At 71.7% G+C, this 56,030-nt stretch carries 55 protein-coding genes (2 of these 55 only partly in view); 36 read left to right on the top strand and 19 right to left on the bottom strand.

Going from position 1 to position 56,030, the window contains the following annotated elements; all coding sequences use genetic code 11:
* A protein-coding gene (locus ACFO6V_RS07045; RefSeq protein ID WP_377133626.1) for a GNAT family N-acetyltransferase crosses the window boundary here: on the top strand, positions 1-1,012 show its 3' portion. Its footprint begins 104 nt before the window's first position; only the last 1,012 of its 1,116 coding nucleotides appear in the window; the start codon falls outside the window, past its left edge; it ends in the stop codon at positions 1,010-1,012.
* Positions 1,013-1,034: 22 nt separating this feature from the next.
* Here ACFO6V_RS07045 and ACFO6V_RS07040 read toward each other — a convergent pair whose 3' ends face one another.
* Both ACFO6V_RS07040 and ACFO6V_RS07035 read right to left on the bottom strand, forming a co-directional pair.
* On the bottom strand, positions 1,035-1,847 hold the full coding sequence (locus ACFO6V_RS07040; protein ID WP_377133624.1) for a TrmH family RNA methyltransferase: 813 nt from the start codon (positions 1,845-1,847) through the stop codon (positions 1,035-1,037).
* 25 nt (positions 1,848-1,872) lie between these two features.
* Positions 1,873-2,643: an enoyl-CoA hydratase-related protein gene (locus ACFO6V_RS07035; RefSeq protein ID WP_377133622.1), complete on the bottom strand. Its 771-nt coding sequence runs from the start codon at positions 2,641-2,643 to the stop codon at positions 1,873-1,875.
* 57 nt (positions 2,644-2,700) lie between these two features.
* Between ACFO6V_RS07035 and ACFO6V_RS07030 the strand changes: the two genes are divergently transcribed.
* Positions 2,701-3,879, top strand: coding sequence for an acyl-CoA dehydrogenase family protein (locus ACFO6V_RS07030; protein WP_377133620.1), 1,179 nt, complete (start codon positions 2,701-2,703; stop codon positions 3,877-3,879).
* 73 nt (positions 3,880-3,952) lie between these two features.
* Here the strand turns inward: ACFO6V_RS07030 and ACFO6V_RS07025 are convergent, their stop codons facing one another.
* Positions 3,953-4,657 carry a TetR/AcrR family transcriptional regulator gene (locus ACFO6V_RS07025; RefSeq protein WP_377133618.1) on the bottom strand — a complete coding sequence of 235 codons (705 nt, stop codon included), beginning with the start codon at positions 4,655-4,657 and terminating at the stop codon, positions 3,953-3,955.
* 294 nt (positions 4,658-4,951) lie between these two features.
* On the opposite strand from ACFO6V_RS07025, the gene ACFO6V_RS07020 reads away from it, so the two are divergent.
* The 6 genes from ACFO6V_RS07020 (at position 4,952) to ACFO6V_RS06995 (ending at position 10,448) form a co-directional block, all read left to right on the top strand.
* Positions 4,952-5,545: a helix-turn-helix transcriptional regulator gene (locus ACFO6V_RS07020; protein ID WP_377133616.1), complete on the top strand. Its 594-nt coding sequence runs from the start codon at positions 4,952-4,954 to the stop codon at positions 5,543-5,545.
* Between the two features lie 118 nt (positions 5,546-5,663).
* The gene (locus ACFO6V_RS07015; RefSeq protein ID WP_377133614.1) at positions 5,664-6,128 is read left to right on the top strand and encodes a peptidase inhibitor family I36 protein; all 465 of its coding nucleotides are present in this window, start codon (positions 5,664-5,666) and stop codon (positions 6,126-6,128) included.
* Between the two features lie 267 nt (positions 6,129-6,395).
* Positions 6,396-7,226: a hypothetical protein gene (locus tag ACFO6V_RS07010; RefSeq protein ID WP_377133612.1), complete on the top strand. Its 831-nt coding sequence runs from the start codon at positions 6,396-6,398 to the stop codon at positions 7,224-7,226.
* A 127-nt stretch (positions 7,227-7,353) separates the two neighbouring features.
* Complete coding sequence (locus ACFO6V_RS07005) at positions 7,354-8,532, top strand: peptidoglycan-binding protein (RefSeq protein WP_377133610.1); 1,179 nt, start codon at positions 7,354-7,356, stop codon at positions 8,530-8,532.
* Positions 8,525-9,199 carry an ABC transporter ATP-binding protein gene (locus tag ACFO6V_RS07000; protein WP_377133608.1) on the top strand — a complete coding sequence of 225 codons (675 nt, stop codon included), beginning with the start codon at positions 8,525-8,527 and terminating at the stop codon, positions 9,197-9,199. The genes ACFO6V_RS07005 and ACFO6V_RS07000 overlap by 8 nt, the downstream gene beginning before the upstream one ends.
* A 1-nt stretch (position 9,200) precedes the next feature.
* Positions 9,201-10,448: an ABC transporter permease gene (locus tag ACFO6V_RS06995; protein WP_377133606.1), complete on the top strand. Its 1,248-nt coding sequence runs from the start codon at positions 9,201-9,203 to the stop codon at positions 10,446-10,448.
* Positions 10,449-10,459: 11 nt separating this feature from the next.
* Here ACFO6V_RS06995 and melA read toward each other — a convergent pair whose 3' ends face one another.
* Entirely contained in the window at positions 10,460-11,863 is a 1,404-nt protein-coding gene (gene melA / locus ACFO6V_RS06990; RefSeq protein WP_377133604.1) for an alpha-galactosidase, read from the bottom strand.
* Positions 11,864-11,983: 120 nt separating this feature from the next.
* On the opposite strand from melA, the gene ACFO6V_RS06985 reads away from it, so the two are divergent.
* The 4 genes from ACFO6V_RS06985 to ACFO6V_RS06970 all read left to right on the top strand — a co-directional run bounded on the left by ACFO6V_RS06985 (position 11,984) and on the right by ACFO6V_RS06970 (position 17,444).
* Positions 11,984-12,829 (top strand): helix-turn-helix domain-containing protein, encoded by an 846-nt coding sequence (locus ACFO6V_RS06985; RefSeq protein ID WP_377133602.1) that lies wholly within the window; start codon positions 11,984-11,986, stop codon positions 12,827-12,829.
* 91 nt (positions 12,830-12,920) lie between these two features.
* A complete protein-coding gene (locus ACFO6V_RS06980; protein WP_377133600.1) occupies positions 12,921-14,486 on the top strand; it encodes a carboxyl transferase domain-containing protein in 1,566 nt (521 codons plus the stop codon).
* Between the two features lie 5 nt (positions 14,487-14,491).
* Positions 14,492-16,465, top strand: coding sequence for an acetyl/propionyl/methylcrotonyl-CoA carboxylase subunit alpha (locus ACFO6V_RS06975; RefSeq protein ID WP_377133598.1), 1,974 nt, complete (start codon positions 14,492-14,494; stop codon positions 16,463-16,465).
* Complete coding sequence (locus ACFO6V_RS06970; protein ID WP_377133596.1) at positions 16,458-17,444, top strand: hydroxymethylglutaryl-CoA lyase; 987 nt, start codon at positions 16,458-16,460, stop codon at positions 17,442-17,444. The genes ACFO6V_RS06975 and ACFO6V_RS06970 overlap by 8 nt, the downstream gene beginning before the upstream one ends.
* On the opposite strand, the gene ACFO6V_RS06965 is transcribed toward ACFO6V_RS06970, so the two are convergent.
* The 3 genes from ACFO6V_RS06965 to ACFO6V_RS06955 form a co-directional block, all read right to left on the bottom strand.
* Positions 17,411-18,010, bottom strand: a complete 600-nt coding sequence (locus tag ACFO6V_RS06965; RefSeq protein WP_377133594.1) for a hypothetical protein — start codon at positions 18,008-18,010, stop codon at positions 17,411-17,413. The two genes, ACFO6V_RS06970 and ACFO6V_RS06965, sit on opposite strands and share 34 nt — an antisense overlap.
* Positions 18,011-18,068: 58 nt before the next feature.
* Entirely contained in the window at positions 18,069-19,598 is a 1,530-nt protein-coding gene (locus ACFO6V_RS06960) for a WXG100 family type VII secretion target (protein ID WP_377133592.1), read from the bottom strand.
* 112 nt (positions 19,599-19,710) lie between these two features.
* A complete protein-coding gene (locus ACFO6V_RS06955) occupies positions 19,711-20,595 on the bottom strand; it encodes a LysR family transcriptional regulator (protein WP_377133590.1) in 885 nt (294 codons plus the stop codon).
* 93 nt (positions 20,596-20,688) lie between these two features.
* Here ACFO6V_RS06955 and ACFO6V_RS06950 point away from each other — a divergent pair, with 93 nt between their 5' ends.
* The gene (locus ACFO6V_RS06950; protein WP_377133588.1) at positions 20,689-21,915 is read left to right on the top strand and encodes an MFS transporter; all 1,227 of its coding nucleotides are present in this window, start codon (positions 20,689-20,691) and stop codon (positions 21,913-21,915) included.
* A 79-nt stretch (positions 21,916-21,994) separates the two neighbouring features.
* Complete coding sequence (gene fgd / locus ACFO6V_RS06945) at positions 21,995-22,996, top strand: glucose-6-phosphate dehydrogenase (coenzyme-F420) (protein ID WP_377133586.1); 1,002 nt, start codon at positions 21,995-21,997, stop codon at positions 22,994-22,996.
* Between the two features lie 143 nt (positions 22,997-23,139).
* On the opposite strand, the gene ACFO6V_RS06940 is transcribed toward fgd, so the two are convergent.
* Together ACFO6V_RS06940 and ACFO6V_RS06935 are read right to left on the bottom strand one after the other, a co-directional pair.
* Entirely contained in the window at positions 23,140-23,793 is a 654-nt protein-coding gene (locus ACFO6V_RS06940; protein ID WP_377135184.1) for a response regulator transcription factor, read from the bottom strand.
* Positions 23,794-23,801: 8 nt separating this feature from the next.
* Positions 23,802-25,016 (bottom strand): sensor histidine kinase, encoded by a 1,215-nt coding sequence (locus ACFO6V_RS06935; protein WP_377133584.1) that lies wholly within the window; start codon positions 25,014-25,016, stop codon positions 23,802-23,804.
* Positions 25,017-25,162: 146 nt separating this feature from the next.
* Here ACFO6V_RS06935 and ACFO6V_RS06930 point away from each other — a divergent pair, with 146 nt between their 5' ends.
* From ACFO6V_RS06930 to ACFO6V_RS06915, 4 genes are all read left to right on the top strand, one after another.
* Positions 25,163-25,609, top strand: coding sequence for a hypothetical protein (locus ACFO6V_RS06930; RefSeq protein WP_377133582.1), 447 nt, complete (start codon positions 25,163-25,165; stop codon positions 25,607-25,609).
* Positions 25,606-27,159, top strand: coding sequence for a multicopper oxidase family protein (locus tag ACFO6V_RS06925; protein ID WP_377133580.1), 1,554 nt, complete (start codon positions 25,606-25,608; stop codon positions 27,157-27,159). The genes ACFO6V_RS06930 and ACFO6V_RS06925 overlap by 4 nt, the downstream gene beginning before the upstream one ends.
* Positions 27,160-27,179: 20 nt before the next feature.
* Positions 27,180-27,869, top strand: a complete 690-nt coding sequence (locus tag ACFO6V_RS06920; RefSeq protein ID WP_377133578.1) for an HAD hydrolase-like protein — start codon at positions 27,180-27,182, stop codon at positions 27,867-27,869.
* A 65-nt stretch (positions 27,870-27,934) separates the two neighbouring features.
* The gene (locus ACFO6V_RS06915; protein WP_377133576.1) at positions 27,935-28,438 is read left to right on the top strand and encodes a GNAT family N-acetyltransferase; all 504 of its coding nucleotides are present in this window, start codon (positions 27,935-27,937) and stop codon (positions 28,436-28,438) included.
* Positions 28,439-28,468: 30 nt separating this feature from the next.
* Here the strand turns inward: ACFO6V_RS06915 and ACFO6V_RS06910 are convergent, their stop codons facing one another.
* Both ACFO6V_RS06910 and ACFO6V_RS06905 read right to left on the bottom strand, forming a co-directional pair.
* A complete protein-coding gene (locus ACFO6V_RS06910) occupies positions 28,469-28,996 on the bottom strand; it encodes an O-acetyl-ADP-ribose deacetylase (protein ID WP_377133574.1) in 528 nt (175 codons plus the stop codon).
* Positions 28,993-29,487: a GNAT family N-acetyltransferase gene (locus tag ACFO6V_RS06905; protein ID WP_377133572.1), complete on the bottom strand. Its 495-nt coding sequence runs from the start codon at positions 29,485-29,487 to the stop codon at positions 28,993-28,995. Before ACFO6V_RS06905 ends, ACFO6V_RS06910 begins: the two co-directional genes overlap by 4 nt.
* A 198-nt stretch (positions 29,488-29,685) precedes the next feature.
* On the opposite strand from ACFO6V_RS06905, the gene ACFO6V_RS06900 reads away from it, so the two are divergent.
* Positions 29,686-31,665: an HNH endonuclease signature motif containing protein gene (locus ACFO6V_RS06900; RefSeq protein ID WP_377133570.1), complete on the top strand. Its 1,980-nt coding sequence runs from the start codon at positions 29,686-29,688 to the stop codon at positions 31,663-31,665.
* Positions 31,666-31,817: 152 nt separating this feature from the next.
* Here ACFO6V_RS06900 and ACFO6V_RS06895 read toward each other — a convergent pair whose 3' ends face one another.
* The 3 genes from ACFO6V_RS06895 to ACFO6V_RS06885 form a co-directional block, all read right to left on the bottom strand.
* On the bottom strand, positions 31,818-33,065 hold the full coding sequence (locus ACFO6V_RS06895; RefSeq protein ID WP_377133568.1) for a DUF6596 domain-containing protein: 1,248 nt from the start codon (positions 33,063-33,065) through the stop codon (positions 31,818-31,820).
* Positions 33,066-33,077: 12 nt separating this feature from the next.
* The gene (locus tag ACFO6V_RS06890; RefSeq protein ID WP_377133566.1) at positions 33,078-33,458 is read right to left on the bottom strand and encodes a YciI family protein; all 381 of its coding nucleotides are present in this window, start codon (positions 33,456-33,458) and stop codon (positions 33,078-33,080) included.
* Between the two features lie 90 nt (positions 33,459-33,548).
* Complete coding sequence (locus ACFO6V_RS06885; RefSeq protein ID WP_377133564.1) at positions 33,549-36,026, bottom strand: DNA gyrase/topoisomerase IV subunit A; 2,478 nt, start codon at positions 36,024-36,026, stop codon at positions 33,549-33,551.
* Positions 36,027-36,203: 177 nt separating this feature from the next.
* On the opposite strand from ACFO6V_RS06885, the gene ACFO6V_RS06880 reads away from it, so the two are divergent.
* Complete coding sequence (locus ACFO6V_RS06880; protein WP_377133562.1) at positions 36,204-36,659, top strand: hypothetical protein; 456 nt, start codon at positions 36,204-36,206, stop codon at positions 36,657-36,659.
* Between the two features lie 25 nt (positions 36,660-36,684).
* Here ACFO6V_RS06880 and ACFO6V_RS06875 read toward each other — a convergent pair whose 3' ends face one another.
* Positions 36,685-39,489, bottom strand: a complete 2,805-nt coding sequence (locus tag ACFO6V_RS06875; protein ID WP_377133560.1) for a bifunctional acetate--CoA ligase family protein/GNAT family N-acetyltransferase — start codon at positions 39,487-39,489, stop codon at positions 36,685-36,687.
* Between the two features lie 60 nt (positions 39,490-39,549).
* On the opposite strand from ACFO6V_RS06875, the gene ACFO6V_RS06870 reads away from it, so the two are divergent.
* The 5 genes from ACFO6V_RS06870 (at position 39,550) to ACFO6V_RS06850 (ending at position 43,771) form a co-directional block, all read left to right on the top strand.
* Entirely contained in the window at positions 39,550-40,143 is a 594-nt protein-coding gene (locus tag ACFO6V_RS06870; RefSeq protein WP_377133558.1) for a DUF5998 family protein, read from the top strand.
* Positions 40,144-40,208: 65 nt separating this feature from the next.
* Positions 40,209-41,333, top strand: coding sequence for an alkaline phosphatase family protein (locus ACFO6V_RS06865; RefSeq protein WP_377135182.1), 1,125 nt, complete (start codon positions 40,209-40,211; stop codon positions 41,331-41,333).
* 23 nt (positions 41,334-41,356) lie between these two features.
* The gene (locus tag ACFO6V_RS06860; RefSeq protein WP_357443055.1) at positions 41,357-41,998 is read left to right on the top strand and encodes a thymidine kinase; all 642 of its coding nucleotides are present in this window, start codon (positions 41,357-41,359) and stop codon (positions 41,996-41,998) included.
* Positions 41,999-42,089: 91 nt separating this feature from the next.
* Positions 42,090-42,959 carry a transporter substrate-binding domain-containing protein gene (locus ACFO6V_RS06855; RefSeq protein ID WP_377133556.1) on the top strand — a complete coding sequence of 290 codons (870 nt, stop codon included), beginning with the start codon at positions 42,090-42,092 and terminating at the stop codon, positions 42,957-42,959.
* Positions 42,956-43,771 carry a hypothetical protein gene (locus ACFO6V_RS06850; RefSeq protein WP_377133554.1) on the top strand — a complete coding sequence of 272 codons (816 nt, stop codon included), beginning with the start codon at positions 42,956-42,958 and terminating at the stop codon, positions 43,769-43,771. The genes ACFO6V_RS06855 and ACFO6V_RS06850 overlap by 4 nt, the downstream gene beginning before the upstream one ends.
* A 48-nt stretch (positions 43,772-43,819) precedes the next feature.
* On the opposite strand, the gene sepH is transcribed toward ACFO6V_RS06850, so the two are convergent.
* Entirely contained in the window at positions 43,820-45,007 is a 1,188-nt protein-coding gene (gene sepH, locus ACFO6V_RS06845; protein WP_377133552.1) for a septation protein SepH, read from the bottom strand.
* Positions 45,008-45,127: 120 nt separating this feature from the next.
* Here sepH and ACFO6V_RS06840 point away from each other — a divergent pair, with 120 nt between their 5' ends.
* Both ACFO6V_RS06840 and ACFO6V_RS06835 read left to right on the top strand, forming a co-directional pair.
* The gene (locus ACFO6V_RS06840; protein WP_377133550.1) at positions 45,128-45,991 is read left to right on the top strand and encodes an inositol monophosphatase family protein; all 864 of its coding nucleotides are present in this window, start codon (positions 45,128-45,130) and stop codon (positions 45,989-45,991) included.
* 309 nt (positions 45,992-46,300) lie between these two features.
* Positions 46,301-46,600: a DUF4193 domain-containing protein gene (locus tag ACFO6V_RS06835; protein ID WP_116675819.1), complete on the top strand. Its 300-nt coding sequence runs from the start codon at positions 46,301-46,303 to the stop codon at positions 46,598-46,600.
* 91 nt (positions 46,601-46,691) lie between these two features.
* Here ACFO6V_RS06835 and ACFO6V_RS06830 read toward each other — a convergent pair whose 3' ends face one another.
* A complete protein-coding gene (locus ACFO6V_RS06830) occupies positions 46,692-47,135 on the bottom strand; it encodes a DUF3093 domain-containing protein (protein ID WP_377133548.1) in 444 nt (147 codons plus the stop codon).
* Between the two features lie 99 nt (positions 47,136-47,234).
* On the opposite strand from ACFO6V_RS06830, the gene dut reads away from it, so the two are divergent.
* From dut to ACFO6V_RS06810, 4 genes are all read left to right on the top strand, one after another.
* Positions 47,235-47,711 (top strand): dUTP diphosphatase, encoded by a 477-nt coding sequence (dut, locus tag ACFO6V_RS06825; RefSeq protein WP_357502422.1) that lies wholly within the window; start codon positions 47,235-47,237, stop codon positions 47,709-47,711.
* Between the two features lie 140 nt (positions 47,712-47,851).
* Positions 47,852-48,577, top strand: coding sequence for a DUF3710 domain-containing protein (locus ACFO6V_RS06820; RefSeq protein ID WP_357502420.1), 726 nt, complete (start codon positions 47,852-47,854; stop codon positions 48,575-48,577).
* Between the two features lie 15 nt (positions 48,578-48,592).
* On the top strand, positions 48,593-48,973 hold the full coding sequence (locus tag ACFO6V_RS06815; RefSeq protein WP_357443035.1) for an OB-fold nucleic acid binding domain-containing protein: 381 nt from the start codon (positions 48,593-48,595) through the stop codon (positions 48,971-48,973).
* A 55-nt stretch (positions 48,974-49,028) separates the two neighbouring features.
* On the top strand, positions 49,029-49,793 hold the full coding sequence (locus ACFO6V_RS06810) for a DUF3159 domain-containing protein (RefSeq protein WP_377133545.1): 765 nt from the start codon (positions 49,029-49,031) through the stop codon (positions 49,791-49,793).
* 24 nt (positions 49,794-49,817) lie between these two features.
* On the opposite strand, the gene ACFO6V_RS06805 is transcribed toward ACFO6V_RS06810, so the two are convergent.
* Positions 49,818-50,312: a hypothetical protein gene (locus ACFO6V_RS06805; protein ID WP_377133543.1), complete on the bottom strand. Its 495-nt coding sequence runs from the start codon at positions 50,310-50,312 to the stop codon at positions 49,818-49,820.
* 511 nt (positions 50,313-50,823) lie between these two features.
* Here ACFO6V_RS06805 and ACFO6V_RS06800 point away from each other — a divergent pair.
* Positions 50,824-51,264 carry a hypothetical protein gene (locus ACFO6V_RS06800; protein ID WP_377133541.1) on the top strand — a complete coding sequence of 147 codons (441 nt, stop codon included), beginning with the start codon at positions 50,824-50,826 and terminating at the stop codon, positions 51,262-51,264.
* A gap of 23 nt (positions 51,265-51,287) precedes the next feature.
* On the opposite strand, the gene ACFO6V_RS06795 is transcribed toward ACFO6V_RS06800, so the two are convergent.
* Positions 51,288-53,285, bottom strand: coding sequence for an APC family permease (locus tag ACFO6V_RS06795; protein ID WP_377133538.1), 1,998 nt, complete (start codon positions 53,283-53,285; stop codon positions 51,288-51,290).
* Between the two features lie 86 nt (positions 53,286-53,371).
* On the opposite strand from ACFO6V_RS06795, the gene ACFO6V_RS06790 reads away from it, so the two are divergent.
* The 4 genes in view from ACFO6V_RS06790 to ACFO6V_RS06775 are tightly spaced (at most 57 nt apart) and all read left to right on the top strand, a layout consistent with a single transcriptional unit that may run on beyond the window.
* Entirely contained in the window at positions 53,372-54,025 is a 654-nt protein-coding gene (locus ACFO6V_RS06790; protein ID WP_377135180.1) for a potassium channel family protein, read from the top strand.
* Positions 54,025-54,690: a potassium channel family protein gene (locus tag ACFO6V_RS06785; protein WP_377133535.1), complete on the top strand. Its 666-nt coding sequence runs from the start codon at positions 54,025-54,027 to the stop codon at positions 54,688-54,690. The genes ACFO6V_RS06790 and ACFO6V_RS06785 overlap by 1 nt, the downstream gene beginning before the upstream one ends.
* Positions 54,691-54,735: 45 nt before the next feature.
* Positions 54,736-55,227, top strand: a complete 492-nt coding sequence (locus ACFO6V_RS06780) for a magnetosome magnetite crystal formation protein family (RefSeq protein WP_377133533.1) — start codon at positions 54,736-54,738, stop codon at positions 55,225-55,227.
* 57 nt (positions 55,228-55,284) lie between these two features.
* Positions 55,285-56,030 carry the 5' portion of a class I SAM-dependent RNA methyltransferase gene (locus ACFO6V_RS06775; RefSeq protein ID WP_377133531.1) on the top strand. 655 nt of this gene lie beyond the right edge of the window, so 746 of the gene's 1,401 nt are visible here — the first part of the coding sequence; the start codon lies at positions 55,285-55,287; the stop codon falls past the right edge of the window.

The following is a 56,030-nucleotide window of genomic DNA, read 5'->3' as shown; positions in this document are numbered from 1 at the left end:
CCGCGAGGACGCGCCCACGTGGCTTGCGCTGCGCAACCTCATCGCCCGGGCCGACGCCGAGCCGTACGTCGAGACCCTGGAGGAGATCGAGGAGATCTTCGAGGGAGCGTGGCGCGACATGACGGCGGACTCCCTGCTCGGGTTCGATCCCGACGGTGCCCTCGTCGCCTGGGCCCAGGTCGACAGCCCGCCCGGCGACGTGACGACGGTCCGCGCGTTCTGCTGGGGCGGCGTGCACCCCGACCGCCGCGGTGAGGGCATCGGCCGCGAGCTGCTGGCCTGGGGGACTGGCCGCGCCCGGCAGATGCTCGCGGCGTCGGGCAAGGACGTGCCCGGCCGCATCGGCGTGTTCGCCGAGGACGACGCGCCCGCGTCCAAGCACCGGCTCTACGAGCGGGCCGGGTTCGGCGTGCGCCGCTACTACTCCGACCTGGCGCGGCCACTGACCGGGCCGGACGCCGCCCCCGTGCCCGAGGTCGAGCTGACCGGCTCGCTGCGGCTCGTGCCGTGGTCCGAGGACCTGGCCGAGGCCACCCGCCTGGCGCACAACGACGCCTTCCGCGACCACTGGGGCAGCCAGCCGCAGACCCGCGAGCAGTGGGCGCAGCGTGCGGGCTTCGCGCCGGAGTGGTCGTTCCTGGTCATCGACGAGGCGCCCGACGTCGAGGCGCTGCTCGCCCATCCCGATACCGACCCCGAGACCGCCGCGGCGCTCCGGGCCGGCGAGCCGCTGGTGGTGGGCTACGAGCTCGCCGCCCGGTACACCGAGGACTTCGCGGTGCGCGGGTACTCGTTCGGGTACACGGACATGCTCGGCGCGCGCCGTGCCTACCGCGGCCGCAAGACCGCCCTCGCGACGCTCGCCGCGGGCATGCGGGCGTTCGCCGCCGAGGGCATGCAGTACGCGGCACTCGACGTCGACACGGCCAACCCGAGCGGGGCCCACGGGCTGTACGCGAGCCTCGGCTACGTCAAGACGACGGGCTCCCGCATGTATTCGATAGAGCTCTAGCCTCGATAGAGCTCTGACCGGGCTACTTCGCCAGGCGTTGGCGGCGGGCCTCGTAGAGCAGGACCGTCGCCGCGTTCGCGGCGTTGAGCGAGCTCGCCGAGCCCGTCATCGGGATGCTCAGCGTCACGTCCGCCGCGTCGAGCCACGCGCGGGTCAGCCCGGTCGTCTCGCTGCCGACCAGGAGCAGGACGGGCTGGGTGAGGTCGTACGCGGAGATGTCGCCGTCGCCCTGCTCGTCGGTGGCGACGACCACCAGGGGCAGGCCGGCGGCGCGCCGCGCGGTCACCCACTCCATGACCTCGGCGGACGACGGCGCGCGCACCACCGGCGTCGCGAAGAACGACCCGGTCGTGGCGCGCACCGACTTGGGGTCGTAGGCGTCGGCGGCGTGCCCGGTGGTGATCACGCAGTCGGCCCCGAACGCGTCCGCCGAGCGGATCACCGCGCCGATGTTGCCCGGCTGCGTGGGGCGGTCGAAGACGACCCCGAGGAAGTCGGGTCCGGCCTCTATCCGGTCCAGGTCGTCGGGCCGCATCGCGACGACGGCGAGCAGCTCGGCGTCTTCCTTCTCGGCGAGCTCGGCGAGCAGGTCGGGCGCCATCTTGACGTGCTCGACGTGCGGGTGGGCCGCGAGCACGCCCCGGGCCCACTGCGAGAGGTGGCGCTCGGCGTCGTACAGGAGCGAGCGGACCTCCCAGCCGTGCTCCACAGCCATGGTGATGGGCCGCACGCCCTGCACGATGAACTCGGCGGCGCGGTGCCGCTTGTTGCGGTTGGTGAGCAGCGTCTCGAGCTGCTGGAAGCGTGCGTTGCGCGAGGAGATCCGTATGGCCACGCCCCCATCCAACACTGTTTCCCGGTCAGCGCCGCAGCAGCCGCCCCATCGCGGCCCGCCCGCGCTCGGAGCTGAACAGCTGCGCGGACGTGGTCACTGCCCGGTCCACGTTGGCGTCGAACCGGGTGAGCACATCCGCGTTGAGCAGCTCCTTGGTGGCGGTGAGGCCCTGCGGGTCGGCGGCTGCGAGCTCGGTGAGCACCGTGTCGACCTCCCGGTCGAGCGCGTCGAGCGGGACCGACCGGGTCACCAGGCCCCAGGCGGCGGCCTCGTCTGCGGTAAACGGTGCGCCGGTCAGGAACGTGCGCGACGCCGCCCGTGGCGTCATCCGCGGGAGCACCGCCAGCGAGATGACGGCGGGCGCCAGCGCGAGGCGGGCCTCGGTGAAGGCGTAGGTGATGTGGTCGGCGCTGATCGCGACGTCGCACGCGGCGACCAGCCCGATCCCGCCGGCTCGTACCGGCCCGTGCACGCGCGCCACCACGGGTTTCGGCAGGGCGAGGATCGTGCGCAGCAGCTCGGCGAGCCGCCGCGCGGAGTCGGTCATGCCGTCGCGCAGCGCCTCGGTGAGGTCGGCGCCCGAGCAGAACGCCGGGCCCTCCGCGGCCAGGACCACCGCGTGGACGTCGTCGTGCGCGGCGCGGTTCAGCGCGGCCCGGAGCTGGTCGAGCAGGGCGTGCGAGAGGGCATTGCGGCGCTCCTGGCTGTCGAGCGTGATCCGGGCGTAGGACGCGGTCCGGTCGTCCGGCAGGTCGAGCGCTACGACGTCGTAGGTGACCTGGCTCTGGTCGGGCATAGGAAGTCCTCCGGTGGGCCTGGCGCGATGAGGTTAATGGTGGTTAACCTCTGTGGCATGCCTAACATGCATACCTCACCAGAGAACCCGGGGCACACCAAGCTCCGGGACGCGGTACGGGAGTTCGCCGACCGCGAGATCGCGCCCCACATCGGCCGATGGGACAGGGAGAGTCGCCTGCCCGTCGAGCTGGTGCACCAGATGGGACAGCTGGGCCTGTTCGGCCTGACCGCCCCTGAGGAATACGGCGGGTCCGACCTCGGGCTCACCGGTCTCAGCATCGCCGTCGAGGAGATCGGCCGCGTGGACCAGTCGGTAGGCATCACGCTCGGGGCCGGCGTCGGCCTCGGGGTGGGAACGCTGCTGGCCTACGGCACCGACGAGCAGAAGAACAGGTGGCTGCCGGACCTCGTGGCCGGCCGCACCCTCGGCGCCTTCGGCCTCACCGAACCCGGCGCGGGCAGCGACGCCAACGCCATGTCCACGACCGCCGAGCTCGTGGACGGCGAGTGGGTCATCAACGGCGCCAAGCAGTTCATCACCAACTCCGGCACCCCGATCACCAGCGTCTGCACCGTCGCGGCGCGCACGGGCACCCTGCCCGACGGCCGGCCGGAGCTCAGCGCCGTCATCGTCCCCACCGACACCCCGGGGTTCGTCGTCGAACCCCTGCACGACAAGATGAGCTGGCGCGCCGTCGACACCCACGCCCTGCGGTTCGAGGACGTGCGCGTCCCGGAGGCCTACCTTCTGGGCGAGCGGGGCAACGGCTTCAAGCAGCTCATGATCTGCCTCAACACGGGCCGGGTCGCCGTCGCGGCCCTGGCCACCGGCTGCATCCAGGCCATGCTGGACCTCACGGTGGAGCACGCCGGTGTGCGCCCCACGTTCGGTGGTCCGATCGGCCGCAAGCAGGGCGTCGCCTTCCAGATCGCGGACATCGAGGTGATGCTCCAGGCGAGCCGGGCGCTCACGTACCGGGCCGCCGCGCTCAAGGACGAGGGTGCGCCGCTCGACGAGTTCCGGCGGGCGTCGTCCGTCGCCAAGCTGTACGCCACCGAGTCTGCCGTGACAGCCACGCGCATCGCGGCGCAGGTGTTCGGCGGCTACGGCGTCATGGAGGACGGCCCCATCGCCCGCTTCTACCGCGACGCCAAGGTCCTGGAGATAGGCGAGGGCACGTCAGAACTCCAGCGCATGCTGATAGCGAGAGGCCTGGGCCTCCCGGTCGAGTAGCCCGCCCGCCGAGCCCGTTGAGTGCTGGCTATCTGCCCTCCCGAACCGTTTCGAGAGGACAGATACCCAGCACTCAACGGGCTGGGAGGAGGGCTGAGCGGGCCATGCTTGTGAGCAGAGCGCGCATGGTCTCGCGGCCTATGCGGGCGCTGTGCGGGGTCGAGTTGAGGAGGCCGAACGCCGCCTGGACCGCCGCGCGTGCCTGCGGCGGCGACAGGTCCGGGCGCAGCGGCGTCAGCGCGTCGCACCACACGTCGACGTAGGCGAGCTGGCGTTTGCGGACCTGCGCCTGCGCCTCGGTCCCGAGCGCGCCCCACTCCCGCTCCTGCACGACGATCAGTGCCGGGTTGTCGAGCGCGAAGTCGGCGTGCCTGGCGATCAGGGCCTCCAGCGCGGCCTCGGCTCCTGCTGCGTCGCCCTCCGTTGCCTCGCCCCCCGCTGCCTCGCCCCCCGCGGTATCGGCACCAGGCTGCCCGACGGCGGAGCGCGCCTCGCCGCCCTCACCCCGCAAAGTCCTTGCTTCGCTGCGGTGCTTTCCGGGGACCCCGAGGTCGGCTCCGCCGTCGGACAGCAGCTCACGCGCGCCCGCCAGCAGCTGGTCGGAAGCGTGCAGCAGGCACTGCCCGAGGATGTCCTCCTTGCCCGCGAAATGCTTGTACAGCGCGGGGCCGGAGACGCCGACGGCGGCGCCGATGTCTCCCATGGATACGCCGTGGAAGCCACGGGCGGCGAACAGGTCGGCTGCCGTGCTCAGGATCTGCTGCCTGCGCGGGGTCACGGAGGCAGTCTAGGATCCGCCAGTCGCTGCTGGTGCTCGTTACTTGATCCCTGTGCTCGACGCTAGCGCTGAGGATTTCGGCGACCGCACTCATCCGGGACATCGCCCCGCGCGGTCTGCGGTCCGGCACCACGATGTCCCGGCACAGCACGGCACGGCACGGCACAGTCGCGTCACGCGGCGGGGCTCGGTAGTAGGCCGGAGGTCAGCCGCCAGCTCGTCATACATGTGCCACCGCGGTATTAGACTGCCACCCGCGCGGGACAAGGGGGCTGAGTGGGCGAAGCTGCGAGCGTGGCACTCATCGATGGTGGTCGAGCAGGACTGAGCGGTGTCAGCGGGCTGCTGGACGAAGTCGTGGACATCGACATCGTGGGAACGTTCTTCGACCTCACCGGTCTGTCCGCCGTGAGGCTGTCAGCGGACAGTGCTGGCATCGCGATCGTCGACTTCGAGGCCGGCCCTCCTGTCATCGGTGGGTCCCGGGCGCTGCGTGGGTACGGCCGCTGGGCCGTACTGGTTACCGGCCGCGACCTCTACCGCGGTGACGCGCGACGGCTTGTCCGGGCCGGCGCCAGGGGTGTGATCGACCGAGATCACTTGGGCCGAAAGCTCGTACCCCTTGTCCGAGCCGTCGCGGCCGGGGCGACCGTCGTATCTCTAGGGGATCGGGTCGATCCGCGTGTTGAGTGGGTTCGGCGACTTACGAGACGCGAGAGTGAAGTCCTGGCGGCGGTGGCCGAGGGCGCATCGAACCAGGAGATCGCGGCGAGCCTGACGGTCAGCGTCGACACCATCAAGTTTCACGTCTCGGCGTTGCTGCGGAAGTCAGGGTGCGACAGCAGGCAGCGGCTCATCGCGACCGCGCACCAGCACGGGATCGTGTGAGCGCCATCCACCGACCGGGTGAAAAACACTAGCCCTGAGGGGAGGGGCTTGTCGCTGACCGGACCGTACGCTGCATCTTGCCAGTGTCTGCTTTGTCCGGAAATGCGAATTTGAAGGAGTGAAGTTCGTGAAGCGAGTGAAGCACGTGCTCCGTTCGATCATCCTGACCGCGGCCATCGCGGCAGCCGGTGTCGGTGCCGGCGTTGCGCCGGCGGTGGCCGATGACTGGTCGTGCCCCGCCGAGTACACCTGCATCTGGAACGAGACCAACTACGCCGGAGCGTACAGCTGGATCCACGACAGCAATACCAACTTCAACTTCAACATGAGTGACCTCGCGTCGGCCAACAACCGCGCTTCGTCGCTCTCCACCGGCAACATCGTTTCGTGCAGGTCGTACTTCTTCGAGAATGCGAACTGGGACGCGGTCGGCGGCAAGTGGGTGTGGTTCTACGAGACGGGCAGCTCGCGGGGTGCGAGCCGCGACCCGATGCTGTCGAACGGCGGTGGCAACGGTCACTCGAGCGCGCAGGACCTCAACAACCTCTTCAGCTCGAACCAGTACGTCACGTCCTGTTCCTGACCGTGATCCGATCCGTAGGTGGATCACTCTGGAACTTGATTCGCCTACGGATCGGCCCCGGTACGCACCTCCCGTGTCCATCGCGAATGTGAGCGAACCACCATGTCTGCCATTTCAAGGCTCCTGCCTCGTCTGACGCCAATCTTCTTGGTCTGCATCGTCGCAGGCTGCGTGGCATCTCCGGGAGGAGGCGATGATGCGGCAGGAAATTCTTCCGCGTCAGCGGCCGCCCCTATCAGCGATCCGCCGAGAGATATCGATCCGATAGTGAACCGTGAAACCAATGTAGCGGTTTTCGGCTCGCAAAGATACATTCCGTCAGTCGCTTTGGCAGGCAATATTGACAGCGCTTACCAGCAGAGCCTGAACGACTGTATGGCGAGGGAGGGGATCGAGGGGCTTCTTGACTGGCACCCGACCGACCCCGACCTGTCCAGGGAAACGGCTGTCGGGGTCTGGCTGGCAGAGGATGCGGAACGATTTGCGTTCACCAATCCCATTACTGTCCTCGACCAGCTCGTGAACGGTGTGGTCAACTCGACCCTTTCTGGTGAGGAGAGCGCGGCCGCGCAGGAGGATTATGACGCACTGGCCGAGCGGCTCGAGGCGGACCGCACAAATGCCGGAACCGAGTCGTATCAGGCCGCTGAGAGAAAATGTATGTCCAGCGGCGAGGGTGCTGAATGGAAGAACCGACGGGACAGCCTTCCACGGTTCTCCGGTCCTTGGTCCGAGGAGTTCGCTGCTGCCCAGGTTGCCGCCTACAAGGACGACCGCATGGTGGAGATCAAGCGCGACTTCGGTGAGTGCATCTCAAAGGCTGGGCTGTCGCTGGAGGCCTCCGACTCCACCACGCGCGACACATTCTTCACGGTAAACGGCGAGCAATTCGGGGTAATAAACGAGCAGCAGATCAAGATGGCGTCCGACGTGGTTCGTTGTAAAGACGAAACTGGTGCTGTCGAGAAGTTGCTGAATGTGGTCGCCGAGTACGAGGCTCCGGTGTACTTGGAGTACGAGCGGGAACTTCAGAGCCTTGCGGTCGAGCTCGACGAGCTGGAACGTGTGACGAGCGAGTACTGGACCGGGCGTGACTGATCGGTACGGCAGCTTGCAGCCCGAGGGCTCGGGTTCGCGATCACCGGGACCAACTACCGGAGGCGCCGTACGCGGCCGAGTTCGGTGGCTGGTGCTCTGGTGCGGCTTGGCCGCTGGAGTAGCGGTGGTGGCGTTTGTGCTGGGCGGCCTGGTCCGATCCCCGTGGGAAGACGCAGTGGCGAACTCGACGGCGCTGCCGACCACATCCGCCGTGGTGACAGAACGTGAGTTCCGAGAGGCCGGGGGCTCCGCGGACGGGCTCGTGTCATTGGGAGACGAGATCACGGTCGCGGTGCCGGAGACGTCGAGCGCTCGCGCCGTAGTGACGTCCGTCGATGTCGCCCCCGACAAGATGGTGCGGTATGGCGCACCGCTGGTGACGGTGTCGGGCCGGCCGCTTATCGTCCTCGCCCTTGAGATTCCCCTCTACCGGGATCTCGCTCCAGGGATGAGCGGACCTGACGTGGAGTCGCTGCAACGTGCATTGGATGCGCTCGGGTACTACAGCGGTTACGTGGACGGCCGGTACGAGAGCGGAACCGCCGACGCCGTTGAGAGGTTGTATGCAGAGAATGACCTCGAACCTCCGGCAGGCGTCCCGTTCTCGACCGTAGGAGCGTCACCTGACGCGGCGGTCGACGAGTCGAGTGCTGTGGTACAGGGAGAAAGCCCGGAAAGTGGGTCGCTCACGTCGACGTCTGATCCTTTGGTGAGCCCCTCTGCTGGCACGTCCACGCCGGTGACCGGTACACCCCTGCCGATGGCGGAGGTGGTCGACGTGCCAGGTGGCGGTGCCCGGGTGGCATCGATCGCTGGCCTCGGCGAGGTGCTCGAAGGGGATGACGTTGTGGCGAAACTTCGAATCGGGGAGCCGCACGTGACAGCGCGGGTCGGTGTTGCGGATGCCGAGGCGTTCCAGCCGGGGTCGTCAGTGACTGTGGCAACTGCGGGGAACGAGCCCGTCGAGGTGCAGGTGGCTCGGATTTCCGAGTTCCGCGGCAGCGACTCCGACGGGCGCATACCTGGTTACGACATTCGCGTGCCGTTGCCCGAAGAGCTGACGCGTGGTGCTGAAGGCGCAGCGGCAACAGTGATGCCCACCGGGCACGGCGAGGTCGCGACCTCCCTGGCCGTACCTCTTGTCGCGCTGAGAGAAGATGCGGACGGAATGTATGTGCTGAAGGTTGGCGATGGACAGAAGGTAACCGTGCAGCTCGGGCTCCAGAGCGATGGATACGCGCAGATTCTTGGAGACACGAGTCTGGAGCCCGGTGACGAGATCATCATCGGCGGGCCAGGTGAATGATGTCGCAGTCGAGGCCGTCTCGCTCGCCAAGATCTATCCAGGAAACCCCCCGGTCAGCGCGTTGCGAGATGCCACGCTCCAGGTGCTCAAGGGTGAGCGAGTGGCGATCCTCGGCAGGTCGGGAGCGGGGAAGTCGACTCTCCTCAATATCCTAGGCTTGTTGGACGCTCCAACGGCTGGCAGCTACCGGTTGCTGGGACGGGACACATCGCAACTTGGCGGTCGAGCGCGAGACCGCATGCGCGCTGAGCGGTTGGGATTCGTGTTCCAGTCGTATCACGTGCTCGGTCGACGCACGGTGACCGAGAACGTCATGCTCAAGCTGACGACGGCGCGCGTCGGCGTGGCGAACCGCGAGGACCTCACGCGGTCAGCGATCGAGAACGTTGGCTTGTCGCATCGCGCTCACGCACTCGGTCAGACGTTGTCCGGCGGAGAGAAGCAGCGGCTCGCCGTCGCACGCGCGATAGTGACGACACCGCCGGTCCTTCTTGCCGACGAGCCGACCGGGAATCTGGACGATGCGAATGCGCGCGCGGTACTGGACCTGTTCGACGAGCAAGCGCGACGCGATGTCGCAGTAATCGTGATCACGCATGACGACCGGACCGCACGGTGGGCGGACCGCGTCGTGGAGCTCAAAGACGGAAGAGTCGTGGGGGCCTGACATGGTGTGGCTCAGGGACCTCTTGTCCGATCTGGTGATCGACTATTCCGGGCGGCGGTCGCGGGTGCTCCTGCTGCTGGTCGCGGTGGCGTTGTCCACGGGGTCACTCGTGACTGCCGTGGGCGTGTCGCAGATGGCAGCGTCCCAGATCGACGCCGACATCGCTGCTTCAGGCACGGACCTGCTCACCGTCGAAATTGCACCAGCCGCCGTTGACGACGCCAGCCCCGACGTAGTGGTCGAGGAAGCTGAGCGGCCTGGTGAAGGGGCGAGTGCTCAGATCTTCCTACCGGAAGCTCTGGAGCGCGTGCGTGCCATCGACGGGGTCCGCGCCGCGGGCCTCCGCCTGCCGATGTCCGACGGCATTCACGTCCGGCGCAATGCGGACGCTGACGAGTCCTCGACGCTCGGTTACGACTTGGGCAGCCCCGTCGACGTCTTCGGCGCCACCAGCGGCTACCTGGCCGCCTATCACGTTACACCCGAAGAAGCCTGGATGCTGGACGCTGTCGATCCGTACGACGTGGCTCTGGTGGGAGAGGGGATTGCTGAGGAGCTCGGAATCCCAGTCGCTGCGAAGGAATTGACTGGCTATCGCATCTACGTGGACGACCACGCATACGAGGTGATCGGTGTGGTCAGCTCCGGGCCGGCGGCCGCGTCTGGCGTAGTGCTTCCCTATCGGACTGCTTTGTCCACGGCCGGGACTGACCGTGATGCGACCTTGCTCGTTCGTACCGAGCCGGGTGCCTCGCGTCCCATATCAGAGATAGTGCGTGAAGCAGTCTTGCCTGCTCGCCCCGACGTGCTGCAGGTGTCCGCCGCCATCGATCTTGCAACCCTGCGAACCGGCGTGAACGAACAGCTGTCCCGCTTGGCGGGTGCCGTGGGCGGCCTCTTGCTCGTGCTGACCGTCTTGCTCATCGCTAACTCGATGATCGTCTCCGTCATGGCGCGCACTGCGGAGATCGGGCTGCGCCGCGCACTGGGTGCGAGCAGCCTCGACATCTCGGTGCTCTTTCTCGCAGACGGCGGAGTGATCGGAGCGCTCGGCGGACTGGCTGGTTCCGCACTGGGGTGTGCGGCAACCGTCGGGATAGCGATTGTCAACGGATGGAGCGCGGTCCTGCACCCGTGGTACCTCGTGGCCGGACCTGTGGTGGGCCTCCTTGTCGGAATAGTTGCTTCGGCCTACCCCTCAGTTCGTGCGGCGCGGATCTCGCCAGCGGAGGCGGTACGTGTCGAGTAGCCGCGTTGCGATCAGCGGGCCTCCGTGAGTTGTTCCGTCAGCTGTCCCGTCAGCGCCGCCGGCAGCAGCGCCGCGTGCGCGGCGAGCAGCTCGTCGGTCATCTCGCGGATCTGCTCCAGCGTGCAGTGCGCGGACGTGAGCGGGTCCAGCGCGACGGCGTGGTGCACGTGCTCGACGTCGCCGGCCAGCGCCGCGCGGACCGCGAGCGTCTGCACGTTGGTGTTCGTGCGGTTGATCGCCGCGAGCTGGGGCGGCAGGTCGCCGAACGACGTCGGCTGCACGCCGTTGGCGTCGACCAGGCAGGCGACCTCGACGCACGCGTCGTCGGGCAGGTTGGTGATGACCCGTCCCGCGTTGGGCACGTTGCCGTACACGACCGTGGGCACCCCCGTGACCACGGCGTTCACGATGGAGGCCCCGTACTCGACAGACGGGCTCAGGTCCGCCTTGAGCCGTTCGAGCTGCTCGTCGACGTCGCCCTGCTCGTCGTGCGCGGCGCAGATCTCGAAGTAGTCCCAGCGCTCCGGGATGTACTCCTTGATGGTTGCGGCGTCCTTGCGGAAGTACGGCACATACTCCGACGCGTGGTGGCTGGACTCCGTCTCGAAGTAGCCGAAGTGGTTCATCAGCGAGGTGCGCACCTGCTCGTTGCCGCCCTCGTAGTTGCTGGCCATGAGGGCCACGTCGGAGTGGTCGCCGTCGTCGGACAGCAGGCCGGACGCCGCGCGGGCAGGCTGGTGGCGCTCCTTCATCAGCTCGCGCAGGCGCGGGTAGAGGTCCTCGGTGCCGCGCCGGAAGTCGACGATCCACGCCTGGTGGTTGATGCCCGCGCAGCGGAAGGACACCTCGTCGTACGGCACGCCCAGCGTGCGCGCGAGCATCCAGGTGGTGCCCTGCACGCTGTGGCACAGCCCCACGGTGCGCAGACCGAGCGCGTTGAGGTACGCGGTGGCCATGGCCATCGGGTTGGCGTAGTTGATGAACTGGGCGTCCGGGCACACCTCGAGGGCATCGGCGGCGATGGCCTGGTAGGCGGGCACGGAACGCAGGAAGCGGAAGACGCCGCCCGGGCCGACGGTGTCGCCGACCGGCTGGTCGACGCCGTAGCGCCGGGGGATCTCGACGTCGTGCCGGTAGGACTCCACGCCACCCACCTGGAACGTGATGATCACGAAGTCGGCGTCGCGCAGGGCCTCGCGCCGGTCGGTGGTCTGCTCGACCACCGTGGGCAGGCCGTGGTGCGCCACGAGCTCCCGGGTGGCCGTCGCCACCCGGTCGAGGCGGCCGGCGTCGAGGTCCATGAGGCTGAGGGTGGCGCCGTGCAGCGCCGGGAAGCTGAGCAGGTCGCCGATGAGGCGGAACGGGAAGACGAAGCCACCGGCGCCGATGATGGTGATCTTGGGAGAATGAGCCATACGGCGACGCTAGGCCAGAGGATGGCGGTCACACCTCCGGCTGCGTGGCCCGGTTCTCCGGGATCCTCCGGTCCGCGCCGCGGCCGTGCGGGGCTCGGGCGGGGCCATATGCTCCCGCTCATGGTGCTCGCGGACGACGAGGTGGAGCTGAACGAACCAGCCCTGTGGGTGCAGCGGGGCGCGCCGCCGGTGATGATGCGGCCGCACCGGCACGACGACCTGGAGCTCAACCTGGTGCACGCGGGCCGGCTCGAATACCTCTTCGGCGGCTCGTTCCTGCGGGTGGAGGCGGGCGAGGTGGCACTGTTCTGGGGCGGGACCCCGCACCAGCTCGTGGAGCCCGGCGCGACGCCGACCGACGTGTCCTGGGTGCACATCCCGCTCACCGAGGTGCTGAGCTGGGCGCTGCCCACGGAGCAGATGGCGGTCCTGCTGCGGGCACGCCCCGTCGTCGTGCCGACGGACGCACTGGTGCGGGACGCCGCCGCCCTCTTTGAGAGCTGGCACCACGACGTCCTGGACAGCGGGTACGGCACCGTCGTCATGCTCGAGGCCCAGGCGTTCGTGCGGCGGGTCCTGACCCGTGCGGCGCAGGACGACGCGGAGGTTCGGACGACGCCGTACACGCCCGACCCGCGGGCCGGCGCCGCTGGGCGGGCCGCGGCGATGGCCCAGTTTGTGGCCGAGCACTACCGGTCGCCGATCACCGCCGCCGACGTGGCCCGCGCCGTCCACCTCAGCCCCAGCCACGCGATGACGCTCTTCAAGCGAGTAGTCGGCACGACCGTTGGCACGTATATCGCGCGGTGCCGCGTCGCGGAGGCGCAGCGGCTGCTCATCACGTCGGACCGCACCACCGCCGAGATCGCGCACGCGTCCGGGTTCACCGCGCAGAGCAGCTTCTACGACACCTTCCGACAGGTGTGCGGCACCGCTCCGGGCGACTATCGCCGCACGTTCCGCTGAGGCCTTCGCCGAGGCCGTAGCGGAGGCCGCGGTCGGCCGAACCGCGCGCCAGGGGTTAACGATCATTAACCAGCGGACTATGCTGCGACACGTGGCCATCAACACCGCCGTTGGAACGGACCTCCGCACCCTCACCGCGCAGCTGCGCGACCGCCTCGCGCGCGTGCGCGAGGGCGGCTCGGCCGCGGCGCGCGACAAGCACACCGCTCGCGGCAAGCTGCTCGCCCGCGACCGCGTGGACCGGCTGCTCGACCCGGGGTCCGCATTCCTGGAGATCGGGGCGCTCGCGGCCTACGACATGTACGGCGGCGAGTGGGCGGTGCCGAGCGCGGGCATCGTCACGGGTATCGGCAGGGTCGCGGGGCGCGAGTGCGTGATCGTCGCCAACGACGCCACCGTCAAGGGCGGCACCTATTACCCGATGACGGTCAAGAAGCACCTGCGCGCGCAGCAGGTCGCCGCCGAGAACCACCTGCCCTGCATCTATCTGGTGGACTCCGGCGGCGCGTACCTGCCGATGCAGGACGAGGTGTTCCCCGACCGGGAGCACTTCGGCCGCATCTTCTACAACCAGGCGAACCTGTCCGCCCGGGGGATCCCGCAGGTCGCGGCGGTCATGGGCTCGTGCACGGCGGGCGGCGCGTACGTACCCGCGATGAGCGACGAGGCGGTCATCGTGCGCGACGAGGGCACGATCTTCCTCGGCGGTCCGCCTCTGGTGCAGGCCGCCACGGGCGAGGTGGTGACGGCGGAGGAGCTCGGCGGCGGGCTGGTGCACACCACGACGTCGGGCGTCGCGGACCACCTGGCCGACGACGACGCGCACGCCCTGCGCATCGTCCGCGAGATCATCGGCACCACCACCGGCGCGGCACGGGCCCCGAGCCTGGAGCGGGCGGTTCCGGAGGAACCGGAGCTGGACCCCGACGGCCTGTACGACGTGCCCGCCGACCCCCGCACGCCCTACGACGTGCGCGACGTGATCCGCCGCATCGTCGACGGCTCGCAGCTCACCGAGTTCAAGGCCCGGTACGGCGAGACCCTGGTGTGCGCCTTCGCCCGCATCGACGGGTACCAGGTCGGGATCATCGCGAACAACGGCATCCTGTTCTCCGAGTCGGCGCTCAAGGGCGCGCACTTCGTGCAGCTCTGCGACCAGCGGCGCATCCCGCTCGTGTTCCTCCAGAACATCGCCGGGTTCATGGTCGGCAAGGAGTACGAGCACCGTGGCATCGCCAAGGACGGCGCCAAGCTCGTCACCGCCGTGGCCTGCACGTCGGTGCCGCGGTTCACGGTGGTGCTCGGCGGCTCGTTCGGCGCCGGGAACTACGGCATGAGCGGCCGCGCCTACGACCCCCGGTTCCTCTGGATGTGGCCCGGCGCCCGCATCTCCGTCATGGGCGGCGAGCAGGCGGCGTCGGTCCTCGCGACCGTGCAGCGCGACCTCGCCGACGCCCCGCCCGAGCAGATCGAGGCGTTCAAGGACCCGATCCGCGACCGGTACGAGACCCAGGGCAACCCCTACTACGCCACCGCCCGGCTCTGGGACGACGGCGTGATCGACCCCGCCGACACCCGCCGCGTCCTCGCGCTCGGCCTGGCCGCCGCCGCGAACGCCCCGATCGCCGAGCCGTCCTACGGCATCTTCCGGATGTGACTGACATGCCTGCTATCAACACCCTGCTGATCGCCAACCGCGGCGAGATCGCCCTGCGGATCATCCGCACCGCGCGCCGCCTCGGGCTGCGCACGGTCGCCGTCTACTCCGACGCCGACGCGGCCGCGCCGCACACCCGCGCCGCCGACGTCGCAGTCCGCCTCGGCCCGACACCCGCCGCCGAGTCCTACCTGTCGGTCCCCGCCGTGCTCGCGGCCGCGAAGGAGACCGGCGCCGACGCCGTCCACCCCGGCTACGGGTTCCTGTCCGAGCAGGCCGACTTCGCGCGTGCCGTCATCGGCGCGGGGCTGACCTGGGTGGGGCCGCCGCCCGACGCGATGGACGCCATGGGGCGCAAGGACACCTCGCGAAAGATCGCGGAGGCGGCGGGCGTGCCGATGCTGGCGCTGTCGACCGATGGGGCGGGGTCGATCAGCGGGTTCCCGCTGCTCGTCAAGGCCGCCGCGGGCGGCGGCGGCAAGGGCATGCGGATCGTGCGCGGTCAGGACGAGCTCGCATCCTCGATCGCCGCCGCCCGCCGCGAGGCCGCCGCCGCGTTCGGCGACGACACGGTGCTCCTGGAGCGGTACGTCGAACGGGGCAGGCACGTCGAGGTGCAGATCCTCGCCGACGAGCACGGCAACGTGCTGCACCTGCACGAGCGCGACTGCTCCGCCCAGAGGCGGCACCAGAAGGTCCTGGAGGAGGCGCCCGCACCCGACCTCGACCCGGCCCTGCGCGACGCGCTGCACGGATGGGCCGTCCGCCTGGCCCGGGAGGTCGGGTACACGGGTGTCGGGACGGCGGAGTTCCTGGTGGAGGTTCCGGGGGGCTCGATCGCCGGGAGCGACTCGATCGGCAGCGCCTGGTTCCTCGAGATGAACACCCGTCTCCAGGTCGAGCATCCCGTCACCGAGGAGGTCGTCACGGTGCGCAGCGAACGCATCGACCTCGTCGAGCAGCAGCTCCGCGTGGCGGCGGGCGAGGAGCTGGGCTTCGCCCAGGACGACGTCGCCGTCACCGGCCACGCGATCGAGGCGCGCGTCTACGCCGAGGACGCGTTCGGCGGGTTCCTACCGCAGGCGGGGACGGCGACGCGGGTGCGGTGGCCGGAGGGTTCGACCGACGTGCGGGTCGAGGCCGGCATCGAGGACGGCACGGTCGTCCCCGCCGCCTACGACCCCATGGTCGGCAAGATCATCGCCCGCGGCGCCGACCGCGAGACCGCCCGGCGCGGCCTCGTCGCAGCGCTCGATGCCACCGCGATCGGCGGCCTCGTGACCAACACCGGGTTCGTGCGGGCGCTCGCGGACTCCGACGCGTTCCGCGACGGCGAGGTGCACACCGCCTGGCTGGACTCCCACCCGTTGCCCGCCCCGGACCCGGCGTCCGCCATGGTGGCGGCAGCCTGGACCGTCGCGGCGGCCGCGGCAGCCGACGGCGGTGACGGCTGGCGCCTCGGCGGGCCGCCCGCCGACACCTGGGTCGAGCTGGACGACGCGGTGCTCCGCGTGAGCACCGCCCGGGGCGAGGTGCGCCGCGCGGGCGAGCCGCCGACGTCGTGCAGAACGGTGGGCAGCGCTGTGGGCGGGGCCGTGGGCGGCGGGCTGCTCGCGCTGGACGGCGTGACCGCGTGGTTCACGGTCGACATCCGCCCGCGCTCGGTCGAGGTGAGCACGCGCGGGCACACGTTCCGGTTCGTCCGGCCGACCGCGTCGAGCATCGCGACGGCCGAGCTGTCCGACGGCGTCGTGCTCGCCGCGATGCCCGGCACGCTGGCCCGCGTCGAGGTGCGGGACGGCGACCTGGTGGTCGCCGGGCAGCCGCTCGGCGTGCTGGAGGCGATGAAGATGGAGGTGGCGCTCCTGGCGCCGGCGGACGGCGTGGTGCGGGTCCGGGCGGCCGCCGGCGACCAGGTCGCGGCGCGGCAGGTGCTCTTCGAGATGGAGCCCGAGCTGGAGAAGGAGAGCGATGACTGAGCAGCTTCGGCGCCCCCAGGTGGTGCCCGACCCGAGCCTGCCCGACCGCGTGACCATCTACGAGGTGGGCCCGCGTGACGGCCTGCAGAACGAGAAGGCGGTGGTCCCGGCGGCGGTCAAGGTGGGCCTGGTCGAGCGGCTGCTCGACGCCGGCCTGCCGTACGTCGAGGCGACGAGCCTCGTGCACCCGCGCTGGGTGCCCCAGCTGGCCGACGCCGAGGAGGTGCTCGCCGCGCTGGTGGACCGGCTCGGCGACCGCGCCCGCGACCTGCCCGTGCTGGTGCCCAACGAACGGGGGCTGGAGCGGGCGTACGACCTGGGGCTGCGGCACATCGCGGTCTTCGCCAGCGCCACCGACACCTTCGCGCGCCGGAACCTGAACCGGTCCCTCGACGAGCAGTGGGCCATGTTCGAGCCGGTCATGACGCGGGCTCGCGCCGCGGGGATGCGTGTACGGGCCTACGTGTCGATGTGCTTCGGCGACCCGTGGGAGGGCGACGTGCCGCTGGACCAGGTGGTCGCGGCGGGCAAGCGGCTCATGGACCTCGGGGCGGAGCAGCTCTCGCTCGGCGACACGATCGGCGTCGGGACGCCGGGGCACGTCGTCGCGCTCCTGGACGCGCTGAACGCCGCCGGCCTGCCTGACGACGTGCTGGCGCTGCACGCCCACGACACCTACGGGCAGGCGCTCGGCAACGTGGCCGCCGCGCTGCGGCACGGCGTGACGACGTTCGACACGTCGGCGGGCGGGCTCGGCGGGTGCCCGTACGCGGAGTCGGCCACGGGGAACCTCGCGACGGAGGACCTGCTCTGGATGCTCGACGGGCTCGGGATCACCACCGGCGTCTCGATGCCGCGGCTGGTGGAGACCAGCGCCTGGCTGGAGCCGCACCTGGACCACGCGCCGGTGAGCCGCACCTACCAGGCGCTGCGGGGCAGCGTGGCTCAGCCGGCGGCCTCGACCACGCCCCGGACGTAGAACAGGTACCAGAGCCGGACCGGCGTTCCCGGGCCCTCGCCCACGGCCATGCTGGGCTTGACCGCGGTGGACACCTCGCCGTTCGCGCCGTTGAAGTTGTCCTTGGCGCGCGTCTCGTTGACGTCGGCGGTCTCGGCCCACTTCGCCGTCTCGGCCCAGCCGGCCACCTGGGCGGCGTCGAGGCCGAGCAGCTCGGCGTCCGCGACCATCCGGTCCGCGGCGGCCTGCCCGTCGGCCTCGGTCCAGAACAGGTCCACCGAGTCCACGTAGCCGTGCCGGGTGGTGACCGTCATCTCCTCGGTGCGTCCGGACCAGGTGCCGCTGGGCAGCACGAGGCTCACGGTGGCGTCCTCGGGCACGTCGACGATCACCATCTGGTCCGACGGGAGCCCGAGTGTCTCGGTTTCGAGCGGCCGTGTCAGGTCCCACTGCATGCTGTTCCCCTCACCGAAGAGCTGGGTGCCCTCGTCGTCCTGGTCGCCGCCGCCGACGCTGACGGTGCAGCCGGCCGTCGCCGCGAGCGCCAGGGTCACGCACACCGCGAGGATCACCTGTCGTGCTGGCATCGGACCACCTTGTCATGAAGCGGAGCCCTGTCCGTGCGCGGCTGTCCGGTCGGAGCCGTCATTGGTTCACGTCCACGTCCCAGTTCGTCGCGAGGTCGTCCGCGATACGGCCGAGCCGGTCGGGGTTCGTCAGCCGGTACTCGGCGATGCGGTCGGACACGTCAGTCTCCAGGATGTCCCGCACCTGGCCCGGGTCGTTCGCGAGCAGCTCCTGGTACGCCGGGAGCGTGTCGGCCGTGATGTAGTCCCACCGCTGCCCGGTGTCCGCGATGTTCCCGTCCGGCAGCGGGGTGGTGACGGTGACCGAACCCTGCAGGGGGTTGTCGATGGACACGCCGGTGAACGGGATGTCCACGCCCTGCGGCCCGGGCGTCTCCACGGTCACGCTCAGCGGGGAGTAGTCGGCGAAGGTGCCGGCGCCGGGGATCGAGGCCTCACCGACCACCGTCATCATGTAGGTCATCGCCTCGCCCGTCACCGGGTGGCTCCGCATCGCGTCGTAGTCGTCGGCGATGATGTCCTGCTGCTCGCGGCGGAGCATCTCGGTGTTGCCCTCGGTGACACGCTCGGGGTCGCCGGAGGCGATGTCCGCCCAGGCGTCGTAGGCCCGCTCGTCGATGGCGCCCGACTCGTACATCTTGTCGATCTCCGCCATGCCGCCGTGCTCGTAGGCGGCGTGCATCGAGGCCTGGTCGCGGAAGATCTCCTGCTGCATCGCCAGGAAGCTGGTCTCGTAGTAGCGCAGCTCCTCGTCGGTCATCGCGGCGACCTGCTCGATGAGGGCACCGGCCGGGAGGCCGTTGGGCAGGTGCTGGAGCACCTCGCCGCCGACCTCGAAACCCTGCGCGATGTCGCGGAACAGGGCCAGGTCGAGGAACCCGGCGGCGAACGACGGCCCGATCATCGCGGCCATCCCGGCCCACTGCAGGTCGGGGTTCTCGAGGTAGAGCTGCGCGTAGTACTCGTAGACGGCCTCGATGTTGTCGCGGTTCGCCTGCGCCCCGAGGGTGGGGTCCCAGGCGCGGTAGTCGATGCCGGCGTCCTGGGCGGCCTGCCGGGTCCAGTGCGTGGTGGCGACCAGGCGTGCGTCCGGTCCCGGGTACAGGCCCTGCTCCTCCATCGCGGCCAGGAGGTCGGCGATCTGCTCGTCGCTCGCGGTCTTGAGCCACTCCTGCCGCTCGGCGTCCGAGAGGTCGGTGTACTCGTCAGGGGTGAGGGGAGTCGTGGTGACCTGGGCAGGCGGTCCGCCCGCCGGACCTGCCGCGGTGGCGACGGTGGGTCCGCCGGCAGGGCCCGTGCTGCTACCCCCGGCGATCCCGGCGTCCTCGCTGGTCTGTTCCTGGCTGTCGGCGTTCCGGTCCAGCGCGTCACCGGCCTGCATGAGCGTGTCGATGGCCGCGGACAGGTTCGCGCGGTGTCTCTCCGACCACTCCGCGCGGAACTGGTCGCCGCCCGGGCCGAACCAGTCCAGGCCGTCCATCAGCGCGTCCACCTGTGCGCGCGCGGCCTCGAGCGTCTGAGTGTTGTCCCGCACGGCGGTCGCGAGGGCCCTCAGCTGGGCGACGTCCGCGCCCCACAGCTCGCCCATGGGTATCCCCGCTCCGCCGGTCCGCCGCGTACCGGTGATCCGGTAGGCGCTTGGCCGGTTCTCCGGCAGGCTGAAACGTAGCCGGACACGGTCAGGTGCGCCAGGGGTAGAACTACCCACCGGCCGCCGTCAGCCGGTGCAGCAGCGCCAGCGCGGCCTCGACCGGGCGCGTGGCGCGCGGCCGGCTGACGGAGTGCAGCGAGAAGGGGACCGCCGGGTCCAGGGGCCGGGTCACCGCGTCCGGCGTGGGGCGCAGCACGAAGGTGGGCACCACGGCGACGCCGAGCCCGGCGGCGACGAACCGTGAGACCAGCCCCATGTCCGGGCTCTCGACGACGACGTCCCGGCGCAGCCCGCGCGCGGCCAGCAACCGCTCGACGACCACCCGGTGGCCGAACCCGGGCGGCCCGTCGACGAACGGCTCGCCGACCAGCTCGGCGAGCGAGAGGCTGTCGCGCCGCGCCAGCTCGTGGGTCTCGGGGACCACGGCCACGAGCTCGTCCACGAGGATCTCGTGCGTGCGCAGGCCGTCGAGGTCGGCGAGCGGCAGCCCGGTGATCGCGAGGTCGAGGCGGCCGGCGCGCACGTCGTCGGCCAGGCCGGTGGAGCCGGTGGGGGACGCCACGACGCTGAGCGTGACCCCCGGATACAACTCGTGGAACCGCCCGGCGAAGGCAGGGGCGTCGACCACGTCGGAGTTGGGGAAGACGCCGAGGCGTAGCCGCCCGCGCAGCCCGCTCTCGGCCGCGGCCACCACGTCGAAGACGCGGTCCACGGACTCGATCGCGGCGCGCGCCTCGGGCAGGAGGGCCCGCCCGGCGTCGGACAGCTCGACCCGCCGGGTGGTGCGGACGAAGAGCGTGGCACGGACCTCGCGCTCGAGCGTGCGCACGCCCGCGGACACCGCCGACTGGACGGTCTGCAGCCGCTGCGCGGCGCGCGTGAAGCTGCCCTCCTCCGCGACGGCGATGAAGTACTCCAGGTGCCGGGTGTCCATCTGTCGAGTATCGGGCATATATCGCGGACGGCGATAAGCGTGATCGGAATGATTCGCTTGTGTCGATCAATGGGGCGGTCGCAGACTGCGGAGGTGACCACCGCGCGCTCTGTCTCCGCACCCGCCGCTCGACCGACCTTCGCCGGCCCGCGCCGCCACGGCGCCGGCTTCTGGCTCACCGGCGTCACGTTCCTGCTGCTCATGGCGTTCGCCGCGGTGCCGAGCCCGCTCTACACGCTCTACGCGGCCCGGGACGGGTACGGCCCGTTCACGGTCACGGTGATCTTCGCGGCGTATGCGGTGGGGGTCATCGCGAGCCTGTTCTTCGTGGGGCACCTGAGCGACCGGGTGGGCCGCCGTCCGCTGATCCTGCTCGCCGTGACGCTGGAGCTCCTGGCCGCCGTGGGCTTCCTGGTCCGGGACGACCTGGCGGGTCTGCTCGTGGCCCGTGTGGTCTCGGGCGTCGGGATCGGCGCGCTGACCGCCACGGCCACCGCGTACCTCGCGGAGCTCGACGGCGCCAGCTCCCGGCCGGCGCCGGGACGTGCCGCCGTCGTCGCCACCGTGGCGAACCTGGGCGGGATCGGCCTGGGGCCGGTCCTGTCCGGGCTGCTCGCGGAACCGTCCGCCCACCCGCTGGTGGTCCCGTACGCGGTGTTCGGGGTAGCCATGGCCGTGCTCCTGGTCGCCACGCCGTTCGTGCCCGAGACCGTGCTGCACCGGCCGGGGCTGCGGCCCTACCGGCCGCAGCGGGCGGCGATCGGCAGCGAGGTGCGCGGCCGGTTCCTGGCCGGCGCCGTCGGCGCGTTCACCGGGTTCGCCGTCCTCGGCCTGTTCAGCTCGGTCGCGGCGTCGTTCGTCCGCGACGAACTAGGGCAGCCGTCCCTGATCGTCGCGGGCGCCGTCGCGGGGACGCCGTTCCTGGCCGGCGCGCTCGGCCAGACCCTCCTGGCCGCCGGCACGCAGCAGGTCCAGCTCCGATGGGCGGCGGTCCTCATCGTCGCGGGGCCTGCCGCGCTGTTCGGCGGCGTCGTCCTGGCGTCGACGTGGCTCTTCGTGGCGGGTGGTGTGCTGGCCGGCGGGGGCGCGGGGCTGCTGTTCAAGGCGGCCCTCGGCCGGACGGCGGCCATGGTCGCGCCCCAGGAGCGGGCGGAGGCGCTGGCGCTCATCTTCCTCGTCGCCTACACCGGGCTGGTGGTCCCGGTGCTCGCGGTCGGCGTCGGCCTGGTGTACCTGCCGGCGGCGATGGTCCTCGGCGTCTTTGCGGTGCTGGTCGCGCTGGCCGGCGGGTGGTCGGCGTCGGCGATGAGGCGTTCCTGATCGGGCGGCTGACCAGGACGGATGTGACGTGCGCGACGCGGGGGTTCGCCGGGCGGCGATCGAGCGTAGGGTCTCAGATGTGACTCTGAAGATTGGGTACAAGGCCTCCGCCGAGCAGTTCGGGCCGCGCGAGCTGGTTGAGCTCGCAGTACGCGCCGAGGAGGTGGGACTGGACAGCGCGATGGTCTCCGACCACTTCCTGCCGTGGCGGCACGAGGGTGGCCATGCGCCGTCGGCCCTCGCCTGGCTCGCCGCCGCGGGGGAGCGCACCTCGCGCATCCAGCTCGGCACGAGCGTGCTGACCCCGACGTTCCGCTACAACCCCGCCGTGATCGCGCAGACGTTCGCGAGCCTGGCGCTGCTGACCGAGAACCGCGTGATCCTCGGCGTCGGGACGGGCGAGGCCCTGAACGAGATCGCCGTCTCGGGCCGCGAGTGGCCCGAGTTCAAGGAGCGGTTCGCGCGGCTGCGCGAGGCCGTCCAGCTCATGCGGGCCCTCTGGACCGAGGACAGCGTGGACTTCAAGGGCGACTACTTCGAGCTGGTCGGCGCCCAGATCTACGACCGGCCCGAGAACCCGGTGCCCGTCTACGTCGCGGCGGGCGGACCGCTCGTGGCCAAGTACGCCGGGCGCGCGGGCGACGGCTTCATCTGCACCTCCGGCAAGGGCATGGACCTGTACACGGAAAAGCTTCTGCCCGCTGTCGCCGAGGGCGCGGCCAAGGCGGAGCGCGACGTCGCGCAGGTCGACAAGATGATCGAGATCAAGATCTCGTACGACCGCGACCCGGCCGCGGCGCTGGAGAACACCCGGTTCTGGGCGCCCCTGTCGCTCACCCCGGAGCAGAAGCACAGCGTCACCTCGGCCACCGAGATGGAGCAGCTGGCGGACGAGCTGCCGATCGAGCAGGTGGCGAAGCGCTGGATCGTCGCGTCCGACCCGGAGCAGGCACTCGAGCAGATCAAGCCCTACGTCGACGCCGGCCTGAACCACCTCGTGGTGCACGGCCCGGGTCAGGACCAGGAGCGGTTCCTCACCCAGTTCAGCGAGGACGTGCTGCCGCGCCTCAAGGCGCTCTGACCCCGGCCCACCCGGACGAGATCCGTGCGCCCCCACCCGCCCCACGACTAACCCTCCGTTGAGTGCTGGGTATTTGCGCGGTCGAACCGTTTCGATCCCACAAATACCCAGCACTCAACGGGGGGCGGGGGCTTGGACAGGCGTCACGGCCGCACGAGCCCCGTCTCGTAGGCCAGGATCACCAGCGCCGCGCGGTCCCGGGCGCCGAGCTTGGCGAGCAGGCGGCTCACGTAGGTGCGTGCGGTGGCCGGGCTGAGGTAGAGCTCGCGGGCGATCTCGTCGTTCGTCAGCCCCCGGCCCAGCTGCTGCAGCACCTCGCGCTCGCGTTCGGTGAGCCCGGCGAGCCGGCGTTTGTCGGCCCGGGGCGCCGGGGCGGCCGCGACCGCGCGCAGCACGGTCGCCGTCACCCCCGGGTCGAGCAGCGACTCGCCCGCCGCGACCACACGGACGGCGCGGCGCAGCTCCGCAGGCGCGACGTCCTTGAGCAGGTAGCCGGCGGCGCCGGACCGGATCGCCTCGAAGACGTGCTCGTCCTCGTCGAACGTGGTCAGGATCAGCACCCGCACGCCCGCCAGCGCGGGGTCGACGACGATCTCCCGGGTGGCGGCCAGACCGTCCAGGCGCGGCATCCGGATGTCCATGAGCACGACGTCGGGCCGCAGCTCCCGCACGCGGGAGACCCCGGCCCGCCCGTCGGCGGCCTCCCCGACGACGGCGATGTCGCCCTCGCTCTCCGCCAGGGCGCGCAGCCCCGCGCGCACGAGCTCCTGGTCGTCCACCAGGACTATCCGGATCAGTGGGCCGGTCATGCTTCTCCCGTCTCCAGCCGGAGGGGCAGGTCGGCGGTCACCACGAACCCGCCGCCGGGCGCGTCGCCCGCGGTGAGGGCACCGCCGAGCAGGGCGACGCGTTCGCGCATGCCCGAGATCCCAGTGCCGGGCACGAGGCCCGGGCCGGCGCCGCGGCCGTCGTCGGCCACCCGGAGCGCGAGGCGCCCGTCGGTGACTCGCACGGAGACCGCAACGTGCGTGGCGGCGGCGTGCCGCAGCACGTTGGTCAGCGACTCCTGCACGATCCGGTAGGCGGCGGCGTCGATGGCGCCGTCGAGCAGCCCGGGCGGCACGTCGAGGTCGACGTCGACGGCGAGCCCGGCCGCGCGCGCCGAGTCCGCCAGGGCGCCGACGCCGGTCACGCCGGTCGGCGCGACGTCGGGCCCGGCCCCGGACGACGGGGCGCCGGACGCCCCGGCCTGCGCCAGCGCGTCCGCCGGCCCGCGCAGCAGCCGGACCGTCGACCGCAGCTCGTGCAGCGTGCCCGACGTCGCCTCGCGCACGTGCCCGAGCGCGCGCCGGGCCGCGTCGTCGTCCCGGCCGACGGCCTCGGCGGCCACGCCGGAGTGCAGGGCGATCACCGACAGGTTGTGCCCGACGACGTCGTGCAGGTCCCGGGCGATGCGCAGGCGCTCCGCCTGCAGCCGCTGCTCCGCGGCCCGCGCCTCGTGCCCGCGCGCCTCCCCCGAGAGGCGGACGGCCACCCCGAGCGCGATCGCCGCCGCGACCAGCGCGACGTCGGTGACGAGCTCGTACGGCGCCAGGGCCTCCTCGGGCGTGTTGCCCACCGTCCGGTAGTACGTCGCGACACCGACCAGCGTGGCGCCCGCGCCGACCGCCCAGCCGGTGCGCCGCAGCTCCGCCGCCGAGTAGATCGCCGCGACCGCGGGCAGTGCCGTGCCGATGGGCGCGAACTGGAGCGCGTAGTAGGCGAACACGCCCAGCACCGTCAGCACGAGCATGGTGCGCGGCGCTCTGCGCCGCAGCAGGACCAGCGCCCCGAAACCCACCGCGAACAGGTACGCCCCCGGGCCCGCGTGCCGCACGGCATCGGGGTCCGCGGCGATGACCACGGCGACCACCAGGGCCATGGCCAGCGCCAGGACGACGTCGGTGACACGCGGGTCAACGGTTCGCGGGTCGACGGCGTGCGGTTCGGCAGCTCGCGGGGCGGCGCTCGGTTCGGACACACCGTCACCCTACGGACGGGTCGGCCCTGAGGCATCGCCCCGGAGCCCTCCGGCCGCGAACTCAGGGTTTGTGTCGCCTCCGTGCGACACCAGCAGACGATCCAGGGCCGATGTGGGACGGGTGCCCCGGCGGGCACCGTCGAGGCATGACATCTCAGCACCTTCCCCCTCAGCCCCCGCCCCGGCCGCAGCCCGCGCCGGAGGCACCCGCCGTCCCGTGGACGGTGGTCGCCGGCCTCTCCGCGCTGGCCCTGCTCTGGCCGCTGACCGGCCTCACCGGCGTGCTCGGCACCGGCGCGCCCCGGGCGTTCGCCGTCATCGGTATCACCGCCGCCGTGTGGATCGGCGCCGTCGGCCTGGGCCGCGTGCCCCGGCCCGTGCTCACCCTCACGCTGACCGGCCTGGCCTACGGGCTCGTCGGCGTCGCGCTGGGGCAGCTCGTCCCGGCGCTCGCCGGTCTCGGCGGACCGGGCGGCTCGGGTGTCGAGCCCGCGTGGACCATCGTCCCGGCGCTGCTCGTCGACAGCTTCGTTGGTCTGCTCGCGGGCCTGGTCGCGGCCGGCGTGCAGCGCCTGCGCGGGGCCGGCCGATGAGGCGGGCCGGCGCCCTGGCGGCGGGTCCCGCCGCCCTCGCGCTCGTCCTCGCGCTCGCCGGCTGTGGCATGGTTCCCGGCTCGGTCACGCCAGTCGACGAGGCGGAGTTCACGAACGAGCTCGCCATCCCGCCGCTGGCGCCGTCGCGGGTGGTGGACGGCACGCGGGTCTTCGAGCTGACCGCGCAGGAGGGCACGACGGAGTTCCGGCCGGGCGTCCAGACCGAGACGTGGGGTTTCAACGGCTCCTACCTCGGGCCGACGCTGCGTGCCGAACGCGGTGAGCGGGTCGCCGTCGAGTTCACGAACGAGCTCGGCGAGCGGACCAGCGTGCACTGGCACGGCATGCACCTGCCCGCCGCGATGGACGGCGGGCCGCACCAGGAGGTCGAGCCGGGCGCCACCTGGCGCCCCACCTGGGAGATCGACCAGCCCGCGGCCAGCCTCTGGTACCACCCGCACCCGCACGGCGTCACGGAGGAGCACGTCTACCGCGGCCTCGCGGGCATGTTCCTCCTGGACGACGACGCCTCGCGCGCCGCCGCCCTGCCGCAGGAGTACGGCGTCGACGACGTCCCCGTGATCGTGCAGGACAAGGTGTTCGACGACGACGGCCAGCTCGAGCTCGAGGACAACGGCAGCGAGCCCGGCACGCTCGGCGGGACCGTCCTGGCCAACGGCACGGTGGGCGCGTACCACGAGGTCACCACCGAGCGGGTGCGGCTGCGCCTGCTCAACGGGTCGACCGCGCGGACCTACCAGCTCGGTTTCCAGGATCGGGACATGGAGCTCGTCGCATCCGACGGCGGGCTGCTCGACGCGCCGGTGACCCTCGAGCAGGTGCGGCTCGCGCCGGGCGAGCGCGCCGAGGTCGTCGTCGAGATGGAGCCGGGGGAGACGACGCGCCTGCACTCGTTCGAGGCGGACCTGGGCGGCGTCGTCGTCCCGTTCGCGATGGGCGGCAACGACGCGTTCGACGTGCTGGAGCTCCGGGCCGCCGACGAGCTCACGCCGTCACCGGAGCCGGCCTGGGAGCCGTCGGTCCACGCCGCGCAGGACGCGCTGCACGAGGACTCCGCTGCGGTGACGCGCACGTTCGACCTCGACGACCGTCAGATCAACGGGCGCCGGATGGACATGGGCCGCATCGACGAGGTCGTCTCCGAGGGCGACACGGAGATCTGGGAGGTGCGCAGCATCGTGCCGATGCCCCACAGCTTCCACGTGCACGACGTGCAGTTCCGCATCCTGTCCGTCGACGGCGACGCGCCGCCGCCCGAGCTGGCCGGACCCAAGGACACCGTGTACCTCGAACCGAACCGCACCTACCGGCTGCTCATGCGGTTCGACGACTACACCGACCCCGACGTGCCCTACATGTTCCACTGCCACATGCTGCTGCACGAGGACGAGGGGATGATGGGGCAGTTCGTCGTCGTCGGACCGGGACAGGAGGCAGGCACGCCGCCCGATGGCCACGGGGGCGGGCACGGAGGCGGGCACGGCGATGCGCACGGCGGCGACGCGGACACCCACGCGGCGCACCACTGAACGTGTGGCACGCTCGGGCGGTGACCCTCACCCTTCCCCGCCGCATCACGCACGTCCTGCTCGACCTCGACGGCACCCTCACCGACTCGGCCCCCGGCATCATCGCGTCCCTGCGCGTCGGGTTCGCCGACGCCGGGCTCGCCGTCCCCACCGACGCCGTCCTGCGGACCTTCGTCGGGCCGCCGCTGGGCGCGAGCATGACCGGCATCGGGCTGTCCGACGCCGACGCGGGCGCCGCGATCGCCGCCTACCGCCGCGACTTCGAGGTGCACGGCATGTTCGACAACTCCGTCGTCCCCGGCTTCCCGGATGCGCTGACGGAGCTGCGCGACGCCGGGGTGACGCTCCTGGTGGCCACCGCCAAGCCGGAGCACTACGCACGGCAGATCGTCGAGCACTTCGGGCTCGACCGCTACCTGGAGGGCGGGCTCGACGGCGTCCACGGCGCCGCGGGCGAGGCGGCCGGGCTCGTGGAGGGCAAGGAGGTCGTCGTGGAGCGCGCGCTGGCGCACGCGGTGGCCCTCGGCGCCGACGTCGGGCAGACGGTGATGGTGGGCGACCGCGAGCACGACGTGCACGCGGCCGCCCACCACGGCGTCCCGACCGTCGGCGTGACCTGGGGCTACGCGGCACCCGGCGAGCTGGAGGCCGCCGGTGCCGCGGCGCTCGCGGCGACGCCGGCGGAGCTGGCCAAGCTGCTCACGAGCTGATTCGCCCGCACCTGACCCGCGGAATGCGCTGGACGATCTGCGCGGCGCCCCGTAGAACGTCGACTGTGACCACCACGCACGACACCTGGACCGTCGGCCCCGAGCCGTTCGACTCGCCCGACGCCGTCGCCCTCTGGCGTGAGTGCTACACGCACCTGAGTGACAGCTGGTACCTGCTCAAGGAGAACCGTCGCACCGACCCGGAGGAGCTGGAGCGAGAGATTGCCGCCGATCCGGGCAGCGAGTTCGTGGCGCCCCGAGGCGCGCTGGTCGTGGCCCGCCGCGACGGTGCGGCGGCGGGCATGGCCGGCGTCCGACTGCTCGACGACGAACGGGCCGAGCTGAAGCGCGTCTTCCTGCGCCCCGAGTTCCGGGGCACGGGCGCCGCCGCCCGCATCGTCGGTGCGGCCGAGGACCAGGCCCGACTGCTCGGGGCGACCCGCATGGTCCTGGACGTCCGTACCGACTTCGTCGCGGCACGAGCGCTGTACCAGCGGCTCGGCTACTCCGAGATCGAGCCGTACACGTTCGGCCAGTACGCGGAGCACTGGTTCGGCAAGGCGCTCTGAGCGGCGGATCCCGCGCGCGTCAGGTCGTCGTCATGCCGCTCCGAGCGCCTCGTCGAACACGTCCCGCAACCGCTCGTCGAGCACCACGAACCGCACGTCCTGCGGACTGGCCTCCGGATGCTCGGCGAGCCAGCCGCGACAGGTCATGACGGCGATGCGTGCGACGTCGGTGACGGGCCAGCCGTAGGCACCCGCGCTCACTGCCGGGAAGGCGATGGACCGCACGTCCAGCTCGGCGGCGACGTCGAGCGAGCGGGCGAAGCACGACGCGAGCCGGGCCGGATCGTCCTGGCCGCGGTGCAGGTTCGGCCCGACGGTGTGGATCACCCACGAGGCCGGCAGGTCGAACGCCGGGGTGGCGACGGCGTCGCCCACGTCCAGGCCGTCCCGGTGGGTGGTGTTGCGCAGTCGACGGCACGCCTCGAGCAGCCGTGGCCCGGCCGCGGCGTGGATGGCGCCGTCGACCCCGCCGCCGCCCAGGAGCATGGAGTTCGCGGCGTTGACGATCGCATCCGCCTCCACGCGGGTCAGGTCACCGATCTCGACGGACAGTGTCATGAGTGTGCTCCCGATGGGCTGGCTGCTGTGCTGACAGGTGTGGTGGTCGGTGTGCCGGCGGAGGTGCCTGCTCCGCGGCGCGGGCGTTCCATCCAGGAGTACTGCGGGTCGACCGGTACCCAGCCGAACTGCTCGTAGAGGCCACTGGCGTCAGCGGTCGCGAGGAGCGTGCGACGCAGACCGAGCGGCTCGAGCTCCGCGACCACGCCCGCGACCAGGAGCTTGCCGACGCCCTGGCCACGCACCGCCGGGTCGACGACGACGTCGGCGAGCCAGGCGAACGTCACGCCGTCCGTCACGACGCGCGCGAACGCGACCTCCTCGCCCGTGTCGCTGCGGTAGACGCCGTAGGGCCGCGAACCCGCGATGGCGGCGTCCATCACCTCGCGGGAGCGGCCCGTTCCCCAGTAGGTGTCGGCGATGAGCTCGTGCACGCGGGCGGGATCGATGCGGGCCGGGTCGGTCGAGAACTCGTAGGTCGGGTCGTTCATGGTCCGGAGTCAACCACTGGTCACTGACACCGGCCGAGGGAAATAGTGCTCCGCAACCACAAGTCCTCATCTCTGACGCGGGTGGCGGAAGGCCCGGGTGGATGTCAGTGGTCGAGGCTAGAGTCGAACGCGTGTCCGTAGAAATGGCACAAACAGTTAGCCTTATGAACCACGTGACCCGGATGAGGAGTGTGCTGCATGCGCGAGGGACTGTCTGACGACGGCATGGCGGGCGCGCTCCTCGACGAGCCTGCCGTGGACCACCAGGTCTGGGATCAGGGGCGGGACACGGGTGCGGGGTCGGTGCCGGACGAGATGCCGGATCCTGGACCCGACTGGCCCCCGGAGGCCATTCCCGTGTTCCTGTGGCCGGAGGAGATCCTGCGACAGGCACTGCGCGGTGCGCCGGGCCCACGGTTGGCGCGGGTGGTGGCCGAGGCGATCGACCTGGCCGGCAACCTCGACCCCGACCACGACACGCACGCGGGCCCGCTGGCCGATCTGTCCGACGACACCCTGGGTGACCTGATGGTCGCGTGCGCCCGGATGCAGTCCTGGTCTGCGGGCCTGCAGGCGAGGATCGTCGCCGAGCGTGCCGCGCGGGAGAGTCACCCGTTGGCACACAACTCGCTGGTCGGACAGGTCACCAGCGAGCTGGTCGTGACCGAGCCCGAGGCCGTGGAGGTCGTGGTCCGGGCCGAGTCCGGTACCCAGCACCCCACCGTCATCAATGCCTTGGTGGCCGGCCGTATCGACGTGCGTAAGGCACACACCCTGCTGCGGTCCGCGTCCCAGCTCACGGTGGCCGAACGCGTCGAAGCCATCGGGAAGTACCTGCCGCAGGCGCCGCGGCGGACGTGGAAGTGGCTGCAGGCCCGGATGCTCGCGTTCGCCAAGAACCGGCACGGCGCCGCTGCCACCGCCAAAGCGGAGACGGCCCGCCGCAGTGTGCAGGTGGACCGGGCGGAGAACGACATGGGCTGGCTGTCCGCGTACCTGCCCGCGACCGACGCAGCGGCAGTCTGGGGCGTCATCGACGACATGGCCCACCAGCTCCGCCACACCACCGGCGAGGACCGCACCTTGGGACAACTCCGTGCCGACTCCCTGACCGGCATCATCACCGGCCGCATCCTGCCCGCTGACCGTTTCACCGACACCGACACCGACACCGAGACCGAGACCGAGACCGAGACCGAGACCGAGACCGAGACCGAGACCGAGACCCAGACCAGCCAACACGCCGACGCGGACACCAGCCCGGACACCAGCCCGGATACCAGCCCGGACGCCAGCCCGGACGCCAGCCCGGACGCCGGCTCGGACGTCGCGGGGGTGGTCACCGCGAGCGACACGAGCGCGCAGACCGGCACAACTGCCGGTGCCGGGGCGCCTGACGCCACAGGCGGGCCGGTATGCACCTGCGGCGGCAAGGCACCCGTCCAGGAGATCGTCGTGGAGCAGATCGTGCGGCCGGTGCGGATCACGCCCACCCGACCTGTGGTCCGGGTCACGATCCCCGCCACCGCGCTCCTCGGCCTGGACGACGCCCCAGGGCACCTGGCGGGGTTCGGCCCCATCCCGGCCGAGACCGCACGGATCATCGCGCAGGACGCGACCTGGCAACGCCTGCTCACCGACCCCGTCACCGGAATCCTGACCGACTACTCCACCACTACCTACCAACCCGGCAAAGTCCTCCGCGCAGCCATCGAAGCCAGAGACGAGACCTGCACCTTCGGCTGGTGCGACACCGCCGCCGGCAGATGCGACCTCGACCACATCCGACCCTTCGACCACCACAAGAACGACAGCCCCGTCGGCGACGGCAACAGCACCGGTGGTGCTCCCGGGCAAACCCGCGCGCAGAACCTGCAACCCCTGTGCCGCAAGCACCACCTGCTCAAGACCCACGCTGGGTGGGGTGTCGTCCGCGACCCCCAGACCGGGATCACCACCTGGACCACCCCGACCGGACGCACCCACACCCGACCACCCACCGTCCTGGACACTCACGTCGAGCTGGGCCAGATCGACCCCGACACCAGCAACGACCTCACCTTGCGCGCCCTCACCGGCCGACGCCTACCCCGCCCCTACCAGACCACCGAACCCGGAGCCGTACCCAGCACCGACGAACCCACCGGCGCGAGCGACCCCGACGACCCACCCTTCTGACGGGCCCCGCATCGACGTCATCGAGCCGAGGACCCATCCAGTCCAGAGCTCAGAGAGCTCGCCAGCCAGATAGTCCCGAGCCCGAGCGAGCCCCGGCGCCAGAGGCGGCAGCCCCGGGTGACTGACCACGACCCCGCTCGGCACGTTCGCAACTACCCGGCGTACCGACGGCAGAACTCCCGCAGCGGTCCGGCCGGGATCACGTCCAGCAGCTCTCTGTAGCGGCCGGCGGACTCATCGGTCCGGCCGGTGCGCCGGGCGAGGTCGGCCAAGGCGAGGCTCGCGTCGCGGGCGGCGTACGGCGGACCGTCCGCGACCAGGTCCTCGAGCTCGTGCTCGATCTGGCTGAGGTCGTGGCCGTCGCGCATCGCCATCCTGCCGAGCACGACGAGGCGTGCCACGCGCGTCGCGGGGGACGGCCAGACCTGCAGCAGTGCGTCGTAGAGCTGGGCCAGGCGGGACCAGTCCGTCCCGGCCTCGTCGCGGACCGAGGCATGTACGCCAGAGATCGCGGCCTCCAGCGCGAAGCGGCCGGGCCCGCCTGGCCCGCCAGGCATCCCCGTGCGCACGATCGCAGCCGTGGCGTCGTCCAGGCCCGCCGACAGGAGCCACTGGTCCCACGCCGAGCGGTCCACCTCGTCGAGGGGGAGCGCGACGCCGTCGCGCACGCGGCCCGGACGCCGGGCCAGGCCGAGGCGGCACACGGCGCGCAGGCCGAGCACCTCGGGATCCTCCGGGTACTCCGCGACGAGCGCCTCGGCGAGCGTCAGCGCGTCGCGGGCCGGGTCCTGCGTGGCGTCGGCGGGCTCGATCCCGTCCCGTTGCCCCACGGTGAACAGGCCCGCGACGCACGCGAGCACGACGGGCAGCCGCGCGGCTCGCGCGGCGCGGTCGGGCACGGCGAACTCGCCGCGCGCCCTGGCCAGCGCCGACTTCGCGCGGGTGAGCCGTGCCGCCGCGGTCGCCTCCGCGATGCCGAGGTGGGCAGCGATCTGCCGGATGGTGAGACCGCAGACCACCCGCATCGCCAGGACGAGCTGGGCGCCGGAGGCGAGCGCGTCGTCGCACGCGACGAAGAGCAGCGCGAGCCGGTCGTCGAGGTCGCCGCCGGGCGCGCCCGGGCCGGTCGGCACGTCCACGGCGGCCACCTCCGGGCGAGCGATCTGGGGCTGGAGCCGTGTGAACACCGCCTGATGGCGCACCGCGTCGAGCCACGTCCGGCGCCCGACCTGGACGCACCAGGCGACCAGGTCGTCGATGGCGCCGTCGGGCTGGGCCGCGGCCCGCGCGAACGCCTCCGCGGCGTACTCCTCACCGGAGTCCAGGCTGCGCGTCGTCACGGCGAGCGACCGCACCACCTGAGGCCAGGCGGTGCGGAACGCCGCGGGGTCGATCGGCACTGAGCGGTGCCCCTAGGAACCGAAGTCGTGGACCTTGCGCCACTCGATCACGTTGCCGGTGGGCACGAGGGCCGCGATCTTGCGCGCCGTGGCCTCGTCGCACTCGAACTGGTAGAAGCCGGTGATGACCTCGTTGGTGTCGGTGAACGGCGCGTCGGTGTAGACCGGCTCGGCGCCCTCCTTGCCGGGCGCGACCCACCCGCCGTACTTCGCGTTCTGCAGAGCGGCGGCGCCGACCATCTTGACGCCGAGCTCCTCGACGGCCTGCATGAAGCGCCCGTGCGCCGCCATGTCCGGGTCCTCGGAAGGGTCTCGCCCCTTCAGGTTCTCCGGAAGGTAGGCGTCCGAGTCCCAGTCGTTCTCGCGGATCAGGAAAACCCAGCTGTCAGTCATGTCGAGCTCCTCGTTACTGGAATGTTGACACGCCTTGGACGGGCGAGCGACGCCAGAATCGACAGCCTCGACAGAACCAGTTCCGCCGGGTCAGCCGATCACCGCGATCGGAACCGAGATCGGGGTCCCGGACCCGTCGCGCCGCTCGTCCACCTCGGGCAGCTCGACCGGCTGGCCGCCGGCGCCGAGTGCCCGCGGGGGAGTAGCACCCACCCAGGCCAGGATGAGCCCGTCCTCGCCCTTGAGCAGCCGCTGCGACCGCACACCGCCCGTCGCGCGCCCCTTGCCCGGGTACAGCGAGAACGGCGTCACCTTGCCGGCGCCCGGCTCGATCCCCGGCAGTGCGTCGCCCGCCCCGGCGATGGTCACCACCGTGGCGTCGACCCCGGCCGGGACCGCGCCGAAGAACACCACCTTCCGGTCCGCGGCCAGCTTGATACCCGCCATGCCGCCCGCCGCACGCCCCTGCGGACGCACGGCCGAGGCCGGGAAGTGCAGCAGCGACGAGTCGTCGGCCACGAAGACCAGCTCGTCGTCGTCGGACACGACGGCGGCGCCCACCACGGTGTCGCCCTCCTTGAGCGCGATCACCGGCCACTCGTCGCCCTTCGCGGGGGCGTCCGACGGCGCTATCCGCTTGACGATGCCCTGCGCGGTGCCGACGGCGATGGTCGGCGCGTCCGCGCCGAGCGCGGTCACGGCCCGCACGGTCTCGCCGGGCTGCAGCTCCACGAGCTCGCTGACCGGGATACCGCCGGACAGCGACGGCGCGCCGTCGGTCGGCGGCAGCGAGGGCAGGTCGAGCACGGAGATGCGCAGCATGCGGCCGGCCGACGTCACCAGGCCGACCTGACCGCGGGTCGTCGCGGCGGTGTCGCCCCGCAGGGCGTCGTGCGCCGCGCGGTTGCCCTCGCGCGACACCGGGACGTCGTCCGGCAGACGGGCCAGCAGGCCCGTCGCGGACAGCACCACGCGGGTCGGGAGGTCCTTGATCTGCAGGTCGATGGGCTCGACGGTCTTCTTGCGCCCGTTCGCCGGGGCCTCGGCCACCGAACCGACGGACCCGCCGGCGGAGTCGAGCAGCACGGTGCGGCGCGGCGTGCCGTACGTCTTGGCCACCTCGCTCATCTCGGTGCTGACGACGCGGCGCAGGAGCTTCTCGTCGCCGAGGATCTGCTCCAGCTCGGCGATCTCGCGGCGCAGCTCCTCGGCCTCCTTCTCCAGCTCGATGCGGGAGAACTTGGTGAGGCGGCGCAGCTGCAGGTCCAGGATGTACGACGCCTGGGGCTCGGACAGGTCGAAGACCTCGCGCAGGCGGTCGCGGGCGATGCCGGCGTCGTCGGACGACCGGATCACCTGGATGACCTCGTCGATGTCGACGATCGCGACGAGCAGGCCGTCCACCAGGTGCAGCCGCTCGAGGCGCTTGTCCAGGCGGTACTGCGACCGGCGCCGGACCACCGAGATGCGGTGGTCTACCCAGACCCGCAGCATCTCGACCAGGCCGAGCGTGCGCGGCTGGCCGTCGACGAGGGCCACGTTGTTGATGCCGAACGAGTCCTCGAGCGGCGTGACGCGGTACAGCTGCTCCAGCACGGCGTCGGGGTCGAAACCGGTCTTGACCTCGATGACGAGGCGCAGCCCGTGCGTGCGGTCCGTGAGGTCCTGCACGTTGGTGACGCCCTGGATGCGCTTGGCCTTGACGCCGTCGGCGATCTTCTCGACGACCTTCTCCGGGCCCACCAGGTAGGGCAGCTCCGTGATGACGATGCCCTTGCGGCGCGGGGTCACGCTCTCGATCCGCGCGGTGGCCCGGGTGCGGAAACTGCCGCGGCCGGTGCGGTACGCGTCGCGCACACCCTCCAGGCCGACGATCTTGCCGCCCGTCGGCAGGTCGGGACCCGGGACGAACCGCTGCAGGTCCTCGAGCGTGGCCTCGGGGTTCTTGATCAGGTGCTGCGCCGCGGCGACCACCTCGACGAGGTTGTGCGGAGCCATGTTCGTGGCCATCCCGACCGCGATGCCGGACGCGCCGTTGACCAGCAGGTTCGGGATCGCGGAGGGCAGCACCTCGGGCTGGGTGAGCTTGTTGTCGTAGTTCGGCACGAAGTCCACGACGTTCTCGTCGAGCCCCGTGGTCATCGCCATCGACGACGCCGCCAGGCGTGCCTCCGTGTACCGGGGCGCTGCGGGACCGTCGTCGAGCGAGCCGAAGTTGCCGTGCCCGTCCACGAGCGGGAGCCGCAGCGAGAAGCTCTGCGCGAGCCGCACGAGGGCGTCGTAGATGGGGGCGTCACCGTGCGGGTGGAGCTTTCCCATCACCTCGCCCACCACACGCGACGACTTCACGTGCGCGCGGTCGGGACGCAGCCCCATGTCCGACATCATGTAGAGGATGCGGCGCTGTACCGGCTTGAGGCCGTCGCGCGCGTCCGGGAGGGCCCGCGAGTAGATGACGGAGTAGGCGTACTCGAGGAACGAGGCCTCCATCTCCGAGGCGACGTCGATGTCCACGACCTTCTCGTGGATCTCGCTCTCGTCGAGCGGCTGCGACGGCTTGCGCGCCATGGTTCGTGGGGCTCCTGGAATCTGGGGGTGGATCGAACAGGCAAACGGTACCCCGCGCCGCCGACACTCAGGCCGCTCCCACTCCGGCGAGCACGCAGGCGGGCACCGTGCGGACGTCCAGCCAGGTCACGGCGTGAGCATGTGCACATTCCCCGCTACACCTGGCACTATTCAGCCATGCCCGAAATGCCGCTGCTCAGCAGGTCGACCACCCTGCCGGGCTGGCTGGTCCGCATCGGGCTGGCCTACGGCGTCGCGGGGCTCAGCGTGGTGCCCGTCATGGTGCTGGGCGCCCTGGTGACCTGGTGGATGCAGTCCTGGCAGTGCGCGGAGCAGGAGTGGGGCTGCCTCGAGGAGGGCATCACCATGTGGGCGGGCCTCGCGGTGGTCGCCGCCGTGCTGCACGTCGTCATCTCGATGCGGGTGGGGCTCGGCGTGGTGCACGGCCTGGTGGTCGTCGCGGTGGCCGCGGTGTCGGCGAACATCGCCCCCGCGCCCGGCGCGTGGCTGATGCTCGCGACGGGACCGGCGGTCGCCGCGATCCTCACCGCCTCGGGCCCGAACCGGCGTCAGCGCCTGGTGCTCGTGGGCTTCGCCGTGATGCTGCTCGTCGGCATGGTGCTGATCCGCTGATCCCCGGCTACCCCGGCAGACCGCACTAGCCCGGCAGCGCCCGCCGCGGCGCGTCCGTCCGGCGCTCCGCCGGCCGCAGCCGGATCGTCGCGTGCAGCACCGCCGCCCCGCGCTCCGCGACGGCGACGGGGTACAGCTCCAGGGACGCCAGCTCCGGCAGGTCCTCCGCCATGACGGAGACCCGCGCCAGCACGTCCTCGAGCGCCGCGACGTCGGCGGCGGGCGCACCCTGGTAGCCGAAGAGCCGCGGGGCCGCCCGGACGCCGCGCACCATGCGCGCCACGTCGACGTCGGTCAGGGGCGGCACGCCGTGCGTCACGTCGTCGAGCAGGTCGACGGCGTCGCCCGCCAGCCCGAAGGACACCACCGGGCCGAACAGCTCGTCCTCGACCGAGCGCACCACGCACGCCACGCCGGTGGGCGCCATCGCCTGCACCTCCAGCACCGGGTCGGGCGCCGGGAGCAGGGACGCCGCCGCCGCGAGCATCCGCTCGGCGTCCTCCCGCAGGTCCTCGGCGTCGGCGATGTCGAGGCGCACGCCACCGAGGTCCGCCCGGTGCCGCAGCGCGGGCGCCGCGATCTTGAGCGCCACCGGCCAGCCCAGCTCCTCGGCGGCGGTGACTGCATCGGAGGCCGTGCGCACGCTCCGGGAGCCCCACAGGGTGAGGCCGTAGCAGGCCAGCAGCTCGGTGGCGGTCGCCTGGTCCAGGACCGCGCCGGCGGGCTCCTGGGTCAGCAGGGACTCCACGAGCGTGCGCGCCTGGGCCCGCGCGGCGCCGTCAGACATCCCCTCCCGCAGCGCCGGCCGCACCGGCGTGCCGTGGTCCTGGGTGCGCCACTGCGCGTAGCGCACCACCGCGCCGAGGGCCCAGACGGCGTCCTCGGGCGTCGAGAACGCGGGGATACGGACGTCGCCGGAGGCGAGCTCGTCGGGCATGCCGTGCAGGCCCAGCGCGCTGACGACGGTGGTGCGGCCGGTGCGGGCCGCGGCCTCCGCGACCGCGCGTGCTATCGCGTCGGTGCGCGGCAGCACGACGGGCACGGACACCACGACCACTGCGTCGCACGCCCCGGGTGCGTACAGGGCGTCGACGGCGGCGGCGATCTCGTCGTCGGGCGCCCCGGCCGACAGCGGGTCCGGCGGCCCGACGACGGTGAGGCCCGCCGCGGCGACGGCGTCGGCCACGAGCGCCGCCAGCGACGGCGAGCTCGCGAGGATCCCCACCCGGCCACCGGTCGGTAGCGGCTGGTGCGCCAGCACCTGGGCGACGTCCATGAGCTGGTGCGTGTTCTCCGCGCGGATGACGCCGGACTGCCGCAGCACCTCGTCGAGCATCCGCCGCGGCGCGCGCGTGGCGCGCACGGTGTGCCCGGGCGGCACGACGCTCCCGTGGCGGCCCGCCACGACCACGATCACCGGCTTGACCTGCGCCAGGCGCCTGGCGATCCGCGAGAACTTGCGGGGGTTGCCGAGCGTCTCGAGGTACAGGCAGGCGACGTCGGTGTGCGGGTCGTCCTGCCAGTACTGCATGACGTCGTTGCCCGACACGTCGGCCCGGTGCCCCGCCGAGACGAGCGTGGAGAGCCCGAGGCCGCGCCGCTTGACCGTCTCGGCGGCCGTGACGGCGACGGGCGAGCTCTGGCTGAACAGGCCCACGCGGCCGGGCTTGGGGGCGGTGAGCGCGAGGCTCGCGCGCAGGCTCGCGCCGGGCACGTTCGTGAGCAGGCCGTAGCTCGCCGGGCCCACCACCCGCATGCCCTCGGCGTGCGCGGTGCGCAGCAGCTCGCGGCGGCGGGCGACGCCGTCGGGCCCCGCCTCCGCCCATCCTGCCGACAGGACGACGACGCCGCGCGCACCCGTGCCGCGCAGGCGCCGGACCGTGTCGATCACCTCGTCCGGGGGTGCGGCGACGACCGCGAGGTCGACCTGGGCGTTCTCGCCCGACCCGTTGTCGCCCAGCCCACCGTTGCCGAGGTCCGCCCAGGTCACGTCGTCGCCCAGCACCAGCAGCTCGGTGTCGCCGGGACCGGCGGCGTGCGCCTCGCGGACGCGCGCGGCGAGCAGCTCGTCGACGGTGCCGCCCTGCGAGGGGCCGACCAGGAGCACGCGCCGGGCCGAGAGCAGACCCTGCATCGAGCGCGCCTCGGTGCGGTGCTCGCGGTCCGCCATGACCTCGCGGGACCGGTCGGTGGGGTCGAGGTCGACCGAGACCGTGACGACGCCGTCGTCCAGGTGCTGCTCGACGGCGTAGCCGGCCTCCCGGAACACGCCGAGCATCGCCCGGTTCTGGGGCAGCACCTCGGCGATGAACCGGTGCACGCCCCGCTCGCGCGCCGCGGCGGCGATGTGCTCCAGCAGCACGGACCCCAGGCCCTGCCCCTGGAGCGCGTCCGCGACGTTGAACGCGACCTCGGCGGTGCGCCGTCCGGGCCGGTCGTCGATGACGTCGTAGCGCGCGACGCCGATGATGTCCTCGGCCACGTCTCCGGCCAGGTCCTCGGCCCGGTCCGCGGCGTCGGCCTCTGGCGCGGAACCCGGGCGGACGGCGACCAGCGCCGCCCGGCTGACGTGGTCAACGGTGACGAGCTGGGTGAGCATGCGGTCCGGGATGCGCTGCAGCGCGGCGAAGAACCGGAGATAGGTCGAGCGCTCCGACTGGGCCATCTGGAAGCGCTGGAGCGCGTCGGCGTCCTCCGGGCGGATGGGGCGCACGTGCGTCGTGGAGCCGTCGCGCAGCACCACGTCGGCCTCCCACTCGACCGGGTACTCCGTCGAGTAGGGCAGGCGCACCGTGCCCACTCGCTGGTCGGCCCGTTCTGGCTGGTCCACGGGACCAAGGCTAACGACCGCCGCAGCGCGTGTGGACCTGACCGCGGCCCGGATGGGATGATGCCAACCGTGTCCCATGCCCCTACCGATGCCCGTGACGACCTGACCGCCCATCTGCACCGGGCCGGCTACTACCCGGAGCTCGTCGCGGACGTGCTCTCCGTTGCACTAGCCGACGAGGAGGTGGTGGCCCACCTCGTGCAGGCCGAGACCACCTTCGACTCCGAGGTGCGCAGGCATCTCACGGTCCTGGTACTGACGCCGACCCGCCTGGTCACCGCGCACGTGGACGACCACGCGGGGGAGGACCCGGAGCGGCCCGGATCGGCGTCGGCCACGACGGAGGTCGTGCCGGTGCGCGAGATCCGTTCGGTGGCGCTCACGCACGTGATCGCGGACCCGGAGCGGTACCCGAAGCGCGCATCGACGCGTGAGGTCACCCTCGCGATCGGCTGGGGCGCGGTGTCGCGCGTCGACCTCGAGCCCGCCACGTGCGTGGACCCGAACTGCACCGCCGACCACGGCCTGACCGGCCAGGTCACGCCCGACGACGTCGTGGTCCGCGTGTCCAGCGAGGCCGAGGGCGACGCCGCGGTCCGCGCCGCAGTCGGCTTCGCGCGCGCCCTGTCCCGGGCGACGTCCGCGCCGAAGTGACCCTGCTGAACCTCCCCGACGGCCTGGTCGCGCCGTCCTACGACACCACGAGCCTCGCCGCGGTCATGCCCGCCGTGGCGGGCGCCCTGGGCCACGACCTCACCACCGCCACCGGCCTCACCTCGGGCGGCTGCCGTACGGCCCTCGGCCTGCCCGACGCCGACCGCGTGGTCGTCGTCCTGGTCGACGGGCTCGGCATCCGCAACCTCGCCGAACGCGGCGGGCACGCGCCGTTCCTGCGCGGGCTCCTGCGCGAGCGGGACGAGCCCGCCGCGACGCTCACGTCGAGCTTCCCCTCGACGACGGCGGCGGGTCTGAGCACCTTCGGCACGGGCACCGCCCCGGGCCGCACCGGCATGCTCGGCTACACGCAGCGCAACCCTGCGACGGGCCGGCTGGCGTCCCTGGTGCAGTGGCGGGAGCTCGGTGACCCGGCCGACCTGCAGCGCGAGCCCACGGTCTTCGAGACCCTCGCCGCGGCCGGCGCGCGGGTCACGGCGCCCGGCCCGGGCAAGTTCGCCGGCTCCGGCATGACGCAGGCCGCGCTGCGCGGCCCGGCCTACGTCGCCGCCGAGACGTTCGAGCAGCGGGTCGACGCCACGGTCACCGCGCTGCGGCAGCCCGGCGAGGCGCAGCGCCTCGTCTACCTGTACCAGGGCGACGTCGACAAGACGGGGCACGGCCACGGCTGGGACTCGTGGCAGTGGGGCGACGCGCTGGAGTCCACGGACCGCGAGCTGAGCCGGCTGATGCGCAGCGTCCCCCGGGGCACCCTCGTGGTGGTCACCGCGGACCACGGCCAGATCAAGGCCGACCTGACCACCCAGTGGGACGTCGCGTCCGACCCGGCGCTGAAGCCCGGCGTCGCGCTGGTCGGGGGAGAGCCGCGCGCCCTGCACGTCTACGCCGACCAGGGCACCGACCCGGCAGACGTCGCGCGGCGGTGGGCCGAGCGGCTGGGCGAGCACGCGGTCGTCCTGCTGCGGGACGACGCCGTGGCGGGCGGCTGGTTCGGACCGGTCGCCGAGCACGTGCTCCCGGCGATCGGGGACGTGGTGGTCGCGATGACCGGCGCCGCCACCGTCGTCGACTCGCGCGTGCACTCCGCGAACGCGCGCGCCCTGCCCGGCGTGCACGGCTCGCTGACGCCGCACGAGATGCTCGTCCCCCTGCTCACGGCAGTCGCGTGAGCCGAGACCTGAGGTAAGGAACAGTGGCCGAGCTCGTCTTCTTCTCCGGGACCATGGACTCCGGGAAGTCCACCCTCGCCCTCCAGACGGACCACAACTATCGCGCCCGCGGGCGCGAGGGGCTGATCTTCAGCCGTGGCGACCGGGCGGGGGAGGCCAGGGTGTCCAGCCGGCTGGGCCTGGAGGTCGCTGCCCACGAGGTGACCGACGACACCGACTTCTGGGTGGAGATCAGCGGCCGGCGCGCCGGCGGCGAGGCGGTCGACTACCTCGTGTGCGACGAGGCGCAGTTCTACTCGCCCGAGCAGGTGGAGCAGCTCGCCCGGCTCGTCGACGAGATGGAGATCGACATCTTCGCGTTCGGCATCACCACCGACTTCCGCACCCGGCTGTTCCCCGGCTCCGCCCGGCTCATCGAGCTCGCCGACCGGATAGACGTGCTCCAGGTGCAGTCCCTGTGCTGGTGCGGCGCTCGCGCCACGCACAACGCGCGCACGGTCGACGGCGCGATGGTCACCGAGGGCGAACAGGTGGTGATCGGCGACGTCGGCCCGTTCGAGTCCGCCGACGTCGCCTACGAGGTGCTCTGCCGCCGCCACCACATGCGCCGCATGACTGCGCTCACCGCGCGACGGCGGTCGGCCGACGAGTCGCTCTGGGGCTGATCGGGGCGGCCCCGCCGACGCACCCGTTCGCCACGCGCACAAATCACCTCGATGATGTGGTGCAAATCGCTCAAATGATATTTTGTCGCTCATGGCGACGGCCGGCAGGCGAGCCCTCATCGCATTCATGTGTGTGGCGACGCTCGTCGTCGCGAGCGGATGCGGCCCGGACCCCGAGTCCGAGACGCACGAGGAGTGCGCATCGCTCCTCGGCGTGCAGGGACGAGTCGTCATCGGGATGCACAGCGACCAGCCCGGGCTGAACTTCCAGCAGACCGACTCCACGCGCGGCGGGTTCGACTACGACCTCGCCCAGTGGCTCGGCAGCTACTGCGGGCTGAACGTGGTCGAGCAGAACCTCGGTACCACGCAGCGCGAAGGCGAGCTGCAGGACGAGGACGGCGCGGACATCGTCATCGGCAGCTACTCGATCACCGACGAGCGCAAGGAGGACATCTCCTTCGCCGGCCCGTACATGAAGACGAAGCAGGGCGTGATGGTCCGCTCGGACTCCGGTATCGAGTCCGCCGCGGACCTCGCGGGCAAGAAGGTCTGCGCGGCCCGGAGCAGCACCTCGTGGAGCCAGATGAACGAGAACCTCGCGGGCATCGTCGCGGTCCAGGAGGAGGGGTTCGGGGTCTGCACCCAGAAGCTCCTGGACGGCACTGTCGACGCGGTCTCGACCGACCAGCTCCTCCTGTACGGCTACGCCGAGGAGTTCGGCAGCCTGCGGGTGCTGCCCGACGAGCAGTTCGGCAACGCCGAGCTCTACGGCATCGGGATCGACCACGGCGACGCCGAGCTGTGCGCGTTCCTGAACGACGCCATCCTGGAGGCGCTGATCAGCGGCTGGTGGGTGCAGACCTTCGAGAACAACTTCCCCGACTACCTCGACCCCGCGGACTTCAAGCCCGACGACGGGGACCTCACCGAGTGCCCCGACCAGGACGCCGAGCCGTGACCGGACCTGGCGACCCGGCGCTCCCGGCGCTCGCGGCCGAACGGTCCGCGCAGCCGCGCAGCCGGCGCGGCGACCTCACCATCTTCGTCGCGGGCGGCGTGGTCTGCGTCGTCGCCTTCGTCCTGGAGCCGTCGGACGGCCGGTCGACCATCGACGCCGCGGCGATGCTCCTGAGCTACGTGAGCATCTGCCTCGCCGTGCGGCAAGGGGTCCAGGAGATCCAGACCCACCGCGCCGGCGACGACGCACCCGGCTGGTGGAGCCGGTTCGTCGCCGTCCTCGCCGCGCGGCCGAGGTCCACCGTCGCGGGCCTGGTCGTCATTCTCGCCGCCGCGACGTACCTGACGTGGTACTACACCTCGGCGTCCTCGATCCCCGTCACCGGGGACATCCGCGTGACCGCCGAGTCCGCGGAGCCCGCCGACGGCGGTCCGCCCGCCGGCCTCACCGACTGCTACGTCGACGGTGAGCGCCGCACCGAGGAGGGCACCGGCGCCCCGGCCGCCGTCTGCACCCAGCTCCGGATCAGCCTGCCGGGCGACCCGCCGCAGCGGGGCCACGTCACGTTCCTGCCCGTGCTGCACAACCCGGCGGCCACCGGGTCCTGCGTCGCCGGGGCCGAGATCGTCCTGACGCCGGTCGTCGACAACGTCCCGCGCGCCGCGGTCAGGGGCTCGTCGGGCCGGCCTGTCGACGTCCCGATCGGCGGCGGCACCAGCGCCGTGCACGTCCTGGCCGAGGTCGACCAGCGGCACGACGACCTGGCGTGCAGCGTGTCGCTGACCGTGACGCGGGCAGTGCTGCACGACTGACGCTGCAACGACTGAGGCCGCACGACCGAGGCCGCACGACCGGGACCGTCAGACCTCCGGACGCGATCCGAACACGATCTCGTCCCAGCTCGGCACCTGCGCGCGCGACTTGCGGCCACGCTTCGCCGACGGGCGTTTGGACTCGGCCGGCTCGGCCGGCGGCTTCTCCGGGACCTGCTCCGGCTCGGCCTGGGGCGCGGGGTTGTCGGCGGGCGAGGCCTCCGACTCCGGACCGGCGTCCGCCTCCCGCCCCGAACCGGGCCTCGGCGCCTCGATCTCCCACTGGCTGGGCCCCTCCCACTCCAGGTCCGCTGGGGAGTCCGGCACCAGAGGCGAGGGCATGCGCGGGCGCGACCCGCCGCGGCGCGCACCGATGTCCACGACGGCGGCCGAGGGCTGCGGGTCCCGCTCGGGCTCCTCGGCCGGCGACCCGTCGGGGCCGTCGGGGCCGGCAGAGCCGGCAGGGCCGTCGATGTCGAGCTCCATCATGTCCGGCAGGTCGTTGTCCGGGGTGAGCCTGCGGGCAGGCCGCTGCCCCCGCCGCTCCGACAGGTTGTCGAGCAGCAGGTCGGTGTCGTCCTGCTGGGGCGACGCCGACCGGGACGACGGGTGGTTGTTGCTCCGGTGCGGCGGCAGGGCCGACACCCCGGCGATGACCGGGCGCTCGTCCTCCTCCGGCAGGCCGAGCCAGCGCGCCTCGTCGTCGAGCGCTGTCACGAAGCCGCCGCGCGGCTCCAGGGACCAGCGGGCCACGCGGGGGCGGTCGCCGGCCTCGAACTCGACCCGCACGATCCACGGGTGGGTACCCTCGCGGGTAGCGGTCCACCGGGCGTCGGCGGGCCGGACGCCGCGCGAGCGGAGCCGGTCGTCGGTGATCTCGCCCAGGGTGGTGGCGCCGCCGTCGTCCGTCAGGACGGACCTGGCCCGGACGCGCGCGATCGAGTGCTCCCGCTCGGACAGGACGGCGTACTCGAAGCGCCGCACGTGCTCGATCGGCAGGCCCGAGGCCTCGGCGAGCATCTCGCACGTCTCGCCCGCGCGCAGGCGTTCCTGGATCTCGCGGGGACGCAGCGCCGACGCCTCCTGGGCGCGGATCGACTCGGTACGCGGGCGGTCTCCGCGGATCGCGGCACGCAGGGCATCGGTGATGGGCAGGGTGCTCTGGGCGCCGTCGCGCGCAGCAAGGACGAGTCGTTCACCGTCCTCGTGCAGCCGTACCAGCTCCAGCTCGTCCATGCCAGTCCTCCCGGGGTAGTCCTGTGGGCCGAGCCTGCCACCGCAGGGCGGCCCAGCGGCGCAGGCGCGTCGGTGCGCCGCCGGATAGTCGGCCGCTGGCGCGTGCGGCAGGATGGGTGCGTGATCTCACCCGCGCTGCCCGAGCTGCCCGACGGCGTCACCGTCACCGCCCTCCGCGACCTCGCCGTCCGCCTCGCGACAGCCGCCGGTGCCCTGGTCCGTGAGGGTAGACCCGAACGCGTGGTGGTCGCGGCCACCAAGTCGAGCGACGTCGACCCGGTGACCGTTATGGACCGCGCGTCGGAGGACCTGCTGCGCGAGATGATCGCCGCCGAGCGGCCCGACGACGCGATCCTGGGCGAGGAGGGCGACGACGTAGCGGGCACGAGCGGCCTCACGTGGGTGCTCGACCCGATCGACGGCACCGTGAACTACCTCTACGGGGTCGCGTCCTGGGCCGTGTCGGTGGCCGTGGTGGCAGGCCCGCCCGAGCCCGCCTCGTGGACGGTCCTGGCCGGCTGCGTGCACAGCGTGGCCGACGGCCGCACCTGGTCGGCGGGGCTCGGCGAGGGCGCGACCCGCGACGACGTGCCCGTCCGCGTGGGCACCCCCACCTCCCTCGGCGCCTCCCTGGTCGGCACGGGCTTCGGGTACGACGCCGCGCGCCGTGCCCACCAGGCGCAGGTGCTGGCCCAGGTGCTGCCGAAGATCCGGGACATCCGACGGCTCGGCTCGGCCGCCATCGACCTCTGCCTCCTCGCGGACGGCTCGCTCGACCTCTACTACGAGCGCGGGCTCAACCCGTGGGACATGGCGGCCGGGGCAGTGGTGGCCACCGAGGCGGGCGCGGTCGTGACGGGCCTGCGCGGCGAACCGGCCACTACCGCGATGACCGTGGCAGGGCCGGCCGAGCTCGTCGCGCAGCTGGCCGAGATCCTCGAGGCGGCGGACGCCGACGGCGCGAGCTCGCCCGAGATCGGGTGATCCTTTTTCTGACACGGCACCGCGGGAGAAGTCGCCGCTGAACCGGCGCCAAAGGCAAATATCGGTATATCGACGCAGGTCAGAGCATACGTGACCTGGGTTACACCGACAGATGTAGCGCGCCTGACAGAAATGGTGCACAATCCGTGGGCCGACTCGGGAACAAAACCGGGGCCGTGTGCATTATCAGCGCGTACACCCGCAACGGACGCCGTTCGACGGCGCTTGCGGTGACCCGGCCGGGGCGGCGTCGAACCCCCGGATGACCCGAAACCTTCCGGCGCGACCACTACCGACGGAGAACACCACATGGCAACTGACTACGACGCCCCACGTAAGACCGATGAGGATGTCGAGCAGGATTCGATCCAGGAGCTGCAGGCTCGTCGCTCCGACAAGTCCTCGGGCGTTGTGGACGAGGACGAGACCGAGGCTGCCGAGGGCTTCGAGCTCCCGGGGGCCGACCTGTCCGGCGAGGAGCTCGCCGTCCGCGTGCTGCCGCGACAGGCGGACGAGTTCACGTGCTCCAGCTGCTTCCTCGTGCACCACCGCAGTCAGCTGGCCTACGAGAAGGCCGGCCAGATGATCTGCACGGAGTGCGCCGCCTGACTCCACCAGGCGTTCGGCACTGACGACACGACCGGGCTGTCATGCGAGTGCATGGCAGCCTTCGTCGTGTCCGGGCCCAGGCGCCCGAGACTCAGGCTCCCAGAGCCTCCACCAGCAGCTGCGGCCGACGTGTGGAGATGAGCCAGTAGGGCGTGGGGTCCGCCGGGTCGTCGAGCGCGACCCGCACGCCGGTCCGGGCCCACGCGCGCAGGCAGACGTACGCGCGCCCGTCGAGGCCGGGGCCCAGCTCGTGCCGCATCGCGGCGACGTCCAGCGCCTGGGCGGAGCCGAGCAGGGAGACCGGGATCCGGGCGCTGCCCGCCCGCAGGACGCCGTCGGACACCTCCACGACGGGTGCCGTGACCGCCAGGGCGGTCGCGGATCCCAGGCAGACCAGCAGTCCCACGACGATCGCCGCCGTCCTGTGCACCGGCCACAGCGCGATCGCCGCGATGGCGCCCAGACCGACCGTGCCGAGCCAGCCACCGGGACCGGGCAGAAGACGCTCGTGGAAGGTGAGGGTGGTCGCCGTCATGAGGACATCATCCCAGCCCCGAGCACTGCCTGAGCACTGTCTGAGGTCCAACCGGCCGCTCTTGCGGCGGCGCGCGCCGAGGTGGCGTACTCTTCCGGCGTGCCCACCCCTGTGCCAAGTGACGACGGCAGCACCGTAGACGTGCTCATCCGCCTGCTCGACGACGTTCCGGTCCCCTCGTACGCGCACCCCGGCGACGCCGGTGCCGACCTGGTGACCACCATCGACGTCGAGATCCCGCCGCAGGGCCGGGTGCTGGTGCCCACCGGTGTCTCGATCGCCCTGCCGGACGGTTACGCGGCGTTCGTGCACCCCCGGTCGGGACTGGCCACGAAGCACGGTGTCACCATCGTGAACGCCCCCGGCACCGTCGACGCGGGCTACCGCGGCGAGATCAAGGTGACGCTGCTCAACACCGACGTCACCGAGGCCGTGAAGCTGGTGCGCGGCGACCGTGTGGCGCAGCTCGTCATCCAGAAGGTCGAGCGGGCGCGGTTCCTGCCCGCCGAGACGCTTCCCGGCTCGCACCGGGGCGAGGGCGGCTTCGGCTCCAGCGGCGGTTTCGCGGGGCGCTGAACGCCGGCTCCCGAGCCGTCGCGACTTCCGTACCGGTACCGCCCCGGACGGGTCTAGTCTGTAAGTAACGAGCGGATAACGCTGCTGTGCGCCGCAACTGTGTGCGCACGCAGGACGACGAACTACGAAGGAGCGTGGCTGTGGGTCTGTTCAGCCGACGAGGCACGGCGAATGAGCCCGCACCGGTCGAGTGGGCGTCGGTGGAGGCCGAGCAGCAGAAGCGGCCGCACGGACCCTTCGACCGGTCGCAGGTGGGGGAGATGGGTCCCCGCGTCGACCTCGGCGCCATCTGGCTGCCGGTGATGCCGGGTCTCGAGCTCCGCATGGAGATCGACAAGAAGACCCAGAAGGTGACGGGGGTGACGGCCGCGCTGGAGGGGTCGAACCTCCAGATCCAGGCCTTCGCCGCGCCGCGCACCGAGGGCATCTGGGACGAGATCCGGCACGAGATCGCACAGTCCGTGAGCGGGCAGGGCGGGATCGTCGACGACGTCCCCGGCGTGTTCGGGCGCGAGCTGCTGGTCCGGATGCCCGTGAAGGGTCCAGACGGTCAGGCAGGGCAGCGGCCCGCACGGTTCATCGGGGTCGACGGTCCGCGGTGGTTCATCCGCGGTGTGCTCGCGGGCAAGGCGGCCCTGGACGCCGAGGCGGCCAAGGCGCTCGAGTCGGTGTTCGCGAACATCGTCGTGGTGCGCGACCAGAGCCCGCGACCGCCTCGTGACCTGCTGCCCCTGGCGCTGCCGAAGTCGGCGCGCAAGGATGGTGCGGAGCAGGCAGCACCCGCTGCCGGTCCGGAGGGCGCAGTACCGCAGATGTCTGACTTCGACCCCCTGCGTCGCGGCCCCGAGATCACTCAGATCGGCTGACGAGGTGAACCGCTGATGTCGCTCCGCTCGAGTCTCGCGTCCCGTATCGCGGAGTCGCTGGCCTCCAACGAGCAGGTCCGCGACACCGAGGAGCGTGCGGACGCCTCCCGGAACGTGGGCTGCGCGGCGGTCGCGTCCGTGCCGGTCCGGTCCCGCGGCAAGGTGGCCGGCGTCCTGCGCTCCGTGGTCCTGCGCCCGCGGGAGGGCGTGCCCACCGTGGAGGCCGAGCTGTTCGACGGTTCCGGCGCGCTGGACCTCGTCTGGCTCGGCCGGCGGACCATCGACGGCATCGAGCCGGGCCGCCGCATCCGCGTCGAGGGCATGGTGTGCGACGTCGACGGGCGGCGCACCATGTTCAACCCGCGCTACGAGCTGCGACCCCGGCCGGGCGAGTGAGACGACGCGTGGCCAGGTGGATAGGCACCCGTCAGAGCACGGCAGAATGAGCCCCATGAGCGAACCCGCACGTCCCGACGTGCCCCAGCAGTCCGAGCAGCAGCAGCCCGAGCAGCAGTCCGACCAGGCACCCGCGCGTGGCATGCGCGCCCTCACCGGCGAGGAGTTCTCGGCGGCCCAGGCGATCGGCGGTGTGCGCGGCCTGGTGGAGGCGGTGCTGCCCGGCCTGGTGTTCGTGGTCGCGTTCGTGATCTTCACGCCCAACCTGGTGATCCCGCTCGTCGCGTCGGTCGTGTCCGCGCTGGTGCTCGTCGTGGCGCGGCTGGTGCAGCGCACCCCCGTCACGCAGGCGCTGGGCGGCCTGCTCGGCATCGCGATCGGCGTGGTCTGGGCGTGGACGTCGGGCGAGGCGGAGAACTACTACGCCGGGGGCCTGCTGGTCAACGCCGCGTACCTCGTGGTGCTGCTCGCCAGCATCCTGATCCGTCGCCCCGCCGTCGGCTACGTGGTGGAGGCGCTGCGCGCAGGCCTGACGCCGGAGCGGGTCAAGGCCGACGCGGAGGCAGGCACCTCGCCGTTCGCCGCCTTGACGGCGTGGCGCGAGGACCCGGCCAAGATGCGCACCTACGCGATCGCCACCTGGCTGTGGGTGGGCCTGTTCGGTCTGCGCCTGGCCGTCAAGACGCCGCTGTACTTCGCGGGCGACATCGCGTGGCTCGGCACCTTCCACCTGCTGCTCGGCGTGCCGCTCTGGGCGCTGGTGCTGTACCTGACCTGGTACGTCGTGCGCACGCCGAAGGTGCGCGGCGAGACAACCTGATCGGGAGGGTCGACAGGTCGATGATCAGGGGCGGTTCGTCGAGGGGCTTATCACCGTCACGGAGAGGTTCTGGGGATCTGGTGGTGGGTCCTTCCAGTACGTGATTTCGACGTACCAGCCGTCGCCCAGGTCATCGGACTTGCGGAAACCGAGGCGGTCGCTGCCGGTGTCGACAGCAGGTTCGTCGGCGGTCCATCCGTCTTCTTCTAGGAACTCGATCATGCGGTCTGCGGCCTGCTGCGGGGTGAGTTCTGCGTCGGGGGCAAGCTCGATTGCAGCGCTCCACTGCCAGTAGCGCCATCCATTGGGGTCATCGTCATTGACCTCGGCGTTCTCCCACATCTCGCCCCCGCCGGAGATGTCGTCCTGATAGCGGTCCACGCCGTCGATCGTGGCCGTCAGCGATTGCCCGATCTGCTCAGAGCGCTCGTCTAGCTGTTTGACAGTCACGTCACTCCTGGAGGCTCCTGGGCTGCATGCCGTGGTCAGGGTCATGGCCAGGGCGATCAGGCCCGCCATCACTGCTAGTGTTCCGCGTCTTGTTGCTGGGATCTGCTGTTGCACGGCGCTATTCCATCCGGTCCATGCCAGGGCGGGCCTGCCCCTGGTCGGGGGTGCTGGTCATGATCTTGCGTGGCACATAGTCGTCTGACGTGATGCCGCTGATGTGGTGCAACTTGCCGCCCGCCAAGAGGATCTCGTCGCCCGCGTATGCCTCGACCGGCGTGCCAGTGATGACGCCAACGATGTTGTTGAATGACGTCGAACCCCGGTGGTAGACCGCGGAGTGCGGCTCCCATAGGGAGCGCGTGGACTCGGTGGTGGACTCAATGGTGCCTGACTCAGACTTCCCGGCCTCGACGAACCCGGTCTCCAGACGCGTGACTCCTGGGGCGCCTAGCGGTGAGGCACCGTGTCCCAGCTCGCCCGCGTCGGCGCCCTGGATATGACCGACTGCGCATTCGACCGTTGGACCGGATCCCTGCCCAACCTGGGCGGCCCTTCAGCGGAAGAGCTTGCTAGACGCGCCGTGACCAGGATGCAGCTGCGCGCGATCGACATCGGCATCGTCCCTGAGGAGGGTCCCGACCGGGTCGGGATCGTGGGGATGCCGCAGTGGATGTGGGTGAACGAGCCGAGGCCGAAGTCGTTCGGTCCGATCACGCGGAAGGCGACCGCAGGGTCGGCATCGGTGACCGCTACCGCGAAGGTCGACAAGGTCGTGTGGGACATGGGCGACGGCACCACCGTGACCTGCGTGGGTGCGGGTACTCCGTATGAGGACCGGTTCGACACGACGGAGTCGCCGGACTGTGGGCACCGCTACACGAAGCAGGGCGAGTACGAGGTCACCGCTACGTCGTACTGGACCGTGCAGTGGGAGGGTATGGGCCAGTCCGGCACCATCCCGCTGGATTTTGAGGCGTCGGCGAACATCGTGATGGGCGAGGCCCAGGTCATTACCCAGTAACGCAGCACCGGGCCGCGCTCCGTTCAGAGCCGCCTGCCGTGCAGGAAGGTGTCGTCCTCGAGGCCGGTGTGGCCGCGCGACGAGGCGAGCTGCCACGGCACCGACGCCACGACCACGCCCGGCGTGAACAGCAGGCTGCCCTTGAGCCGCAGCGCCGACTGGTTGTGCAGCAGCTGCTCCCACCAGTGGCCCACCACGTACTCGGGGATGTAGACGATCACGAGGTCGCGCGGCGACTCGCGGCGCACGGACCGCACGTACTTGAGCACGGGCCTGGTGATCTCGCGGTACGGCGAGTCGAGGATCCGCAGCGGGACCGGCAGGTCGAGGGCCTCCCACTCGGCGACGAGCCCGTCGATGTCCTCGCGGTCGACGCCGACCGTGACCGCCTCGATCACGTTGGGCCGCGCGGCACGCGCGTACGCCAGCGCCCGCATGGTCGGCTTGTGCACCTTGGAGACCAGCACCACGGCGTGCACCCGGCTGGGCAGCGCGCGGGCGGCCGAGACGTCGTCGAGCGCGAGCTCGTTGCGCACGCGGTCGTAGTGCTTCCGGATGCCCCGCATGAGGACGAACAGGATGCCCATCGCCAGGAGCGTGATCCAGGCACCATGGGTGAACTTGGTCACCAGCACGATGATCAGCACCGTCCCGGTGAGCCCGAAGCCCACGCCGTTGACCAGCCGCGAGCGCTTCATCCGGCTGCGCACCACGGGGTTCGGCTCGGTGCGCAGCTCCCGCGTCCAGTGCCGCAGCATGCCGAGCTGGGACAGCGTGAACGACACGAACACGCCGACGATGTAGAGCTGGATGAGGCGCGTCGACTCGGCGTCGAAGACGACGATCAGGATGATCGCGGCGACCGCGAGCGCCACGATGCCGTTGGAGAACGCGAGGCGGTCGCCGCGGGTGTGCAGCTGGCGCGGCAGGTAGCCGTCGCGCGCGAGGATCGAGCCGAGCACGGGGAACCCGTTGAAGGCGGTGTTCGCCGCGAGCACCAGGATCAGGCCCGTGACCGCGGAGACCGCGTAGAAGGCGGGCGAGAAGCCGGAGAAGACTGCCTCGGCGAGCTGCCCGATCACGGGGATCTGCACGTAGTGCGACGAGACGGCCTCGCCGTTCAGCGTGAGCTGCTCGTGCGGGTCCTCCGCGAACTTGACCCCGGTGGCCTGGGCGAGCAGCAGGATCGAGATGATCATCGTCGAGGAGATGCTGCCGAGCAGCAGCAGCGTCGTCGCGGCGTTGCGCGACTTCGGCTTGCGGAACGACGGCACCCCGTTGCTGATGGCCTCGACACCGGTCAGGGCTGCGCAGCCGGACGCGAACGCGCGTGCCAGGAGGAACGCGCCGGCGAGGCCGACGAGGCCCTGGTCGAACGCGGCCTCGCCGGTGAGCTCGAACTCGGCGCTCTGGGCCTTCGGCAGGTCACCGGCGAAGAAGCGGAACGCGCCGGTCACGATCAGGGCCCCGATGATCGCCATGTAGCAGTAGACGGGGATCGCGAACGCGGTGCCCGACTCCTTGACCCCGCGCAGGTTGATCAGGGTGAGCAGCACGACGGCGATCACGGCGGCGGTCGCCTCGTGCCCGCGCAGGCCGGGGAGGGCCGCGGACGCGTACTGGGCCGCCGACGAGATGGACACCGCGACGGTGAGCACGTAGTCGACGAGCAGCGCCGACGCCACGCCGACGCCCGCCGTCGGGCCGAGGTTGACGGTGGCGACCTCGTAGTCGCCGCCGCCGGACGGGTACGCGCGCACGTTCTGCCGGTAGGACGCGACGACGATGAGCAGCACGACGACCACCACGAGACCCACCCATGGCGAGAACGCGACTGCGGCGATACCGGCCAGGGAGAGGGTCAGGAGGATCTCGTCCGGCGCGTACGCGACCGACGAGAGAGCGTCCGAGGCGAACACGGGTAGAGCGATCCGCTTGGGCAGCAGCGTGTGCCCGAGGCTCTCGCTGCGCATGGGGCGGCCGACCAGTAGTCGCTTGGCCGCATCGACGATGTCCGACACGTTGGAAGACTCTATGCCTGCCGGTAGCCGGCGGCGCACCAAAGCCCGGACGGCGCGGTAGCGTTCCGTACGTGCACTTCGTGATCATGGGCTGCGGCCGTGTGGGTTCCAGCCTCGCCCAGGAGATCGAGGGCCGCGGGCACTCCGTGGCCGTCATCGATCAGAACCCCGACGCGTTCCGGCGTCTTCCCTCGGACTTCTCGGGGAAGAAGGTGACCGGCGTGGGCTTCGACCGGGACACGCTCGTCCAGGCGGGGATCGAGGACACGTACGCGTTCGCCGCGGTGTCCGACGGCGACAACTCGAACATCCTGTCCGCCCGGGTGGTGCGCGAGACCTACGGCGTCGACAACGTCGTGGCCCGCATCTACGACCCGCACCGGGCGGAGATCTACCAGCGCCTGGGCATCCCCACGGTGGCCACCGTGCGCTGGACCGCGGACCAGGTGCTGCGCCGGATGCTGCCCATGGGGTCAACCGACGAGTACCTCGACCCGTCGGGCACCGTCCGCCTCGCGCAGATCGACTACCACCGGCGCTGGGTCGGCCGGCCGGTCCTCAAGATCGAGGCCGCCACCGGTGCGCGCGTCGCGTTCGTCACCCGCTACACGACCGCGGTGCTCCCCACGCCGGACATCGTGCTCCAGGAGAACGACGTGCTGCACATGCTCATGACGGCGGACAGCTCCGCCGACGTCGAGCGGATCCTGACCGCCGCGCCGCCCGCCGAGGAGAACTGATGCGCGTAGTCATCGCTGGGGCCGGGTCCGTGGGCCGGTCGATCGCCCGTGAGCTGCTGAGCCACGACCACGAGGTGACCCTCATCGACAAGAACGCCTCGGCCATGCGCGTGTCGCAGGTGCCGGAGGCGGAGTGGGTGCTCGCGGACGCGTGCGAGCTCCCGGCGCTCGAGGCCTCCGAGATGGAGCAGGCCGACGTCGTCGTGGGCGCCACCGGCGACGACAAGGTCAACCTCGTCTTCTCGCTGCTGGGCAAGACCGAGTTCGGGGTGCCGCGCACGGTCGCGCGCGTGAACAACCCGAAGAACGAGTGGATGTTCGACCAGTCGTGGGGCGTGGACGTCGCGGTGTCGACGCCGCGCATCATGACAGCGATGGTCGAGGAGGCGGTCGCCGTGGGCGACCTGGTGCGCATCTTCAGCTTCCGCCAGTCGCGCGCCGACCTGCTCGAGCTGACGCTGCCCGCCGACTCCCGCGTCGCGGGGACCCGGCTGGGCCGCGTGGTGTGGCCGGCCGACGTCACGCTCGCGACCATCGTGCGTGACGGCCGGCCGCTCGTGCCGAGCCAGGACGACACCCTGGAGGCCGGCGACGAGCTGCTGCTGGTCGCCGGCGCGGAGGCCGACACCGAAGCTCTCCAGGAGCTGCTGGTACCGAAGGGCTAGCGGGCAACGCTCAGCATGGTCCCTGGTGACCACTATGATCGCGCAATGACGACGCCCGGACCAGACGCTCGACAGCCGGCGACGGCGCCGCTGCACCCCCAGGCCCAGTACCTGCCGGTGCCGCCGACGGGCGCGGCGTCCTACGCGCTTGGCTTCCTTGCGTTCATCGGCATCCCGTTCCTCTCGATCCTGGTCGCCGGGATCGTCATGGCCGCGATGTATCCGTCCGCGAAGAGCAGAGGCGGGCTCGCCGCGGAGAACGCGCGTCGTGCCGCCAACTGGGGAATCACAGCGGCCCTGATCGCCGCCGCCACCCTGGTCACACACTTCGTTCTTCTCTTCACCATGACGGGCACGCCGCTCGCTGACGGCTTCTATCCGCTCGGCATCCCGATCACGATCTTCGGCGCGACGTTCGTCGTCCACCTGGTCGTGATCATCTGCGGCCTCGTCAAGGCGAACCGCCGCGAGCTGTTCAGCAACCCGCTCGCCATCCCCTTCATCCGGAGCGCACAGCCGACACCGAACGCTGCCTGAGCGGCTCGCCGGGCATGCTGGGGAAGTGGTGACGGCCGGGCAGGGGATACTGGTTCCATGCCCCGCAACCCCGACCGTCGCGTCGCGCCCGCAAACCCCGAGTCGGATTCGCGCCCGCGCCGTCGTCCGCAGCGCTCCCCGCGACCGGACCGCGGCCGCCGCGTGAGCGACGTCCCCGCCCCCGAGGTGGGGACCGAGGTCGAGCTGGAGGTCGGCCCCGTCGCGCACGGCGGCCACTGCGTGGCCCGCCTGGACGGCCGCGTCGTCTTCGTGCGGCACACCCTGCCCGGCGAGCGCGTCCGCGCCCGCGTCACCGAGGGCGGCCCGAGCTTCTGGCGCGCCGACGCCGTCGAGGTGCTGCAGGCATCGCCCGACCGGGTGGAGCCCGCCTGGCCCGCCGCAGGTCCGGACGGCGTGGGCGGCGGCGAGCTCTCGCACGTCTCGCTGCCCGCGCAGCGCCGGTGGAAGACCGACGTGCTCGTCGAGCAGCTGCAGCGGCTGGCCCGCATCGACCCGGAGTGGCTTGCCCGTGAGGTCACCGTCGAGGGCGCGCCGGGTGACGACGAGCGCCGCGGCCTGCACTACCGCACCCGGATCGACCTGGTCGCCGACGCCGACGGGCACGCGGGCATGCGCAAGCACCGCTCGCACGACGTCGTGGCGCTCAAGAAGATGCCGCTCGGCACCGCGGAGATCGCCGCGTTCGCCGTCGCTGAGGACGTGTTCACGCGCACCTGGCCGCGCGGCGCCCAGCTGACCCTGGTGGCGCCGTCCGAGGGCGAGCCGGTGCTGCTGGTCGACGG

It is taken from the genome of Promicromonospora alba (assembly GCF_042654905.1).
GTDB lineage: Bacteria > Actinomycetota > Actinomycetes > Actinomycetales > Cellulomonadaceae > Promicromonospora > Promicromonospora alba.
Note: the sequence above shows the minus strand (reverse complement) of the source record. Positions and strands in the feature narration are given on the sequence as shown.

Coding starts and splice junctions, on each gene's coding strand:
- ACFO6V_RS07035 (WP_377133622.1), bottom strand. CDS start 2,643: ATGCCCGACCAGAGCCAGGTCACCTACGACGTCGTAGCGCTCGACCTG.
- ACFO6V_RS07030 (WP_377133620.1), top strand. CDS start 2,701: ATGCCTAACATGCATACCTCACCAGAGAACCCGGGGCACACCAAGCTC.
- ACFO6V_RS06995 (WP_377133606.1), top strand. CDS start 9,201: ATGGTGTGGCTCAGGGACCTCTTGTCCGATCTGGTGATCGACTATTCC.
- melA (WP_377133604.1), bottom strand. CDS start 11,863: ATGGCTCATTCTCCCAAGATCACCATCATCGGCGCCGGTGGCTTCGTC.
- ACFO6V_RS06985 (WP_377133602.1), top strand. CDS start 11,984: ATGGTGCTCGCGGACGACGAGGTGGAGCTGAACGAACCAGCCCTGTGG.
- ACFO6V_RS06975 (WP_377133598.1), top strand. CDS start 14,492: ATGCCTGCTATCAACACCCTGCTGATCGCCAACCGCGGCGAGATCGCC.
- ACFO6V_RS06970 (WP_377133596.1), top strand. CDS start 16,458: ATGACTGAGCAGCTTCGGCGCCCCCAGGTGGTGCCCGACCCGAGCCTG.
- ACFO6V_RS06965 (WP_377133594.1), bottom strand. CDS start 18,010: ATGCCAGCACGACAGGTGATCCTCGCGGTGTGCGTGACCCTGGCGCTC.
- ACFO6V_RS06960 (WP_377133592.1), bottom strand. CDS start 19,598: ATGGGCGAGCTGTGGGGCGCGGACGTCGCCCAGCTGAGGGCCCTCGCG.
- ACFO6V_RS06955 (WP_377133590.1), bottom strand. CDS start 20,595: ATGGACACCCGGCACCTGGAGTACTTCATCGCCGTCGCGGAGGAGGGC.
- ACFO6V_RS06930 (WP_377133582.1), top strand. CDS start 25,163: ATGACATCTCAGCACCTTCCCCCTCAGCCCCCGCCCCGGCCGCAGCCC.
- ACFO6V_RS06925 (WP_377133580.1), top strand. CDS start 25,606: ATGAGGCGGGCCGGCGCCCTGGCGGCGGGTCCCGCCGCCCTCGCGCTC.
- ACFO6V_RS06910 (WP_377133574.1), bottom strand. CDS start 28,996: ATGACACTGTCCGTCGAGATCGGTGACCTGACCCGCGTGGAGGCGGAT.
- ACFO6V_RS06905 (WP_377133572.1), bottom strand. CDS start 29,487: ATGAACGACCCGACCTACGAGTTCTCGACCGACCCGGCCCGCATCGAT.
- ACFO6V_RS06900 (WP_377133570.1), top strand. CDS start 29,686: ATGCGCGAGGGACTGTCTGACGACGGCATGGCGGGCGCGCTCCTCGAC.
- ACFO6V_RS06890 (WP_377133566.1), bottom strand. CDS start 33,458: ATGACTGACAGCTGGGTTTTCCTGATCCGCGAGAACGACTGGGACTCG.
- ACFO6V_RS06885 (WP_377133564.1), bottom strand. CDS start 36,026: ATGGCGCGCAAGCCGTCGCAGCCGCTCGACGAGAGCGAGATCCACGAG.
- ACFO6V_RS06880 (WP_377133562.1), top strand. CDS start 36,204: ATGCCCGAAATGCCGCTGCTCAGCAGGTCGACCACCCTGCCGGGCTGG.
- ACFO6V_RS06870 (WP_377133558.1), top strand. CDS start 39,550: ATGCCAACCGTGTCCCATGCCCCTACCGATGCCCGTGACGACCTGACC.
- ACFO6V_RS06865 (WP_377135182.1), top strand. CDS start 40,209: ATGCCCGCCGTGGCGGGCGCCCTGGGCCACGACCTCACCACCGCCACC.
- ACFO6V_RS06855 (WP_377133556.1), top strand. CDS start 42,090: ATGGCGACGGCCGGCAGGCGAGCCCTCATCGCATTCATGTGTGTGGCG.
- sepH (WP_377133552.1), bottom strand. CDS start 45,007: ATGGACGAGCTGGAGCTGGTACGGCTGCACGAGGACGGTGAACGACTC.
- ACFO6V_RS06835 (WP_116675819.1), top strand. CDS start 46,301: ATGGCAACTGACTACGACGCCCCACGTAAGACCGATGAGGATGTCGAG.
- ACFO6V_RS06830 (WP_377133548.1), bottom strand. CDS start 47,135: ATGACGGCGACCACCCTCACCTTCCACGAGCGTCTTCTGCCCGGTCCC.
- ACFO6V_RS06815 (WP_357443035.1), top strand. CDS start 48,593: ATGTCGCTCCGCTCGAGTCTCGCGTCCCGTATCGCGGAGTCGCTGGCC.
- ACFO6V_RS06810 (WP_377133545.1), top strand. CDS start 49,029: ATGAGCGAACCCGCACGTCCCGACGTGCCCCAGCAGTCCGAGCAGCAG.
- ACFO6V_RS06805 (WP_377133543.1), bottom strand. CDS start 50,312: ATGGCGGGCCTGATCGCCCTGGCCATGACCCTGACCACGGCATGCAGC.
- ACFO6V_RS06790 (WP_377135180.1), top strand. CDS start 53,372: ATGGGCTGCGGCCGTGTGGGTTCCAGCCTCGCCCAGGAGATCGAGGGC.
- ACFO6V_RS06785 (WP_377133535.1), top strand. CDS start 54,025: ATGCGCGTAGTCATCGCTGGGGCCGGGTCCGTGGGCCGGTCGATCGCC.
- ACFO6V_RS06780 (WP_377133533.1), top strand. CDS start 54,736: ATGACGACGCCCGGACCAGACGCTCGACAGCCGGCGACGGCGCCGCTG.